Origin of the sequence: Vibrio sp. 11-4(1) (assembly GCF_013048625.1) — a bacterium.
Classification (GTDB): Bacteria; Pseudomonadota; Gammaproteobacteria; order Enterobacterales; family Vibrionaceae; genus Vibrio; species Vibrio diabolicus.
Map to the genome: position 1 here is coordinate 1 of NZ_VHSY01000016.1, position 54452 is coordinate 54452.

Consider the following 54452-nt stretch of genomic DNA (forward strand, 5'->3'; position numbering starts at 1 on the left):
CTCTTCAATTTAAGATTTTGTTCGGCTCAATGAATACTGAACATTACATAAAGTAATGTTTGAATTGACTGTGCTGAATCCGAAGATTCAATGGTCACTTCGTTTCATTGAAACCTAATTTGAAACCGAAGTTTCTAATTGGATTATCATCAACGAGTGCCCACACAGATTGATAGGTTTATATTTTTAAAGAGCTTTTCTAACTTATCCAGCAACTTAGTTGCTCGTCGTTAGGGGTGCGTATCTTACTCCGCACCGTGAGAGAGTCAAGCATTTTTTTTCAAATTTCTTTTTCTCTCACTTCCGACTCGCTGTGTGACTTTCGTCTCACTCCGTGTCGGTGGATGCGCAGTATAGGGAGTTGATAAATTAGTACAAGCGTTTTTTGCAAAAAAACTTTCAACAGGTCATTAGTTAGCCAAAAGCGTGATATTTGCATATTTCTTCGTCACATTTGAGACATATCACAGCAATTGGTTGGAAAAACACCAACCATATACGTAAGATTCATGTGTCTATTCTGTTAATGGACAATCGATCTCTTTATCACTATGTGTAGTAATTAAAATGACGTCTAAAAAAAATCTGATTTTATGTGCTGGGTTGGCCGTTGTTGGGGGAATCGTCTTCTCTCAAGTCACCATCCCACCAGCCTTGAGTTTTCTCATTGGTGTTATCGCTACTGCTTTTTTATTTTCATTTTCTAGCCAGACACCTTCTATTCAATCAACGGACTCGGATCCATCGACTAAAACTCTGTATGTCGGCAACCTTCCTTATAAGGCCAATGAGAGTCACGTTCGCGATTTGTTTGCTGAATATGGACAGGTCTATGCAGTACGCTTAATGAAAGATAAGCGCACTGGAAAAAGAAGAGGGTTTGGTTTTGTCGTGATGGCTGCGGCAGATGCCAAGCCAGCTATCGCTAAACTTAATGAAAAGGAATATATGGAGAGAACGCTAAAAGTGAGAATTGCGAACGATCCTAAACACCCGGATGGTGGTAAACCAGAACAGGATTAAAACCTAGCTTCTTTAAACAAATGTTCAGTGCATCTTCCTGCCAAGGAGTTGCACTGGCATAAATCGACTTACTTCCCTCTTCCGTATCCTCAATTTCATCACTTAATAGTAATGCTTTTACTCGACGTGCAATGGCTGCACCCGAATCAATTAAAGTAACGTCCCCACCCAAAGCTTGATGAATTTCCTCTTTGATTAAAGGGAAGTGAGTACAACCGAGCACCGCAACGTCTACTTTATCGCGAAGCGGAAGCAGGATTTTTGTCAGTTCGTCTAGAGAAACGCTGTTGCCTCGCAACTTCTCTTCGGCCATATCCACCAAGCGAGTTGATCCCAACAGCTCAACTGGTTTGCCTTGCGCAAAGTCTCGTATTAATTCGTGAGTATATTGACGTGTTACTGTCGCCGGAGTGGCGATCAGCCCTACCCCTTTTGATGCCAAAAGCGATGCGGGTTTAATCGCAGGGACAACACCAACAACGGGAATAGATAAATTTTCGCGTAGGGAAGGAAGCACTATGGTGCTTGCCGTATTACAAGCAATGACAACAATGTCGACTTGGTGTTCTTCGACTAATGAAGAGACCAGTTGGTTAACTCGTGAAATGAGTACCGCCTGATCGAGCTCACCATAAGGGTAAGCCTGATTATCGAATAAGTATAAGTAGTCAAGCTGCGGCAATAAGCGATGTATCTCTTGGAATACAGAAAGACCACCAACACCAGAGTCAAAAACTAGGACTTTTTTCTTACTTGCTACTCGCACGAGCCTTACCTAAAGAACAGAAACGTTGCGATCATACTGCTTAGATTTGTTTTGGCAATGCTTTAGCATGGTATCTTTGATGGCTGAATCTATCTCCAGATTCTACATCTCGCTTCGTCAGCTCGATATGCCCTTGAAAAGACGGCGAAGACGTGACCAATGTGTGAAATTCACCATTTTCCCCACAGGGATCAATTTGACTTGGTAATGACTCTATTAGGACTTTGTCATACCAGAGACCACACCATTCTGGAGGGAGAACACTTCCGTCGATAGTGATCAACATCGTTTGAATACCACGCTCTATGATTTCCATCGCTAGTTTGTCGCTGCTCTCCCCTAATAGCGGAAAGACGCACTCCCAGCCAGCAGGTTCAATATAGCTGCGTCGGTACTCGGCAATGCCATTGCAAAACATATCGCCAAATGCGACAGCTTCTATATTCAGACCACTACTTTGTAATGCATTAACGATGGTCGATTGATAAATGTCGTTACTCGGAAAGACTTCAGGTAGCTCGATAGTAATGAGCGGAAGCGCAAGTAAGTCTGCTTGCATTTGTACAACCTCAAGCGGAGTTGCTTGGAAAGGGACTTCTTTCCCTACGTAAGTCGTGTACAAACCGACAACTTGATAATTTGGATTCTCGTTAAGGCGCTCAAGCGTTAATGTCGAATCTTTGCCACTGGACCAACTGATCACCACTCGCTTGGGTTTCTTCATTCGATTTTCCACCACAAAATATTAAAAACCGCCCGAAGACGGTTTGTGTTCATTCACGATTAGAATTCGTAGCCAACGTTGAGATAGTACGCTCGCTCTGCAGCAGGGTAACCTTTTGCCATCTCATACTCTTCATCAAGTAGATTATCGATACGAGCGCTAATAGAGGTTGACTCATTTGGATAATAAGTCACAGCCGTATCAACCAACGAGTAAGAAGAAAGCGTGATATCTTGTGAAGGCCAAGTGCTGTAATCCACATCTGGACGCTTACCGACGTACTGATAGCTAACCGACCAGTCCACTTTATCGAAGCTCACTAAAGCGTTCCACTTATACATTTCTTTAGCGCGGCGCTGCAACTGATGCCCTTTATCGTCTTCAGCATCTTTGTAATCCGCACTCAACTGGTGCTGCACAATTCCTGTATCAAACTCAGCAACAAGCTCCACACCTTGGATATGTGTTTCACCATCGACATTCAAATATTTATATGTGGTTGGATGGTAATCGATAAGATTCGTTATTTTATAGTCATAACCCGTTACGGACCAAAAAACGCCTTGGACATCACCGCTGAATGCTAGCTCCCAAGCATCTGACTCTTCCGGCTTAAGATCTTTCTCACCGTACGTTGGGTCATACTGTTGATATAGGTTTGGAGCCTTAAACGCAGTACCAAAAGAAGCTTTAACCCCAAACTCTGGCACAAATTGGTAACCAGCCGCTAAACTGTAAGTGAACTCACTACCGTATTCTTCGTTATCATCAAGGCGAGCACTGCCCTCAAGCATTGCTTTATCAATACTAGTGGTTGCCATACCAAACAGAGCGCCATTGGTACGATCAAACGTTTTATTCGCACTCTTGTCTTTATAAGACTCATTACGCCAATCAATACCACCAGCCAACGTCGTATTGTTGTTTAGCAAGTAACTGTTGGTCCACTGGACATTCTGCTGCTCAAGTTCATCTTCAGTACCTGAGTGTTTGCCTTTTGCTTGCTCATAGTTCCAAGACTTCTGTTTCTGTGCCGTTACTTGTAGTTCTGACATTACATTATCAGACTGATACTTACCGCCCAGAGTGACAGAAAAATCGTCTTTTTCTGCTTCGTAGTAACCGCGACTGCCGTAGCTGCTGTCATATTGATAAACATTTTCGTAAGCACGTAGGTTACCAAATGCAGACCACTGGTCATTGAAGTTATGCACGTAACCTAGCAGACCATTCTTTGTATCAAAGCCATGGCGATCGCCGTCATTAACTCCCGGTACAGGACGAACGTTATAACCATCATCACTTTCACTACCAAGCGCGATATTTAGCTGGCCGCTATCTGTGACTTTAATGCCAGATGCCACACTCAATTCTTGGTAATCTAAGCTACCTAAACCTGCGCTTAACTTCGTTCCTTCTTCGTCAGCACGCGCAATGGTGATGATATTGATCACGCCACCAATCGCTTCTGAACCATAAAGTGACGCACGCGCACCACGCACGTACTCAATCCGTTGAATGTAAGTAAGTGGGATTTGGTTAAAGTCCACAGCGCCCTTCGCTGCTCGTGCAAAACGTACGCCATCAACCAGTACTAAAACTTGGTCGGAACTGGTTCCACGAACAAATAAAGACGCCAACTGACCACGACCACCATTTTGTGAAACTTGAATCCCCGTAAGACGACGCAATACATCTGGTAGGGTTTTCGCTTGAATGCGATCGATGTCTTGTCGAGTAACCACTTCGACATCTGCCAACGTACGGCTTTCGGCTTGCTCAAAACGGTTTGCAGTCACAACGATGGTTTCGTCAGTGGAGGTTTCTTGGGCCTGTAGATAAGAGACAGGTGAAAGCAGCGATGCCAAAGTGATCGCCAGTGCGGATTTTCTCATTGTATTGTCCTAAATCGCGTAATTCCTTCCGAGCCCTGTCGTCATGACAGTCCAGTGCTGTGGCTCAGTTGCTGGCAGGTATTCGGACTCAAGAGCACGGGTGCACCGCCTACTTGCTCGACTTCCCACATAAACTAATGCAGTGTCTGATGAGCGTTCGTTCTCTTTTACCGCTGCGCGTCAGTTCTGGATTCACACCAGATTCCCATTTCAGCCATCTAGATTGCTAGATAGCACCAGCTTGAGGCAAATATTATTCAGCTATTGATTATTTGTCCAGCCAATATTGCCCTTACAAGTTGTAACGTTTTGATTGATTTTGCTTTCTACTCTGTCTGTACGCACTATCTTTAAATCAATTCCAGTACAAAACTGGACATCCTATTGAGATTGAATAAAATCTGCGCTCTTAAATTGAATGCACCATAAAAGGTAAGATCATGGCTACTCTTGATGTAAACCCACAACGCTACCAAGAACAACTGGCTGAAAAAGTCGAACGTCTCACGGATATGTTCGCGCCATACAACATGCCAGAACTGGAAGTGTTTGAATCACCAGAGCAGCACTACCGCATGCGTGCTGAGTTCCGTGTTTGGCATGAAGGCGAAGATCTTTACTACATCATGTTCAACCAAGAAACTCGTGAGAAATACCGTGTTGACCAATTTCCTGCAGCAAGCCGTCTGATCAACGATCTAATGCCGCTATTGGTTGAAGCGATGAAAGACAACGACTCGCTACGTCGTAAACTGTTCCAGGTGGATTTCCTATCGACGCTAAGCGGTGAGATTCTGGTTTCACTCCTTTACCATCGCCAACTTGATGAAGAGTGGATTGAAAACGCAAAAGCCCTTAAACAGCGCTTAAATGATGAAGGCTTCAATCTAAACATCATTGGTCGTGCTCGTAAGATGAAGATTGTCCTAGACCGCGACTACGTGATCGAGAAACTCGATGTAAATGGTCAGAGCTACATCTACCAACAAGTAGAGAACAGCTTCACTCAGCCGAACGGCAAAGTCGCAGAGAAGATGCTGGAATGGGCGGTCGACTGCACCCAAGAAAGCACTGGCGACCTACTAGAACTTTACTGTGGTAACGGTAACTTCTCGCTGGCCTTGGCACAGAATTTCGACCGCGTCCTGGCAACTGAGCTAGCAAAACCATCGGTTGTATCTGCACAGTACAACATCGCCGCCAATAAGATTGATAACGTACAAATCCTACGTCTATCAGCAGAAGAGTTTACTCAAGCAATCGAAGGTAAACGTGAATTCCGTCGTCTACAAGATGCAGGCGTGGATCTGAAGAGCTACAACTGCAATACGATTTTTGTCGACCCACCACGTGCTGGGATGGATGTCGATACTTGTAAAATGGTGCAAGGTTACGAGCGCATCATGTACATCTCTTGTAACCCAGATACTCTGAAAGAGAACTTGGACATTCTATGCGAAACACACAACGTGACGCGTTTTGCTCTGTTTGACCAATTCCCTTATACCCACCACATGGAAGCGGGCGTGCTATTGGAACGCAAAGCGTAACCCACCGCGTCAAATACAAAAAAAGCGAGCTCAATGGCTCGCTTTTTTTAATTTGATTCGTTTTGCTTATTCCGCAGAAGTCTTCTTGCTGACAAAACCTAACTTCTTACCAATCCATGCGAGTAAGATCATTGAAACCATGATCGCAAAGAAGTTTGAGCCTGCTTCTGGGTATTGCGCTTTAATAAACGCAGAGTGACCAAACGCACCTACGAAGAAACACGCCAAGCCAACTAATGGGATATCTTCTGATACCGGATTATTTAGGTACTCTTGGTAAAGAGCTTGTACAGCCAGTACGAGTGCAATCAATGGGAAGATTGAAAAAGACACTTCACTCATGGTCAACCATGACAACAAAGCATCACCACACATACCTGCAACCAGTGCCAAAATCAGCGTTTTCTTTTCAGATTTATTTCCATTCGACATTATTCTATCCCGCCTTTTAATCGGTTACGTTCACGTTCTTTGCGATACCAATAGGCCCCTTTGGCTATCATTCGCAATTGCATGATCAATCGCTCGGCGAGTTCATCGCGCTCACGTCGATCTAAATCTAAAGCTTCAGCCCCCGAACTGAAAACCAAAGTCACAGACGCTTCTGCTTGAGTATACGCCTCTTCTCTGGTCACGCCGGTGCTCATTAAATACTCGGTTAATTCTGCCGCAAAATGCTGGATTTCTCGAGCAACAGCGGTACGAAATTCAGCAGAAGTGCCGGAGCGCTCACGCAACAACAAACGAAAGACGTTCGGACTACTTTCAATGAATTCCATAAAGGTTTCGACCGAGGTACGAATTACGCTACCTTCTTTCACAATACGTTGACGCGCCTGACGCATCAGTTGACGTAGTAGCAAACCGCCTTCATCGACCATAGTTAAGCCTAGCTCATCCATATCTTTGAAGTGGCGGTAAAAAGAAGTCGGTGCAATCCCTGCCTCTCGGGCGACTTCTCGCAAGCTAAGGCTGGAAAAGCTGCGATCCGCACTTAATTGACTAAATGCCGCATCGATCAATGATCGACGTGTCTTCTCTTTTTGCTGTGCGCGGATTCCCATCGATTTCATTCTTAACTTGCTCTTTTTCTGTAGGGTACAAGAGCCTCAATATAACGCAATTTGCTCCTACGGAGAAAGATATGTTGCTTCGCTCGCTCTGAGCGCGGAGAACGTTACTATTGGCATGCATCTAATTGCAATGTTCTCGATGCAATTTATAGACATACAACATACCAAATCATCCTTTTGTTCGATTCTGCGTGATCACTTCCACTCTCTAACAGGCATTACGTGTACCAATAGAGTAAATGAGTTAAAATCGCGCTAAAGCAATGTTAAGCAAATATAACAAGGAAGGCATCATGGCGCATGTTAATCACTATGACGTGATCGTAATCGGTAGTGGCCCTGGCGGAGAAGGGGCTGCAATGGGATTAACCAAAGCGGGACTGAATGTTGCCATTGTCGAGAAAGAAAGCAGTGTCGGCGGCGGTTGTACTCACTGGGGTACCATTCCATCAAAAGCTCTGCGTCATGCCGTTAGCCGCATCATCGAATTTAATAGCAACCCGCTATTTTGTCGAAACAACACCAGCGTTCATGCAACATTTTCTGACATTTTAGGTCATGCTAAATCGGTCATTGATAAGCAAACTCGACTTCGTCAGGGCTTTTATGACCGTAACTCATGCACACTTTTGTTCGGGACCGCACGATTTATCGATAACTACTCTATTGCAGTGATGCAAAGCGATGGTACAGAAGAAATCTATTCTGCGGATAAGTTTGTCATCGCGACGGGTTCTCGTCCGTATCAGCCTAACGACGTTGATTTCTTGCATGAGCGCATCTACGACAGTGATTCCATTTTGAGCCTGAAACACGACCCTCGCCATATCATCATTTACGGTGCAGGCGTTATCGGTTGTGAATACGCTTCTATCTTCCGCGGCCTTGGAGTGAAAACCGACCTTATCAATACCCGAGACCGCTTGTTGGAGTTTTTGGATAACGAAGTGTCAGATGCGCTGTCTTACCACTTCTGGAACAGCGGTGTGGTAATTCGTAATGATGAGACCTATGAAAAAATCGAAGGCACAGAAGATGGCGTGATTATTCACCTACAATCTGGCAAGAAGATGAAGGCGGACTGTTTGTTGTATGCGAATGGTCGAACAGGTAACACCGATAAGTTGAATTTGGGTGCAGTGGGTCTGGAAGCGGATTCTCGCGGACAACTAAAAGTAAACCGTAACTACCAAACCGATATTGAGCACATTTACGCTGTAGGCGATGTCATCGGTTACCCTAGCCTTGCAAGCGCCGCTTATGACCAAGGGCGATTTGTCGCACAAGCCATTACGAAAGGTCAGGCAGAAAACTATCTGATTGATGATATTCCAACAGGTATCTACACCATCCCAGAGATTAGCTCTGTGGGTAAAACCGAGCAAGAGCTAACAGCTGCGAAAGTACCGTATGAAGTAGGACGCTCTTCCTTCAAGCATCTAGCTCGTGCACAGATCGCAGGGAAAGACATCGGCAGCTTGAAGATATTGTTCCATCGTGAAACCAAAGAAATTTTAGGGATTCACTGCTTTGGCGAACGTGCCGCGGAAATTATCCACATCGGTCAAGCCATTATGGAGCAAAAAGGCTCAGCGAATACCATCGAGTATTTCGTCAATACCACCTTCAACTATCCGACGATGGCCGAAGCGTATCGTGTCGCTGCGTTGAATGGTTTGAACCGCTTGTTCTAATCTATGCTTCTTGATAGCAAACAGAAAAACAGCAGGCTTGGACCTGCTGTTTTTATATCAACATTGTGCGAGGAAAGTATCCTTGCGCCATTGGTAGAGAAAGATAACCCCCAAACCAACACCCCGCATCAACATAAAGCTCGTCATTGCAAACCACAGCGCGTGATTTTCCCACTCGGCGAATAAGTAAAAGACGACGAAGAAACTGCTGGTCGCGACAAACATACTATTGCGCATGTCTTTGCCTTTGGTTGCACCGACAAAAATGCCATCCAATAGAAAGCACCACATCGACGCAAGTGGCATCACCACCAGCCAAGGTAGATACACCGATGCTTGCTGTTGTACCGCCTCAATTGAAGTGATCATGGCGATCAACTGCGATCCCGCCAAACCAAAGAGCGCGGTCAGTCCTAAGCAAATAATCAAACTCCAAAAGAAAGTGCCGACAAGCGATGCACTCAATTGTTGCCTATCTTTGGCGCCAATCGCCTTCCCGACCATGGCCTCCATTGCATAAGCAAAGCCATCCATGCCATACGAGATAATCATCAGGAAGCTCATCAGAACCGCATTTGCAGCGACAACCTCATCACCAAAGCTCGCGCCTTGGAACGTCATAAAGCTAAAAGCCGCTTGCAGACACAAAGAGCGTAAGAAAATATCGCGATTCAATTTCACGAAGCGCCCTAAACCGTGTTGAGTGCTGGCTAGCAACTTTTGAGGTGATGGTAATTGCCTCTCTCGCCAGGTTTTCCAGACACACATGAGACCAAAACCCATACCTGAGTAGTCAGCAATCACCGATGCCAGCGCAGCGCCTTCTACTTTCCACCCCAAACCGATCACAAACAACAAATCGAGGACAATATTAGTCACGTTGGTGATGATCACCATCCACATTGGTGCTTTGGAATTTTGCGTTCCGAGCAACCATCCCAACAACACAAAGTTCATTAGCGCAGCGGGGGCACTCCACACTCGGATAGAGAAATATTGCATGCCGTAGTGCTTCACTTCAGCACTGGCGTCACTCCAACCAAAGATCAAATCAGCAATCGGGTTATGGGCAATAAGGAAGACTAACGCAAACAGCAGTGCCATGAGTGAGCCTTGCATGAACACCAAGGCAAGTTGCTTTCGGTCTTCACCGCCATAGGACTGCGCCGCCAACCCAGTAGTCGACATACGCAAAAAACCAAGCAGCCAAAATGTCACACTGATCATGGTACTGCCCAGCGCAACACCGCCCAAATACCAAGCGTGGTCTAGATGACCAATCACCGCAGCATCGACCAAACCGAGCAATGGAACAGTAATATTCGACAGCACCATAGGTATCGCTAAAGCTAAGACTTGGCGATGAACTTTTGGGTTAGATAAAGGAGAGAAGATTGAATTTGTCACAGGCACCTCATCAGTAAGATCGACGAGTGTACCTGAGCGCTTAACGACTAGCCAATTACCACTTGATGTGAACGAGGACTGGCGTGAGGCGATGCTTCAACATTGGAATCTTATTAAGCCAACGCTGCCAAGCTTTCCAACGAGAACAGAATCGATCGAATGGCGAAAAAGCTTTCACCCACTGTGCCCATGGTAACCATTGCAATATCTGTTCTGCGGGCGCTTCAAAGCCATGTGCATAGCGATCAGAGCCAAGCTTTTGTCCCCACTTGGTTTCCGTTAAATCTCCTGCCAGCACCATACACAGTTCAGCAGAGACAAAATGTCGACCCAAGGTTTGAATAAATTTCGCGACTTGACGCTCTGTGCAATCGAGCAGTGCCATTTCACATAAAATGAGTACCGGTGCTTGCTCTGGAATGGCTAACGTCTCTAGCCACGACATTTCATCCACACTGCCACAGCGATGTTCATAACGTTCATTTTTGTGGAACAAGCGCTGACGCCATACCAAATTTTCCGTCACATCCAGCTCTATCCAATGGCAGCGTCCATTATCCAAACGATAAAAGCGGGTATCCAGCCCAGCTCCGACATTGATAATCCAAGCATCGGGATACTGCTGTAAGAAGTGACTAACCTGCTGGTCACAAAGCTGGGTCAGCGTCACGTGCAGCAATTGCTTCTGCGCAATATCACCACTCAAACAATCCGGCGCCATCTTACAGCTCAAACACGCTTTAGCAGCAATCGGATCGTACACCAAGCCATTGTCGACCATGCTTTCACGGCTACGCAATAACAGTGGCTTTAATAAATGGTTAGGAACTTGATGTTTAGACTGAGACATGGGCATTTCCTGCGCCAGAGAGAAAACATAGACATTGAAATAGATGATAATGAATATCAATTACATTATCAAGCTTATAAACTGCTCAAAACAAACAAGGTCAAGATGATAAGCAAGCTTTTGGAGGAAGTAGAAAAAGAGAAAAGAAGAGAAAAGACAAAACAGCCCAGATGAACTGGGCTGCTTAAACACACTTACATCCAATCGGTATTGCGAATAATACCAACGGCTAAGCCTTCAATCGTAAGGTGCTGAGACGTTAAGTCCACTTGAATTGGGGCAAACTCTTCATTCTCAGCATGCAGTAATATGGTTGAGCCTTTGCGCTCCAAACGCTTCACAGTCACATCATCATCAACACGCGCAACGACAACTTGACCGTCTCTCACGTCTTGGGTTTTATGCACAGCGAGCAAATCGCCATCCATAATCCCGATGTCTTTCATACTTTCGCCATTTACACGAAGTAAGAAATCCGCTTGCGGCTTGAACATCGCAGGGTCGACTTGGTAGTGCGCTTCTACGTGTTCCTGAGCCAGAATCGGCTCACCCGCAGCAACTTGACCAATCAAAGGCAAGCCCTGTTCGTCATTAGCGGCAGAGTCATCAAGTAGGATACGAATCCCACGCGATGCACCTGGGATAATTTCAATTGCTTGCTTACGAGCAAGCGCTTTTAGGTGTTCCTCTGCGGCATTCGCAGAGCGGAAGCCAAGCTCACGCGCAATCTCTGCACGAGTTGGTGGCATTCCGGTGTCATCGATTTTACTTTTGATCAAATCGAAGACTTGTTGTTGGCGTGGCGTTAACGGCTTCATGTCTCACCTGTCTTTTTATACAGTTAACTGTGAGTATATCCAGTAAATGCTCAAATGAAAACCCAATTGGTTGTTTTTTAATTTATTTGTGGAGTGCACTTCGTTTGCTGCCCAAGTTCATTATTCATGCGTTTAAAACACCGCCTTTTCAGTTAATCAAAGTAAAGCAACAACTTAGGAGTTCGACTAATTTACAGCCAATAAAATTAAAAGGTTTGACCAGTTTCTGGTATCCTTGCTGCGCTTAAATTTTATCGCCTAGGCTTATTTCTTTTGCCGTACTCATTTCTTTTTCTATAGAAGACATGCAAAGCGGACACTGAAATAAGGTTAGGCCTGTTTGAATACCTATTGAGGCTGTGAACTTTATGTCTTCTGGACAATCATTTTCACGTTCATTACTAAAACTACCTTTATCGGTACTGGTAAAGGGCACCACAATCCCGTCGAACCCGATTGAAGATCTGAATATCGACCTCGCTAAGCCGATTGTATATGCCCTACCGTTCCGCTCGAACGTGGATTTGCTGACACTGCAAAAACAAGCCATGAGCCTTGGTCTGCCTGACCCGCTCAGTCCGCTGGAAATCAATGGCAAAACGCTGAACCGTTTCGTCTTTATCGCTGCGCGTCCAACTGTGATGAACAACGATAATGATGTCCCAACCGACTCTGTCTCTCTGTTCACAGACTTGCTGGAACTGCATAAACTTGACAGTGAATTAGACGTTCAAATGATCCCTGCAACCGTGCTTTGGGGTCGTAAACCAGGTAAAGAAGAAAACCAAAAGCCTTACCTTCAGCCAATGAATGGCCCGCAAAAGGCGAAAGCGGTAATGGCAGCAGGACGCGACTGCTTGGTTCGCTTTAGTCCCGTGGTATCTCTGCGTTATATGGCAGACTCTCACGGTACCGACAGCGCAATTGCGCACAAATTGGCTCGCGTGGCGCGTATCCACTTCTCTCGCCAAAAACTTGCGGCTTCAGGCCCAAACCTGCCACAACGCCAAGTGTTGTTTGCTCGTTTATTAAAATCTCCAGCTATTGAACTGGCGATCGCTGACGAAGCCAAGAGCAAAAATATCTCGATTGATAAGGCACGTAAAGAAGCCCACGACATCATGGATGAAATCGCCGCCGACTTCTCCTACGGTCTAGTGAAAAACGGCGACCGCATCCTGAGTTGGCTATGGACAAAGCTGTACCAAGGGTTGCACATCAATAACGCCTCGACTGTGCGTCGTTTAGCGCAAGACGGCCACGAAATTGTGTACGTTCCGTGTCACCGTAGTCACATGGACTACCTACTGTTGTCTTACGTTTTATACCATGAAGGCATGGTGCCTCCGCACATTGCGGCAGGCATTAACCTGAACTTCTTCCCGGCCGGTCCTCTTTTCCGTCGCGGTGGGGCGTTCTTTATTCGTCGTAGCTTTAAAGGTAACAAACTGTACTCAACCATTTTCCGCGAGTATCTAGCTGAGCTGTTTGCCAAAGGCTATTCAGTCGAGTACTTCAGTGAGGGTGGTCGTTCACGTACAGGTCGCTTACTGCAAGCGAAAACGGGTATGCTGGCTATGACCATCCAAGCAATGCTACGTGGTCTAAACCGCCCAGTAACACTAGTGCCGGTCTACATCGGTTACGAGCACGTAATGGAAGTAGGCACTTACGCGAAAGAGTTGCGTGGCAAACGCAAAGAGAAAGAAAACGCAGGGCTTGTACTGCGTACTCTGCGTAAACTGCGTAACTTTGGTTTGGGCTATGTGAACTTCGGTGAGCCAATTCAGCTCAACCAATACTTGAACGAGCATGCTCCTGAGTGGACGAAAGACATCGACAGCATGGGTGGTAACAAACCACAGTGGATGAATCCTGTGGTGAACGACCTTGCTAATAAGATGATGACGCACATCAATGATGCGGCGGCGGCAAACGCGTTGACCTTGTGTGCAACCGCACTGCTTGCTTCTCGTCAACGTGCACTTTCTCGTGACTCGCTGATCAATCAGATCGAGTGTTACTTAAAGCTACTCAAAAATAATCCGTACTCAAGCACCTCCACTATCCCTACCGAAAGTGCTGAGGAGTTGGTCGATCATGCGATTTCACTTGATAAGTTCGTGATTGAAACCGATAGCATGGGTGACATCATTTCGCTGGATCGTAGCCAATCGATCCTGATGACCTACTACCGCAACAACATCATCCACTTGTTTGCTCTGCCATCATTAATTGCTCAGATGATCATTCGTCAGCGCAACCTTTCGGTAGAAAAAATTCAAGCGAATGTCGCGCAAATCTACCCATTCTTGAAGAAAGAGTTGTTCTTAAGCTATCAAGAAGACGAGTTGGATGAATTGGTCGTTAAAACACTGCATGAGTTTGCCGAGCAGAAAATGATTAGCCTCGATGGTGATAAGCTGGAGATCAATCAGTCGAACAACCAGCCTTTGGTTCTGCTAGGTCGTACAATCACGGAAACACTGCAGCGCTACTCTATCGCGATGAACTTGCTTGTTGCTTACCCAGAGCTCGGTAAATCGGACCTAGAACAGAAGAGCCAAGATATTGCTCAACGTTTAGGACGCTTACACGGTATTAATGCTCCAGAATTCTTCGATAAAGGTGTGTTTACCGCTATGTTCAATACACTCAAACAGCAAAAATACCTCGATAACGATGGTAACTGTGACACGAAGAAAACGCAGCAATTTGCACGATTACTATTCACTCTGCTTTATCCAGAAGTGAAACTGACGATCGAAGAGAGTATTCATCAACTTCAGTCGTAACCGTTTTACCTTCTTCCAAAATAAGAAAAAAGGCATCCAATCGGATGCCTTTTTTCTTATTTCTTCGCTTACCAAAATGCGACCAATAACCCTATCGCTATCACCATGCCAACATAGTTGTTGTTGAGGAAAGCCTTAAAGCACAACTCCCGCTCACGGTGACGAATTAAGTGCTGCTGATAAACAAACAACGACGCTGCAATCAAAAGGGTCCAGTAGTAACTTTGCCCCAATTGGTAGAACTGCCCTAACCAAACCAACATCGCGAGTGTAATCAGTTGCAATACCCCAATGATGAGTTTGTCATGACGACCAAACAAAATTGCCGTCGATTTAATGCCAATCTTTAAATCATCATCGCGATCGACCATCGCATATTGAGTGTCGTACGCAATGGTCCACAAAGCGTTAATTAAGAACACAAACCAAACTATCAGTGGTAGCTCCCCGGTTTGTGCAGCCCACGCCATTGGAATTGCCCAGCTAAAAGCCAAGCCTAAAAAGAGTTGTGGAATATGAGTGTAACGCTTCATAAATGGATAGATGAACGCCAACACAATGCCAGCGAAGGATAGCTGAATCGTCAACGGGTTCATGGTCAGCACTAACAAGAATGAGCTGATACCCAAAACTAAAAATAATCCAATCGCTTCTTTTGCTGTCACTTTCCCTGATGGTAGTGGGCGTTGTTTGGTACGTTTTACATGGCCGTCGACTTTGCGGTCAGCAAAATCATTAATCACGCACCCCGCGCTACGCATTAGGAATACACCCAATACAAACACGATAAATACATCCCAACTCGGCATCCCTTGGGCTGAGATAATTAGCGCCCAAATCGTTGGCCACATCAGTAACAGTGAACCAATCGGGCGATCCATGCGCATCAGTTGCCAATATGCTTTGGCTTTTTCTGCGGACATTTACACTGTCTCCTTAGCGTAAACTGGTGAATTAGATAAGAATAACTCGGCGACCAGCATCGGTTTGTGATTCATCCACAACCTTGAGCGTCGCGCTAACAAACGTCCTTCTGGTACGGCTACCCATCCCATTTGCAAAGAGTCTCGCTCAACGTTGTCTGCGCTGAACACTGTTAGTCCTAATGGGATATCCCCTTGTTGAGCCAAATCATACTGCTGATCAACTAAGGTTGAGCGAGGAATTAATGTCCGTCCGATAACCCAGTTATCATTGTCACCACACAAAATTACCTCTCGCAGTAAGCAATCTTGTTCGGACAATAACTGGCTTTCGTCCTGTTTTAACGTCGCCGCAGTGACGATCTGATTTTGTAGCAATTCTACCGTTAATGCTTGGCAGTGTTGCTTTAAACGACGTGACAAAGACCCTTGCTCTTCAAGCCAGTGCTTGGCAAATTCATTTGGAAATTCGAATTCTTCGGGGTTTTGCCACTCTACTTCCAATAAAGAAGCAAGATAGAGTGATGTTGGCTGATTCATACTAGTATTCAATTGGAGGCTTTATGCGTACAATAAAGCAACAACTTACCGTCCATAGTAATGTATGTAACCGTAAGTTCCGTTATTTGTTATAGACGGCCCATTGTATCAAGACTGAAGCGATTCGAATATCGCGATCCAGAGAAAGAAAAGTTAGAAATATGTACAAACGTTATATAGCCCAAATTATTTTTGCGTTAACCATACTGTTCGCCGCACCAAGTTGGGCTGAAACGGAAGAAGCTGGACCTAAGTTGGCATACTTTACCCTTGAGCCTGATCTCACTACTAACTTTTACACCAAAGGCAAAAAGTTAGGTTATGTGCAAGTGCGCATCGACATCATGGTAATGAGCCAACAAGATTTATCGATTGTTGAGCATCACCAACCTTTGATTCGCGATGCAGTGATTGAATTACTGGGTAAGCAAACAGAAGATACTATTAAGTCCCTTTCTGGCCGAGAAGATCTGCGCAAAACCTTAGTGACGACCCTCAACGAAACACTTTTGCCCGAAACAGGTAAAACCATCATTGCCGATTTGTTGTTTACAAAATACCTTTACCAATAAACCCAAATCGTTTTGAACATAAAAAAGACCGCTCTTGAGCGGTCTTTTCATTTCAGCTTTAGGCTTGCTGTTGGTATTTCATCTTGCCTGAATCAAACAGCGCAATCGCCATCCCCGACAGTAAACCCACTAAGTGAGCGGTGTTTGCAATCGCCATGAACGGCTGCACAAAACCAAGAACTAACCATACCAACATAAAAACGATGATTGGCTTGGGTAGCGTAAGGCCTAAATGTGGCAAGCGGTAACCCAATATCCACAAATAGCCAAGCAGTGCATAGACCACGCCAGACAAGCCACCGAAGTTTGCCCCTTCAACATAGAATTGGCCAGCCCCAGAAAGCGCTGCTGATACTACAAAGAGTTGCAATAGCTTACCGGAACCGAGACGACGTTCGATGTCGCCCCCCAACTGCCACCACCATAGTAAGTTGAACACGATGTGAGTCACTGAAAAGTGCAGTAACGCATGACTTAGCCATCGCCACACTTGCCATTGTTGCCCCTCAAAGGCCGGGAAGTGCAACAACTTAAACACGCCATTGCCAAAGCCAAACATTTGTAACAAGTAGATGATGGTGCACCCCGTCATGATCAGCAAAGTCATTGGGCCTGCTTTTGCTTTGACCATGCTCATGATACTCGGGCTAGAATAATGAAATGTGCTCTTGCGAGTATCGGCAACGTCCCACGAGGCAGCGCTGTATTTTGAATCAGACGGGTTAGCAAGGAACAGCTTAAGTTCCGCTTCCGCTTCTATTTCATGTTGGCTATCGGTCAGCCACAGCGCAAATTGCCCATCCCCTTCTGGCATCATCTGGATATCAATCTTGCGAGAGGCCATATAATCAATAAAGGCTTGCGCCATACGTGGATTATTTAACGTTACCAATCTCTTCATTAACTTCTCACTATCGGTAGTTCTGCTCGGTGCCAGGCTTCAAAGCCACCATCCACACTGTACACCTGTTCAAAGCCTTGGTTAACTAAATATTGTGCGGCACCTTGGCTACTAATGCCGTGGTAACACATCACCAGAATAGGTTGTTCGAACTCCACTTCATCCATAAACGCAACGATCGTATCGTTAGTTAAATGATACGCGGACTCCGCATGCGCAACGGCAAACGATTGAGGGTCACGGATATCTACAAGCTTTGCATCACCCTGCTCGAGCAGCGCTTGCGCACCTTGTACATCGATATGCTTAAACTGATCCATTTACTTTCTCATTGTCTTATTAATATACCCAAGCAACCTCGAACCTAACGTACTAATCAGCACCCGAGGTACAGCATAAAATCTATATTTGAAGCCGCTTGGGTATACTGCCGCTATTGTAACCTATCCAACGGCAAACTTAGACACATGGATAATCAGGCTTTTAAAAAGTGTACACATTCCAACCATTTGTGGATAAAGCTGTGAATTGCGTTGATAAAGTATATTTGGATCTTTTGATCCACAATATGTAGTGATGATCCTGATCTAACTGTGTGTATATCTATAACTATCCCCAGATGGAAAAGTGCTTGAATCCCTTATTTTGTCCGGGTTTCGAACAGTTGATAAATAATTACTTCACAGAGTTATACACAGGTAGCACATAAAATCCGGATCGCAAACGCTATCGATTTTCGATCGACAATAAAAAAGCCGAGATCACATGATCTCGGCTTTCTATGAAAATCTTACTTTCAATTAGCAGTGGAAATTAAAATTCACCCACGGCCAATTTTAGTTTCTTCATTGCGTTTTTTTCTAGCTGGCGAATACGCTCGGCAGAAACACCGAACTCATCAGCTAAGTCTTGCAATGTTGCTTTCTCATCATCTAACCAACGAGAACGCACGATACGCTGACTACGTTCATCCAAACTCGCTAATGCATGACCCAGACGATTGTTGGTGTGCATTTCCCAGTTTGCAGCTTCAATGTTGTCAGCCACATCAGACGATTTGTCTTCTAGGTACAGCATTGGCACTGTGTAAGCGTTTGAGCTGTCGTCTTCGTCAGTTGGCATATCAAAGGTTGAATCCACCGCCGCTAAGCGTGATTCCATCTCGCGAACTTCAGAAGGTTCAACACCTAACTCACGCGCAACGGTTTCGACTTCACCGTTGTTAAACCAACCCAAGCGCTTTTTCGACTTACGCAAGTTGAAGAACAACTTACGTTGCGCTTTAGTGGTCGCAATTTTCACGATACGCCAGTTACGTAGCACGTATTCGTGGATCTCTGCTTTGATCCAGTGGACAGCAAAAGACACCAAGCGAACCCCTACCTCTGGGTTAAAACGCTTAACGGCTTTCATTAGACCGATGTTACCCTCTTGCACAAGGTCCGCCATTGGCAAACCGTAGCCAGAGTAACCACGAGCAACGTGAACAACGAATCGTAGGTGCGAAAGAATTAGACCTTTTGCAGCCTCAATCTCACCTTTGTAGTGTAATCGTTCTGCCAGCTCACGCTCTTCGTCTGCAGTCAGCATTGGGTAGCTGTTTACTGAGCGAATATAGCTATCAAGGCTATCTTGCGTGACTAGAGCCATCGGATACGCTTCTTTTGTCATTCAATTCCTCATCAATCTCTGATCTGGAGCATTACATTGCAAATTTAGCTTCGATATCTTGAACTCAAAATGAACAAGTTTCAAGAAGGGGAAGCAATTATCCATAAACATTCGGTCTAAACAAGGGATCCAGATTAGCTAGTGCTAATAAAATCCAAGTAGTAAGACCTTCATCACTTAAACTGGTTCAATTTCTTTTAAATGTCGTTGCGCAGAAAAGCGCGCCGCAATGCATCCCAAAAGACTACCAATGATGATTAATAGCAAAGATTCATCCCAGCTTAAACCAATCAGGCGAAACTGGCTGTCGTACAACGCAGCAAGATCTTCCACCGCACTATTCATAACAATGGTCACTAAAGCCGTTACCAACCACGCGATGGTGGCACCTAATACGCCAAACCACATCCCCGTGTACAAATAAGGACGCAGAATAAAACTGTCCGTCGCACCGATCAGTTTCATGGTTTGAATCTCTTCTTTATTCGCCAGCACATTAAATCGCAACGTGTTGCCAACGATTAAAAATACCGCACCGAGCATCAACACTGTCAGAGTAATGACAATAATACTCGCGAGAGTTTTGATCGCATCAAGACGCGCCAGCCAATCTTCATCAAGTCTCACGTCGGTCACATCTTGTTGCTCTCGAACGTCTTTGGCTAATGACTGAATATCACTCTTTAGCTCCGAGGCTGGCGTAATCACCAACACACCGGGTAGCGCATAGCCACTTAAAAGGCTGATAGCCTGATCGAATCCTGCATATTGGCTTAAATCAGATAGACCTTGTTGCGGTGAAATATATTCCACCTCTTTTACCAAAGGCCAAGTTTCAATTTGATCTTTGAGAACCATCACACGTGCATCCGGCATGCCTTCTACTAAGTAAGCACTAACTTGCGAGGGAGATGCCACATCTTCCGCGGCACCCGCGACGTTTTTGCCCAGTAGATACAAACAAGCTGGCATAGCAAGTGCCATTGAAATCACGGCTAGGGTCAGGATATTACCTAAAGGTCGTTGCCATAAGGCGCTAAAAGAGGATTTTGCTTGTTTTGCGTGGACAGAGAAAAAACCATCGGTATTTGCACGCTTGGCACTGCGGCCTTTCCCCTTCTTTTGGGAGTGCTTGTTACCTGCCATAGTCTTCTACCTCACTTAGGAAGCCTTGGTTTAATTCAAAATGACGATACTGTGGGCGAGTGTTTACTAACCCCACATCGTGCGTGGCGAGTAAGATGGTCACTCCCGCACGATTAAATTCTTCGAACAAACGCAATACACGATTGGATAGTTCGGGATCGAGGTTACCTGTCGGCTCATCAGCCACCAGCAACGTTGGTCGATTGACCACTGCACGGGCAATACCGACGCGTTGTTGCTCACCACCAGAGAGTTGGCTCGGCAGGCAACGAGCCTTATCAAGCAAGCCTGTTTTATCTAACGCCGCAGAAACACGGCGTTTGATTTCGTTTTCAGAAATCGATTCGATGCGCATCGGCAGAGCAACATTGTCGTATACGCTGCGATCCATCAGTAGACGATGATCTTGAAAAACAATCCCAATATTGCGGCGCAAAAAAGGGATGTCTTTGCTTGGAATGCGCGTGATATCGTGACCATTAAAATGGATTTTTCCATCGGTCGGGCGCTCTATCGCGCAGATCAATTTCAGCAAGGTACTTTTACCAGCCCCGGAATGCCCGCCTAAAAACGCCATTTCACCGCGCCTCAGGTGAAAATCGACTTTTTGCAGTGCTTGTCGACCACCTCGGTAAGCTTTGCTTACTTGCTGAAATTTGATCACCGTTGATTTCCTCTAACTCTTTTTATTCTTCACGACTAAACAGTGCGTCAATAAACTCTTGAGTTTCAAATGGACGCAAGTCTTCGATACCTTCACCCACACCAATGTAACGAATTGGAATACCGAACTGATCAGCAATAGCGAAAATTACGCCGCCTTTCGCTGTACCATCCAGCTTAGTCAAGGTAATCCCGGTTAGAGGGGCAACATCACTGAAAAGTTTCGCTTGGCTGATGGCATTTTGCCCTGTACCTGCGTCTAGCGTCAGCATGATCTCGTGTGGTGCAGAGTCATCAATTTTCTTCATCACACGTACAATCTTACGCAGCTCTTCCATTAGGTTCGCTTTGTTCTGTAAACGACCCGCGGTATCGGCAATCACAACATCCACACCACGTGCTTTTGCCGCTTCAATCGCATCATAAATAACAGAAGCACTGTCTGCGCCAGTATGCTGGGCAATCACAGGAACGTTGTTACGCTCACCCCATACTTGTAGCTGCTCAACCGCTGCGGCACGGAAAGTATCGCCCGCTGCAAGCATCACTTTTTTGCCTTGAGTTTGGAACTGCTTGGCAAGCTTACCGATGGTCGTGGTTTTACCCACGCCATTTACACCCACCATTAAGATAACATAAGGCGTTTTGTTGCTATCGATTTCTAGTGGCTGCTCGACTTTAGAAAGAATCTCAGCCATTTCTTCTTTCAACAAACCATAAAGGGCTTCGCCGTCTTTCAGGTCGCCACGTGTGGCTTTTTCTGTCAGGTTGTTGATGATTTTTGTTGTGGTATTCATGCCCACATCAGCAATAAGCAGTTGCTCTTCTAGCTCTTCAAATAAGTCTTCATCGATTTTCTTACCGCTGAACAGACCGAAGAAGCCAGCACCAATATTTGCTTTTGTTCGGCTTAGGCTGCGTTTAAGACGAGCAAAAAAGCTCTCTGTTGGCTTTTCTTGCTCTTGAACGCGAGGTGCAGCAGGCACTTGAGGCTCTTCTGCTTCTGCTTCTGCTTCTGCTTCTGCTTCTGCTTCTGCTTCTGCTTCTGCTTCTGCTGGGGCAGCCTCTGATTGTTTCGCTTCTTCTTCAAGTTCTGGCGTTGCTTCCGCTTGCTCAGCAGCCGCGTCGGTTTGCTGCTCTTCAGAAGGCGCTTCCACTGCTTCTTCTTTTACTGTTTCTTCAGTTTTTGGTTTTGGGCTTTGTTCTTCGTCACCAAAACCTAGCCACGAAAGTAATCCGCGCTTCTTTTTTTCCGTCATCTGGGGCTATCCTAGATTGTTCTTTTATCTATTAATGACTCTTTTTTGACAAGATTATTATCTGTCTAAAAAAGGCTAATGACAAAGTTGTGAAAACTTTCCGATTAGGTAATTCTAATCTTATTAGTGTTACACTCTGTCATCTTGAATATTCTGGGCTGTATCCAAGCTCCAAGCTCACGGCTTGGGCGATTAGATATAGTATCACTTTATTAGCGGTCAAAAAATCTATGGTAAGACGTCGCCAGCAAAACTCATCACAAAAAAAGCCAACAACGGGCTTTGTTCGCATTATTAGTGGCTTATGGAGAGGCAGAAAACTTCCTGTACACGATGCTGAAGGCTTACGCCCAACGACCGATCGCGTCAAAGAAACGCTATTTAACTGGCTGGCTCAAGATGTGCCGCAAGCAAAATGTCTCGACTTGTTTGCCGGCTCCGGCGGCTTAGGCTTTGAGTCGGCTTCGCGCCAAGCAGAGCAAGTGACCATGGTCGAGCTGAACCCACAAGCTTTCCAGCAATTACAGAAGAACGTGGCATCTCTTAACGCGAACAACATCCAAGTAGTGAATACCGACGCACTGAGCTTTTTAAAACAGCCGGGTACTGCGCACCATGTGGTGTTTATTGACCCACCGTTTCGTAAGGGACTATTGGATGAAACCGTGGCTCTGCTAGAACAAAATGGCTGGCTCGCGGAAGACGCGATGATTTATATTGAAACAGAAAAAGAACTCAATATTGCCGACTTACCAGAAAACTGGCAGTTACATCGAGAAAAAACAGCAGGCCAAGTGAGTTACCGTCTGTATGAACGTACCTCCGCATAACGCCTCGATTTAAAAGGACACTTAAATGAAAGCATTAATTCTGCTGGCCAAAGCGGCTATCGCCTTTGTTTGGTTAGTATTGATCCTCAATATCTTTATGCCGTTTCCCGGTAATGCCGCGATTGCGCTGTACATCATGACCGCTTTTTTGTTCATCATGCACGGTTTACAAATGGCCATCTTCATTGGCGCATTTGGCGACAAAATTAAAATGAGCAGTTGGGAAAAATATTCCATCCTGATCTTTGGTATTTTTGCCCTGCTTGATATTCGTCGTAAACACATGATGTAATCGCCCAAATACTAAAAAGCCGCTCTCAAGAGCGGCTTTTTTATTGCGTTTATTCCGTCACCCAAGATAACTCTTAACACCATCCAAAAACATTTGAGTGGAGATCATCACCAGCAACAAGCCCATTAAACGCTCTACCGCTTTTAGACCACGCTCGCCCAACAAACGATTAAAGAAGCCATAAAACATTAGAATAAAAAATGTTGCGCCCCAGGCAATCACAACTGATGCGGACATTTCCAACATTTTTTCTGGATGCTGTGAAGATAGCAAAAGCAATGCTGCAATCACTGAAGGGCCCGCGATCATAGGAATGGCCATCGGAACAATAAAGGGCTCCTCGCCTGCCGCCAGTCCAGTGATGCTACCAGCACTCGGAAAGATCATCTTAATCGCGATAATGAAGAGAATAATGCCACCTGAAATGCTGAGCGTTTCTGGCTGGACATGCAAAAAACTTAAGATGCTTTGTCCTGCAAACAGAAACAACATCAAGATTAGTAAGGCAAACAGTAGTTCACGAATCAATACCTTACGGCGACGCTTAGGATCGATGTGCTTGAGAATAGACAACACAATCGGCAAATTACCGAGAGGGTCCATGATTAGAAACAGCATGGTCGCTGCAGAAAGAATGTCCATATTCTGGCCTCACCTAAAAAATGGCGGCCAGTGTATAGCAAACTGACAACGTGAGTACATGGCTGAGGGCGAAAACAGCATATTCACCCTCGCATCATAGCCGCCGCTTAGTGATTGCAGACACGCGCCATATTGACCACAAACTTACCTTCAAGCTCACGGATTTTGTCGCGCTTGAGCAAAAATGCTAGCAATGCATCTAAGTCTAGATCATTCAGTTTACAGGTGTGAAAGCGAACGGTGTTGCCAAAGTGCTGTGCCAGCGCTTCGCGATCCATTGGCGTTTCTCGAAGTAGGTTTAGCAGCTCGTGGGCATGGATTTCACTCATTATTGACTCCAGTCATCAAGAACAATACGTCCAGTTTACTGAAATCTTCGGGAGCTGCTTTGACTTAAATTAGTAAATGATAGAGGCAACAATGAGGGCGTGGGCAAAGAAGTAGCTACCACTTACCCACAAATAGGCGTGTTTCATCGGTTTTCGGTAACCGTGTATCGCATACGCCAACGCCGAATAGATCAAAACTAGGGTTCCGCTGAAACCGATAGCATTGGCATAGCTCGGGGCCTGCAACCAAACTTCACCCGCCGCCCAAGCAAGCTGAACCAACATCATCCCCATGATCACAACAGGAAACACCAGAGAGTCGAGTTGAGGTAGCAACAAAAAGAACGCCACGATACTCGCTGCGAGCAGTAGGGCCAACAGCCACCAGACAATCTCACCATTAAGCTGCACCCAAAATGACTTGCTGTAGCACACCTGAGCAAGCAAATACGCAGCAAAGTAAATTAGCTTGCGAGTTTTAAACGAGTGCAGCGTATCTGCCACCATAGACACAATAAGCCCACCCGCAATCCAGTAGGTATATGTTGCGGATGCGCCTTGAGTTAACACCAACACAAGAAGAAGTAGCAGAGTAAAGATTTTAAACACGAGGGATTGTGTCGGGTTAGCTTGTTTTGCTCCCAACACGGAATACACACCTGATAGCCCTATCGCCAGCCAACTCCACATGCCGTATACACCTTTTACTTAAACTCGCCGCTAGTCTAGGTAGACCAGTTTTGATGTAAAGACACAATCTGCGAAAGTTGGATCTCGCTAGCGATTCGAAACATTTTGTAACCCTCAGTCTGCACAACAATTAAGTCGATGAGCCTTAATGACGGCCATAAATATGGGGCAGAGCCCTATCCCATGAGCCAAGTTCATCAAATCACACGGCACAATAACCCGCGCTTAGTCAGGCCATTTAACTAAAAAGCAGCCCAATGGCCTTGGTAACCCATCACGTCAAAAACTGAGGACTAAACCATCAGACTGTATACATCACAGGCAACAAGAATAAATAACAGACACAAAACAGAAAATCGTCTTGGTAGCGAGCTAAGATAGTAGAAACCACCGATGAACAGATTAGAACAACATTAAAAATCAAACTTAACTCAATAACAAAAACATCAAATAGAGAACGTAAGCTAATGATAAATAAAGCTACATTCTCAATAACCATCGAAAACACCGACTTCATAAACCATCAAATCACTAAACACTTTTTAAGCCCATATTTTCTCATTAGATAAGAAAATTCCCCTTCCACACCTCAACTCAATGATGCACCTCCATAGCACATCTTTTTATTTTCTCAATTTTTGAGAAACACAGACAAAATCGGCAATCAACATACCAACCGAAACAAAAAACAATTTCCAAGCCAACAACAAACCAAGATTGACACTTTAAAATCATATACTTAAATAAAATACGAACAACAATCACACAATACGAGCATTTTAAATACAACACAAAAAACACAGTTTCATTAGTCAAAAACACGTAAAAAAAGACAAGTTAAGTGTATTTTTTGAAAAGATTATCGAGCATATGTTGATCAAACCCCAAAAACAGTGCTATATTAAATTCATCGAGTTCATCAAAGATTAAGGGGTAGTGTTATGATTTCATCTTCTCAAAAACAAGGGCTGGTAATGATTGCAGTGGTTGTGGGTTTAATGACACTGCCAATGATGTACTAACCTACTGATTAAAAATAAAAAAGGACGCAAATGCGTCCTTTTTTATTTATCTGTGTTTTTCTACTGTATGTGTTTGGACAAGATATCCCAATGCATATAGTAGAAACCAAGAGCGGCGAGCGTAATCAACGTCATTAGCAAAATTGCTGCACGCCAAATAAAACGAGAGCTTCTTGGCGTTAGCTCTTTTTCACAAGCGTCACATGCCGCCATAAAGCCTTTCCGATCATCCAGCTTATAATCGTCTTCGTGAACCACTTTATTACGCACAGTAGCGATAAAACGAAGCTTCGCTATCACGTCATGTGGTAAACGTTCTTCACAACTATTAATAAGTTGGTGTAACCCTTTCCCTTCTGCATGGTACTGAGTACGCAAAAGTTTTTCGATCGTTCGGGTACGCATGACTACTTTTTCAATATCTGACATCGTAACCCTCCTTACCAGACCCTTCCCGTGTTCGTTATTTTTATTCTTCTATAAATTTAGAGCTTTTTCGAGCCGTTAAGTGCAATTTTACTTTCAATTTGTGCCCTTGAGCGCATATAGCCAGACAAGTGAAAGCTGCTTAGTTCAGCTTTAGTGACGTAGCTTGCAGATGAAGCAACGATTTCATCGCGTCCCCATTGAGATAAACCGTGAAGTGCGCCGAATAAAATTCATGTCCCTTTCATTAGATTATGAATAAGTTATCTCAACTCATCGTTTCATCAATGAGTTCTGTAGAATAGAGCTCAATGAAACATCGGAGGTTAACATGCCAATCTCACTTATTGTCGCCCTGTTCGCCCTTATTGCTTTGGGCGCATGGGTATTTTTTCGTTTCTATAGCAAGCACTATGTGGGCGAAGACGCTCCAGAACAAAGTGCACAGGTAACTATTTTAGATAAGCAAGCTATCGACATCCCAGATGCACCACCAGGCCAAGACGACCAAGAATATTGGATTTATGTCCAACGCGGTTCTATTGGCCCTAAACGAGAGTTCCAAATTGGAGTGCACTACTACCATGCACTCAACCCTGGAGATAAAGGAACGCTAACCTATCGTGGTAACAAATTCCTTCACTTCGCCATCAAACGTTAAGGCAGTAACCAACGAGTCTTGGCAGAGCGAGAAAATAGATAGCTCATCGCCAAGGCTCCAGCTCCACTGATAATGATCCAGACTGGAATCACCCATGCGGGATGTCCGGTGTACCAACCAAACGCTTTCATCGGCCATAAGAAAATTGGGTGAAGTAAGTAAATCCCCAAGCTGTGCTGACTGATCACACTCACCACTTTTTGTACTTTTGGTGACAAGCCTTCCCCAAAGTAACGACCGATCATGAAAATCATCGAAGCCGCTAGAATGACATTCAGTGTTTTGTAAGACAGCCAGCGTCCAACCGTGTACTTCTCCGCCTCTAAACTGTTCGTCACGACCATAGTAAATGTCACAGCCAACGCGACGAGGCCAAACCCTGTAAATAAGGTCACCATAGAGCGGTTCAAAGGCACTTTTTGAAATAGAACATAACCCAGAGGAAGGTAACCCATGTAGAGCCACATTTGGTTACTCCACGGACCATCAATCTTGAACAAAAACAGCGTGCTGGTGAAAAGCCAAAATGCGAGATAGGTATACAACACATTGTCATCAACGTTGCGTACCATCCATTGGAACAACGGAATCACAAAATACAGAGGTATAAAGTAATAGAAAAAACCGAGGTGGTAATACGTTGCGTGAAATGGGCTATTGCTTAACACCTCTTTTACGGTTTCAAAGTCAAACCCTTGAGCCGTCCAGCCAGAGAGGTATGCATAAAACATCGACCAAATAAGAAATGGGACTAGGACTTTGCCTAAACGCCTTTTGATATAATACTTACCGTCAAATGGTCGAGTGTCACTGAGCATCAGCGCTCCGGTGATCAGAATGAAAACTGGCACCGCCCAGCGGGTAACGCTATTAACGCCTACCGCCGTCAACCATTGGTCAAACGGAATCACTCCTAACTCATTTCGATAAGGGGCCAAGACGTGAATGGCGATCACTGCCACCGCAGCAAAGCAGCGCAATAAATCAAAAAACAGAACCCTTTCTCTCATACCTTTCCCTACTTTGAGTCGCTTATCGTTTATAGCATAGGGTAAATCTCAGCCAGTGAAATGGTTAACAATCTGTTTTTGCTTATTTTTAACGCAACAATGACCTACAACGTGGATTTCATCGCCACTCTAATCCGTTGGCGGGAACAAAAACCAAACATCAGCATGAACTCACGAGACCGAATCCACACCACTTGATTACGACGCGTGATGTACAAGAAACAAAAAATGGCTCCAAGTTGGAGCCATTTTGTACGATCTACAGATAAAAACACCGGGCAAAATTTACGCTGTGGCAACGTTAGCTTTTGGCAACTTAATCGAAATCAGCGTCGTCAGCGCCAAGAAAGCAAAGGAGACCCATAAGCACGCCGCAAGACCAGCCTCTTGGTAGATCCAACCCGATAATACCGTGCCAATCAAACGTCCCATCGCATTGGCCATGTAATAGAAGCCAACATCCAGAGACACACCATCGCCTTTGGCATAGCTCACAATCAGATACGAGTGAAGTGAAGAGTTAATGGCAAACACAGCACCAAAAATCATTAACCCCACAACAATTACCAACTCAGGCTGCCAGCCGATTTGCACACCATAAGCAATACCGCCCGTAATTAACGCAAGAATTCCTGCCCATACTAATGCTGCACTACCATCAGGCACGCGACCTTGCGCTTTGCCAGTAATACGCGGCGCAAAGCCTTGCACAAACCCATAAGCAATGACCCATGCGGCTAAAAAGCCACCGACCCACAAGTGATCCCAGCCAAACACACTGCCAAGATAAATAGGTAGAGCGACCACAAACCACACATCACGCGCCCCAAACAAGAACATACGTGCCGCAGATAAAATATTTATAGATTCGGACTTGGAGAAAATTTGGCGAAACTTAGGTTTGCTCTTTGCTTTACCCATGTCTGCTTCTAGCCAGATCATGCTGCAAACAAACACCAATGCCAGCACACTCGACATAATAAACATCGAGTTTTGGAAGCCCACCCAAGACAACAGCAAGCCACCAACAAAAAAGCCCGCCCCTTTGAGCGCGTTCTTCGAGCCTGTCAAAATGGCCACCCATTTGTAAAGTGCGCCTTGCTGCTCGTCTGGTACTAGCGTTTTAATTGCACTCTTAGCACTCATCTTGTTGAGGTCTTTGGCAATCCCCGACAAAGCTTGTGCCGCCATAACCCAAGGAATCGTCAGCCATACGTTGGGTACTGCCAGCATCAACAACGCAAACACTTGCATCGCTAAACCAATGTTCATGGTTTTATTCAGGCCTAACCTTGCGCCCAACCAACCACCAATCAAATTGGTCACCACACCAAAAAACTCATAGAAAAGGAACAGTGAGGCAATAGCTAACGTGGAATAACCCAAGTCGTGAAAATAGAGCACCACCAGCATACGCAGCGCTCCGTCGGTCACGGTAAAGTTCCAATAGTTAAACGTCACTAACATGTACTGACGAATACTTTTGCTCAATTGAGAAATCATATTGACCTCTTATGTACAGCGATAAAAGCATTTAGATCATCATGTGCCAAATGCTTATTAACCTGTACACCAACCATAAGGCGATACAACCTTAATTCGAATTCACAAACACACCGAAATTTATAAACAGACAAATATAACCAATAAAAACAAAAAGTTATATCGATATCTTTAGTTTTACTGCTGACCTATTTTCCATTATATAAACCGGAACATAGCTTTTGGATCATGATGTCCCAAAAGCTATTTAAGCTGATCAAGCGTCTTGCGCCACGCGTTCGATGTACTCAAGCTGCACCGGTTTTGTAAACGCACCAGGGCGAAGCGCCTGCACTTCTCGCACGATATCTTCTAACTGCCATTTCTTCTCTAGCAACAAGTGAGCCGCAAACAAACCTGTGCGACCCGAGCCGCCCATGCAGTGCATCGCGACTTTGCCACCTTGAGCAAGAATCGCATGCAGTTCCGGACTGGCTTGTTGCCACTTCGCCGCAAATTCTTCACTTGGTGCACAGTCATCTTCAATCTCGATCTGGAACCATTTCATGCCCAGTTGTTGGGTAACTTCACCCAAATCCGCAACGTCTTTCGCTGCTAACTCGCTATCGTCCAATGCAGTAACGACCGCTTGAACCCCCTGCTCCTTCAACTGTTCCAACGATGCTTTCAAATCGACGCCTTTGGTGCCCGGGCACGGTGTTAGGACTAATGCACCAGAGTCCAAATCTAATTGCCATGTAGGATGAGACATTATGAACTCCTGTTATGCCAGACCAACGTTTCGAACCAATTCTGCGGTGCGCGTTGCGTATCCCATTTCATTGTCGTACCAGGCGTAAATCTTCACCATTCGTGAGCCAACCACCATGGTGGATTGTGCATCAACGATGGTTGAGCGTTGGTCGCCTTTGTAATCGATCGACACTAACGGACGTTCCTCAAAGCCAAGAATGCCTTTTAGCTCCCCTTCCGACGCCTCTTTCAGCAAAGCATTCACTTCTTCTGCTGTGGTATCGCGTTTTACATCGAAGATGATGTCGGTCAATGACGCATTCGCCAATGGTACACGTACCGCGTGGCCGTTAATCTTGCCTTTTAAATCTGGGAAAATTTCCACAATTGCTGTCGCACTGCCGGTAGTGGTCGGGATAAGACTCATGCCGCACGCACGAGCACGACGCAGGTCTTTATGTGGCGCATCCAAAATGGTTTGCGTATTGGTCAAATCGTGAATTGTCGTGAAAGAGGATTGCTCAATGCCCAACTTCTCATGAATAACTTTCACCACAGGCGCTATACAGTTTGTTGTGCACGAAGCGGCTGTCACGATACGATGTTTTTCAGGATCGAAGATGTGGTCATTCACACCAACTACAATGTTCGCAATACCTTCTTCTTTCACTGGTGCACTCACCACCACGCGCTTCACACCTTGATCGAGGTATTGGTCTAGGTACGAGGTTTTGCGGTGTACACCTGTCGCTTCAATCACAACATCGCAGCCAGACCAGTTCACAGCGTCGATATCACGTTGCTGAGTCGTGGCGATGCGCTTGCCATTGATGACGATTTCATTGCCCTCAACCTGCACTTCATGGTGCCAACGACCTTGCACTGAATCGAACTCTAATAAGTGGCCAAGCGTCGCTGCATCACCTGCGACATCGTTGATTTGCACAAACTCTAACTCTGGCCAGTCGAATGCCGCTCGCAGTGCTAAACGACCAATTCGGCCAAAGCCATTAATTCCTACTTTAATTGTCATAGTTTTACCCTTTAATCTTCTACCTTGAATCTCTGTTTGCTATTAACAGCAAGCCTCACGACTTTTATCGTGCAAGCGTGTGATGTCGTCTTGGTACTCTTGCTTTAAACAGTTTGATGCCACTAAGTCTTCAATCAGCTTACGCATCCAACCTGGTAATTGCTGCGATAATTCGTAGTACACCCATTGCCCTCGGCGTTTATCCACCAAGATGCCACTAGAGCGTAACTGAGCAAGATGACGAGAAACTTTCGGCTGACTCTCTTGCAACGCAAACGCCAAATCACCCACGCAAGTTTCGCCTTCACGGGCCACCAGCATTAAACAACGTACGCGCGTTTCATCGGATAACAGCTTGAAAAACTGATGTGGAAGCATAATAAATATACCTATATATGGATATGCGTATATATTTATTTAACTCTGAGATGTCGTCAAGAGTGATCCCATCATCGTCATAAAAGTTTCACATCGAAACAGCCAATAAAGATTGAGAGAAGAACGGTTAGAGAGACTAAAGATACGGCAGAAATTTACGCGGTTGCGACGTTTTGACTCCAGCGAACCGCTTCGCCTAACGAGAGCTTAACCTCTTCCAAAGACAATCCCAACTGCGTCGTGATTTTTTCAACGCCTGACCAGTCGGCACGCTCGTAACACTCTTCGAGAGAAATCAGCGCACCATAAACCCCCTTGCGATGTAATAAGGCTTGTTGTACGGATTCGCTAAGTGGCAATTGCTTGACTAAAGATTCCACCGACAAATCAAGCATCGCATCTAAAATCGATAATAAACCGACCATAAACCCTTGTTCGTTGAGGTGGGAAAATGGCTGATAACGCGACATTAATTGGCAGAACTGCGCTCGTTGTAATGAAAGGTGATACAGCTCTCGAGGCTTGTTACTAGAGATATACGACGCCACGACCAAGGAGACAAACTGCTTAAGATTATCCTGACCAAGGTAGATCAAGGCCTGACGAAACGAGCTGATTTCGACAGCGAGGTTTGGCGCTTGCGTATTTACAAAGCGCAATAATTTGTACGACAACGCGACATCTTGCGTAATGATGGTTTCAATACGAGTAAAGTCTGGCTCTGGTGAGCAGACTTCACGAAAAAGCTGTAGCGCTAACACTTGCTCAGGGCTCACGTATTTTGTTTGCGAAACTAATGGCTTACTAAAAAAGTAGCCTTGGAAAAACTTAAAGCCAGCCGCTTTGGCTTGCTCAAACTCTTCTGCGGTTTCAACACGTTCCGCCAAAAAGTGGTATTTGACGCGTTTAGCAAGGTGAGCTTTGACCAACGCACACGCTTTTTCCAGCCCCATTGCCATGATATCGAGTTTAACGATGTGCACGTAAGGTAAGAAGCGACGCCACTCCGGCGTTAAGGTGAAATCATCCAGCGCAATCAAATAACCTTCTCGATACAACTCGCGAATCGCATCGAGAAGATCATCGGTCGGCTGGCAAGTTTCCAGAACTTCGACGACGATTTTGTTTTTTGGCAAGCTGCGCGGTAAGCGGCGCACCAAGCTTTGATGAGGAAAATTGATAAAGCATCGCGAAGAAGCAATCACTGGGTTAGTGCCCAGTGATAGAAAATTCTCGACAATTAATCGGTATGTTGCTCGGTTTGACTCAATATGCGAAGGGTATGCGTTACTCTCCCCATCTCGAAACAACAATTCATAACCCAGCGTCTGTCTTTTGCGGTTAAAGATCGGCTGGCGAGCAACATACGTTGTATTCATGCTAAAGAAGGACCTATAAATGGCTTATGACTTTGCAGCTGCTAATAATGCACCACAACCCATAAACATTGAACCGAAGACTTTGTTTATTTTCCCCATGATTTTATCAGAGCGAATAAAACGTCCCATTTGCGCCGCCAAGGTGGTGTAACCCAACATCACACACGCGTCGATCACAACAGTCGTAACACCAAGCACCAACAGTTGCGTCAGTTGGTCTTGTGCCGGGTCAATAAACTGTGGAAACAACGCCACCAGAAAAACAATCGATTTAGGGTTCGTCAGGTTAATCAAAATAGCTTTGTACAAGAGTGCCATGCCAGACATGTCTTTGTGGCTCTCAGCCGCCACCAAGCTGGAGGTGTCTCGCCATTTCTGGATACCCAACCAAACTAAATAAGCCGCACCAACCCATTTAATGACAGAAAATGCCGTTGCCGACTGTGCGACCAGCGCACCAATTCCCGCCCCAACTAACGCAATGTGAATGGCCAAACCAATTTGGAGACCGATCACAGCCCCCAAAGATTTGCGAGTACCGTAACTCAAACCATTGCTGATTGAGTTCACCGTGCCAGACCCCGGAGCCAAACTAAAAACGATTGCAGTTACTACATAAGCTAACCAGACGTGGGTATCCATTGCATTTCCTCACTAATTCTTCGATGATACATCGCGTAAACAACGTATCTTCAGGTAATCGACTAATGGCTACTAACCATTCACCTTTGACTTATACTCAAGAGTCATTATTTGAGCAAGCAATTGGTGGTCCGATCGCGGCACTTTGGCAAACTCGCCAAGAAGGCTTTGTTAAAGGAACTGAGAAAAAGAACATTTACTGGTGCAAACTGACCAACCCAGAACATAAAAAAGCCGTGCTCATCGTAAATGGGCGCATTGAGTCTTCCTGGAAATACCAAGAACTGTTTTACGATCTCTATCGCCAAGGCTTCGACGTCTATTCCTTTGACCACCGCGGACAAGGTTTATCAGATCGTCTATTGTCTGACTCAGATATGGGTCACGTCTATGACTTTACTGATTATATTGACGATATGGACGTGGTCGTAAACAAACACGACCTTAGCGACTATCAGCAATGTTTCATCATTGCCCACTCCATGGGCGGCGCAATCGCTACACGTTATCTGCAAACTCACCCAGAACATCCTTTTACCGGCTTGATTCTTAGTGCGCCTATGTTTGGTATTAATCTGCCATGGTACTTATCGCCAATAGCGATTCCAGTAACACAAATTATGTCAGCGGTATCCACTTTGCCACGTTATGCGCCAGGACATCAGGCCTACTTTCCTAAACCCTTTGAAGATAACCCGCTCAGCCAAAGCTATGGTCGCTACCAATGGTTCCGAAATCTCTATACGGAAAAACCGGAACTGCAAGTCGGTGGACCGAGCACACGATGGGTATGGCAAGGGCTAATGGCAGCAAAACAATGCTTTTTATTGACTCGCCAAGTCAAAGTACCGGTGCTCCTGATTCAAGCTGGAAACGATCGTATTGTCAGCAATCTGGCACAAAAACGTTTTATCGATAAATTGCGTAAAACCAACCCATATGCGGAGCTACTTTCTATCGAAGGCGCACAGCATGAGATCTTATTCGAGACCGACCAGTATCGTAATCAAGCACTCGATGCGATCTTCCGCTTTATGAATGACCCGAAATCATCGCCAAACGAAAAAACATAATAAGAACTCTAGGCGACCATTTCACGGCCATGATTAAAGAGGAAATGTCTGCACATTGATTTGCCCTCTTTTTCATCCTCATTTTGACGTACACTGCTTGGGTCTGGCTGCGTTGAACCATGCAGATGCAACCGACCAAAGTTCCCCCGCATTCGGAGCAGCATGATCTAGTCAGTCTGCTGTACTCCGTTTGCAATTCACCTGTTCCACACTATCCAAACCGTTTACGAGGACTTCATGAGCACATCGCTACCTTGCAAAGAGATCACTAAAATCGTTGCCTCTGATCTGGATGGCACGTTACTCGCACCAAACCATCAGCTCAGTGCTTACTCAAAAGAGACGCTAAAAGCGCTGCATGAAAAGGGTTACACCTTTGTCTTTGCAACAGGCCGTCACCACGTAGACGTTGCGAGCATCCGTCGTCAGGTCGGTATTCCGGCTTACATGATCACCTCGAACGGTGCCCGTGTGCATGACCAGGAAGATCAGCTGATGTACAGCGAGAATGTCCCTGCAGAACTGGTTCAAGGCGTGATCGACACGATCAAGCACGATCAAGAAATACTTATCCACATGTATCAAAATGACAGTTGGTTGATGAACAAAGACGACGAAACATTGCGTGATTTCCATGACGAATTCACATACGTCTTATTCGATGAAGACCAAGCGCCAACTGACGGTATTGCGAAAATCTTCTTCACCCATCCAGCACAAGACCACGAACGCTTGGTGGTGTTTGAAAACAAACTACGTGAACAATTTGGCGATAAGCTGAATATTGCGTTTTCAACACCATGGTGCTTGGAAGTAATGAGTGCAGGTGTGTCTAAAGGCCATGCTCTTGAAGCGGTAGCGAAAAAACTCGGCCTCACGTTAGAAAATTGCGTGGCATTTGGTGATGGCATGAATGACGTAGAAATGCTGTCGATGGCAGGTAAAGGATTGGTCATGGGTACATCACACGAGAAAGTGATGAAAGCATTGCCAAATAACGAAGTGATTGGCAGCAATGCAGAAGATGCGGTTGCACACTACCTACAAGATCACTTGCTGTAAGCTGCAATACTCCAAACAATAACAAAGGGCTGCACATTCGCAGCCCTTTTCTTTTATCGCTGACTTGGCAACTTCTCTTTGCCAAGGATCGCTTCCCACTCTTCTTCTGTCACTGGCATGATCGACAAGCGATTTCCACGTTTCACCAATGGCATGTTCTCAAGTTCTGGCATCGCTTTCATCACCGATAACGGAATCACTCGCGCCGTTTTACGCACGAATTCGACATCCACCATAATCCAACGCGGGTTGTCTGGGTCTGACTTTGGGTCGAAATAATCACTTTCAGGATCGAACTGGAAATGATCGGGATAGGCTTCTCTCACGACTTTAGCAATACCGGCAACACCAACATTCTTGCAAGAAGAGTGATAAATCAGGACTAAATCGCCCACCTTCACTTGGTCACGCATCATATTGCGCGCCTGATAATTACGAACTCCCTCCCAACATGAAACCTTTTGGGTTCGAAGCGTGTCAATAGAAAAGGTATCTGGTTCAGTTTTAAATAACCAATATGCCATAATGCCATCCGATGCCGATTGAGTAACAATAATGAGGAAGATATAACATGAAGGCTTTGAAAAACCCAGTGGCGCTTGCCACTCTGCTGGTTCTGCAAGCATGTAGTTCGCAGCCGCCACAATCTGGCGCTGCCGACCCAGCTTCTCCACCAGCCACCTTAGATAAGCCAGACACCATTCAACCTCAAACCTTTATGCTACGTGGAAAAGTGATCGTCGGTCACGAGAGCCAATACATCATGCCTTGTGGCAGCGACAAGCAATATTGGTTACAACTGTCACCACAGCAAATGCAACGAGCAATTCAGTTAAATAACGAGCCTTACCAGACCATGTATGGCGAGGTTATCGGCCATCTCAACCCACCGGGCATCGATGGGTTTTCTGCCGATTTCGATGCTAACTTTGTCGTGGAACAAGTGAACTTCCTCACAACGGAAAATCCAAACCGTTGTCAGCAACCAAACAAACCAACTCGCGTGTTTGGTAATGAGCCTTCTTGGTCGGCAAGCTTTGAGGCTAATGGACTGACATTCCAGCCAATCGGAAAACAAACCTCAAAATTAGCGATTAAGAGCAGTCAACTTCAACCTCGCCAGCGCACATATCAACTACAAGATGGTGAACTTCGCCTAACAGAAAACCTCTGCTCAGATACGATGAGTGATTCTTTGTATGGCTGGAAAGCGACGCTAAAACATGATGGCGACACTTATCAAGGTTGTGGTACAGCTGCAAACGTGGACGCTACGCTTAGCTGGGCCAATACCTATGTCGCGACTTCAACCCAATCACAAGGTTTTGAGGTGCAAATGACCTTAAACCCAGACCACAGCGCCACAACAAAATACAGTTACGCTAATGGGCAAGCACCGTTAATCGAGCGTGGGTACTGGCAACAATTAAGTCCGTCTCAGGTTCAAGTCGTCATGACGCATCATCAACAACAAAGACTGATGTCAGAGCGACTGTTTACGCGAGAAGGCAATCAGCTCAAAGCGACCAAAGAAAAAGTCGGCAATTTGGTTTATCCGATTGCCGATGGCGGCTTAGTGCTTTATCCAGCCACCATTCGTGATGAGGGCATGATGCAACCAGCCGAGAAACGCGCCAACAAGCCCATCAGCAGTGCAGACGTGCCTTCTAGTGCGGAGTTTGACTCCAAAGTAGATGCCGCCGTGCGCAACTACTTCTTCATTCACCAAACCAACCCCAACAACAACCAGTACCGTTGGCTAACTTATGACCTCAACGGCGATGGTAACGAAGAGCTATTAGTACAGCTGGATTGGTGTGGTTCCGGTGGCTGTACATTGCTGATATTTGAACATCACGAAAAAGAGTGGCGCTTCAATAGCCGCATCACACTGGTACAAAGCCCGATTATGCTCGGCCAACAAACCTCTCATGGCTGGCGAGATCTAATTTTTAATGTCAGCGGTGGCGGAGCTAAGGCAGCGCAACACGTGATGCAATACAGTGGGGTTAGCTACCCACTCAACCCAAGCATGGCACCAACGGCAACGCCAAACCAAATCAGTGGCGTGCGTCTGTTCTCGGATGGGGTTAGCCCTGTGCGCGAAGGAGTTCGTCTGTAATGTCGCAACCGTGTCCAAATTGTGGTTTTCAATTCAACTGTATGTGCTCATTGGTGCCGAAACTTACCAGCGAGCACAACATCTTGCTGTTGATGCATCCGAATGAACTGACGCGTGATACTAATACCGGCCAGCTACTAGAGCAGTGCCAACTCAATATTGAGCGAGTAATCTGGGACCGAAAACAACCACCAGCAGAATTGCTCGCTAGATTAGCTGATCCGTCGCTGTATCCAGTGCTTCTATTCCCAAGTGAAGAAAGCGTCACACTCGAACATGTGGCGCTCCAAAGCCAACAACAAACCAAAACTCCGCTGTTTATTATTTTGGATGCCACCTGGCAAGAGGCGCGCAAGATGATCAACAAGAGCCGTTGGTTAGAAAGTATCCCTACTATGGCGCTGTCTGCCTCGGCGGACTCGCAATATCAGCTGCGACGCAACCAACAACAAGGTAACTTGTGCACGTTTGAAGTCGCCGCATATTTACTCGGACAACTAGGCGAGCAAAATAACCAGCAAAAAATGCTCACATTCTTTGCTCACTACCTTGCACTATTTCAAGCTGAAAAAAGTGGACACGCCCTCAAGCAATCACCGAGCTAACTCAACTAAAACCGAATGGCTCAAAATAAAAAAACGCAGCCAAGGCTGCGTTTTTTTATTGGAATGGTTTCACGTGAAACACAACTAAAACAAACGCGTAGGTTCACCCAAGTAGTAGCCTTGCAGATAGTCGACGCCCATATCCTGCGCGATTTTACACACCTCTCGATTGTGGACAAACTCCGCCACCGTCTCCGCGTTAAACACCTGACATAAACGCACCAACTGAGAAGCTATTTTGCGCTGCTTTAAGTCTTTATCGATATCACGGATCAAGCTGCCATCGAGCTTTATGACTTCCGGCTCCAGCTTTAGGATTTCATCAATATTGGAATAGCCTGAGCCAAAATCATCAACAATGATACGCGCTCCTAAGCTTCTGAAATGACTGCATACTTCGATCATTCGACCGTAGTCTTTGATTTGCTCAGATTCCAACACTTCCAAACCAATTCGCCTAGGGTCATTGAGCTGACAAATTTCATGCTCTAAAAGCATTAAAGTTTTATCACTAAGCAAATCTTGCGGCGACAAGTTAATAGAAAAGTCACCTTGCTTATCTCGCATGTAATGTAACGTAGAATGGATCATGTGCCGACTCAATCGAGTATAAAGATGCGTATCGGAAATAATAGGCAGGAAGCGCCCTGGCGCAATCACCGTTCCATCCTCCTCTAAAATGCGAACCAAACATTCTTGGCTTGCCAATTTATGGCTATCCGCATGCACTATCGGCTGGCTATAGGTGATGATGTTCTGTTTGAGAATGGCTTTACTGACGCAACTCAACCATCCAAGTTGCTCTTTACGTACATCCTCACTGACTTCGATGTCTTTCGCATTGCAGATATGGGTATTACTGCGCACACCGGAACGCCTCGCTTCAATGCCTTTGAGCAATAGCTCATCCGCAGAAGCTGATGGAAAATCTCGACGACTCACTAAGCCACCGCACAGCGAGATAGAAAGATAATCTATTTCGCGCAGACCAATTGGCTCAAAATTAGTTTGCTCTACCGCGTCGGCAAAACGAGTAAAGTGCTGTTTGATGGTTTCGCTGCTTTGGTCAGCTTTAAATATGAACGCCCACTCACCAACCCCAATACTATAAAGCTGCAAAGCCGTTGGCATGCCAAAACGCTTTCGCAGTCGATTCGTAAAATGCATTGAGAGGTCTTTAAGTAGCTGATCCCCTACTCTATAACCGTATTTTTCATTGATATGGCTGAAGTTAAGTAGCTTTAGAGTCAGCAAGTGCTCATCCAAATCAATGCTACTCAGCCGCTCTTGCAGCGCGACTCGGTTTTGTAATCCAGTGCGACTATCTCGCCGATAGCTTTCTTGTAACTTGCGCGTTTGGCGATCGAGTTGATACCCCATATGCGCGTTCATATGGTTGAGGTCGCCAATCGCATTTCGAATCAAGCTAAACAATGGTGAAATAGAGGAGCTAACGGGCGACTTAGGCAAGTTCAATGCTTGTACTTCATCTCCCTCTCGCATCGCTAAATACGTCAGACTGTGATGAAGAATTTCTGGCTGTCCAATACCGCCATGCAGTTCCCCCATACAATAACTACCAAACGTCGTCGCGATATCTTTGAAGGCTTGGACTTCGTCGCTGCTGTCAATAAAGTCTAACCGTGACGCGCAGTTAAAAATCATCACGACTTCAGGTTGGTGCATGGCTAACTCAACCACACCATGTCGCACCTGTTCGAGCGTTAATGAGGGGTGGTTATAGCAAAATTGTACTTCGTCACCAAGACACCAAGGCCTGTCGAAACTCATACTGCCATCAGCGTGCAGCTCCGTTACCGTACAAACTTCCTTGCGCCCCAAGCTTTCTCGATACAAAGGAAAGCTGAGCAGTTGACTCAGCGTCACATCATGGCCATCCGCCAAATAACGCTTGTATACGTCCAGTGCTTTCTGTTCACCTAAGCAATACAAGCGCGTTCCTTTTGCATGGGTGACTTTATGTGGCATGCCAATCGGGTTCCATTCCGAATACGCATCCGTCCATAGCTTCAAGGTATTGCTGTGCAAAGCTACGGCGACCACGGCATTATCGTAAACTCGGTTTTGATATAGCACCCAACAGCCATCATCAATACTCTGTGCCAACCCTCCAGAGATCACGACTTCTTCACTAGCGAACGTTTGAAACAAGGGATAGTCACGTCGTTCAATTTGCACAGCAAAGCTGAGGATCACTTGCGAATTGTGCTGCAACAGAAGCGAGCGTTTGAGCTCTCCACCATCAATATCGGGGGAGTAAGAGTAGGTTTGGACGGCAGAAGTAAGCGTGGTTTGTTCGAACTCAGTCACACTGATCAGGCAGCCAGAGGTAAATATCTCCCCCTCCAGAATGACATTACGCGTACTATGCCCCATGACATGAGCATTCGGCAGCAACAATAAAACAGCGTCCGCAAGTGTGGTCGTAAAGTCGCGTGATTGAGTCGACAATATTTGCACCAAATATTGTTTACTTGAAGAGAACTGAGAAGTGACTAAAAAGTCATTTAACTGACTGACATCATGAACCAGTTTTGAAAAAGCTCGCATGCACCTACCACTGCCGTAACACTATCTTCACCACGACGTGTGGCGTTACTCTTTTTACTTAATAGTTAATAATTTACGTGGCTTTACGCTGCTTTTCTAGACACAAAATGAGATTAGAATGGATTAATGCGAAAGCAATTAAAAAAGTGTGAGTAACGGCTGCAAACTATTGATTTCAATATCAGGTAAAGTACGTGTTTTTGAATGGCTAATGACATTTTTATTCATATCATTGAACCAACAAGCCGCAAAACCAGCCGACTTGGCACCATGCACATCTGTGGTTAGGTGATCACCGACATGCAGAATATTCTCTGCTGGAATATCCAAGAACCGTTTCGCCTTAGTAAACATATCGGTGGCGGGTTTCGCTAACCCATCAGGCCCCGCTTTGAGCACACATTGAAAATACGGCGTTAAGCCAATTTTATCTAAATCGACGTTGCCGTTTGTGATCGCCACGAGCGGAACTCGCTCTCCCAATTGTGTCAAAACATCTAAGCTTGATTGGGGCACTTCAAACTGACTGCGCCAATCCAAAGCGAGCTGCACACCCTCTTCAGCTGCGGCTTGAGCTTGCGCTTCATCATAGCCAACTGAAAGAAAACCATGCTTTAGCTGCACTAAACGCCAAAGCGTCACATCGCTTCTGAGATCCGGTCTCTGCTGGAGCACATGTTTTTTTACCTGCATCCAATCAGCCTTATCCATGTGCGCCACGGCAGGATGTGTTTGCTGCAACCAAGCTAGCAACTCACGCTCCATACGGATAATCACCGGGTAATTGTCATACAGCGTGTCATCAAGATCGAAGGTCATGGCCTTAATAGGCTCGATACGGCGATAAAATTTCATACTTCGGCTCACTCCCCGTTCTTTTTACGTGCGCGTGGGTGGGCTTGGTCGTAGGCTTGCGCTAAATGTTGGAAATCCAAGTGCGTGTAGATTTGGGTCGTCGAAATGTTCTCGTGTCCTAAAAGCTCTTGCACCGCACGTAAGTTATTGCTGGATTCGAGCATATGTGTCGCAAACGAGTGACGCAATTTATGCGGACTAATATGGCTCGCCACTGACTGTTTCTGTCCCCATTCTGCCATACGTTTTTGCACGCTACGGTGCGAAATACGCGTTCCGAGTTTAGACACAAACAAGGCAGGTTCACCTGGCGCAGCAAGATCGCCCCTGACTTTCAACCACTTGGCAACCCATTCAGTTGCCATTCCAGAGAATGGTACTTTACGTTCTTTGTCGCCTTTACCGATAACACGAAGCTCGCCACTGCGCAGTTGTACATCACGTACATCCACACTCACCAACTCAGCCAAACGCAAGCCAGCACCATACATCAGCTCCATCATGGCGCGATCACGCACAGCCAACGGGTCGTCTTCGTTGACCTCAAGCAGTTGGCTCACTTCATCAACATCGAGGTTTTTCGGCAACGGGCGCTTTTTACGTGGCGCTGAAACCCCTTTGGCAGGGTTAGCTGACATCTCGCCACGCAGAATAAGGAAATCGAAAAAGCTACGCAGCGATGAGAGGCGCGTCGCTAAACTGCTGGCTTTCATGCCTTCCCGCATGCCCTTACCTGCTAATTGGCGCACCCAGCCTGCATCCACTTGAGACCAATCTTTAAGTCCCATTTCAGCCAAGTGCTGCGCCATGGTTTCTAGCTGCTGTTTGTAATTGCGTTGAGTATGTAGGCTGAGCCCCTTTTCGCTTCGTAAGAATTCATAGAAGCGCTCAAGAGGCTTTTGCAGACTATTTGGCAGAGGAGTGTTGGGAGTTGTCGTCATCGTAACTTTGCCATACCAATGTTTGAGCGAGATGTGCCACTACTAATGATAGGTGACGCAAAAACAAGGTATCCATATCTGGCTGAAAATGGCCGCCATCTTCACTAGAAAAAGCAAGCACGCCCAGTGTTTGCTGTTTCACGAGCGGCAGTACCACATAGGACCCCATTTCCGGCACATCCATATTGCCAAACAAAGCTTCACGATCCACTTTGCGAAGACGTCCTAAGTACGCGTCTTTGCCATTTAAGTGAGTGGTCGCAAAACGTTGATAACTTTCTTTACTCAATTGAATAGATGCGTCGCATTGACTAAACAGTCGAACAAACGCGCGTAAGCCAAGTGCTTTAGCTTTCTCTTCAATAGAATGAATGACTTGTTTAAAGTCACCACACTTTAGAATCTGCCCCTGCAAATCCATAAATTCATAAAAGGTGCGATCGTTGTTCGCCGCAAGCGACATCAGTGTGGTGATCTCTTCCTCTAACTCTTCAATGCGCTGACGTTGGCGATTCATTTGTATGTGCACCAAAGACACCGCACCCAAGTCTGAGTGTGGGAAAGATAGACGATCCACAAGCTCCGGACGCTGCACAAAAAAATCGGGATGATCTTTGAGGTACTCGGCCACCACTTCAGCCGTTAAGGCATCTGCTTCTACTTGAGACAAACCGTTTCCTTTTTCTTCTACTAGCAAGACAATTGACCATCAAATACATGCGTTGTAGGTCCGGTCATAAACAACGGCTTACCCGGACCTTGCCACGCAATTCGCAGTTCACCACCTGGTAGAGAAACCTTAACGTTTTCGTCCAGCAGACCCTGAAGAATCCCTACCGCTACCGCCGCGCATGCGCCACTACCACAAGCTTGTGTTTCACCTGCGCCTCGCTCGTAAACTCGAAGACGAATATGGTCACGACTCACCACCTGCATGAAGCCAGCGTTGACGCGCTCTGGGAAACGCTCGTGCGACTCAAGCAGCGGACCTAATGTATCGACATCAGCAGTATCCACGTCATCGACCACCGTCACCACATGCGGGTTACCCATGCTTACCGCGCCACAGAACAACGTTTTTTCACCAGCGCGCATGATGTAGGTTTTCTCTTTTTGCTTGGCTTTGAAAGGAATTTTGTTCGGCTCAAACTCTGGCACACCCATGTTGACCGTCACTTCTCCATCATCTTCGATGTTGAGAATCATCTTTCCTTTTTTGGTGCTTACGCTGATGCTGTATTTATTGGTCAACCCTTTTAAGCGAACAAAGCGCGCGAAGCAGCGCGCGCCATTCCCGCACTGCTCGACTTCACTACCATCGGCATTGAAAATCCGATAATGGAAATCAGTTTCAGGGTCGTAAGGGGCTTCTACCACGAGCAATTGGTCAAAACCAACGCCGGTATGACGATCCGCCAAACGGCGGATCAGGTCTTGCGAGAAAAACACGTTCTGGGTAATACAGTCGACGACCATGAAGTCGTTGCCCAAACCGTGCATTTTGGAAAAGTGGAAATGCATTTGTTGTGTGTTACTCCGGTAGAATCTGTTCCAGCTGCCACAAACTGGTCAGCTCCTCACGCTGGCGAACTAAGTGGCTTTGTTTACCATCCACCATTACTTCTGCCGCTCGGGTACGAGTATTGTAGTTCGAAGACATCACAAAACCATAGGCACCTGCTGAACGAACCGCGAGTAGATCACCTTCTTGCAAAACGAGTGCGCGATCTTTACCCAAGAAGTCGCCGGTTTCACAAATAGGGCCAACCAAATCGTAAGTCTGTGCTTCACCCGTGCGCGGCGAAACTGGCACGATATCTTGCCATGCTTGGTATAGTGCAGGACGCATCAAGTCGTTCATTGCCGCATCGATGATGGCAAAGTTCTTGTGCTCAGTATGTTTTAAAAACTCAACACGCGTTAGCAAGATACCTGCATTCGCAGCAATTGCTCGGCCCGGCTCAAAAATCAGCTCCAAGTCTTGGTGATTTTCAAGACGACCAAGTAACGCTTTGGCGTAATCTGAAGGCTGAGGTGGTAATTCATCACGATAGACCACACCTAAACCGCCGCCGACATCAAGGTGACGAATGTTAATGCCTTGCGCTTTTAAATCATCAATCAAGGCTAATAAACGGTCTGTCGCGTCGATAAATGGGTCGATATTGGTCAGCTGAGAACCAATGTGGCAGTCGATACCTTGCACATTCAAGTTCGGCAGGCTTTGCGCGAATTTATAAACATCTGGCGCACGATCAAATGCAATGCCGAATTTATTGTCGCGAAGACCAGTCGAAATGTAAGGGTGTGTTTTCGCGTCGACATCTGGATTGATACGCAGAGAAATGGGCACAATCACACCAAGCTCACCCGCAACCTTATTCAAACGTTCTAGCTCGGGCTCAGATTCAACGTTGAAACATTTGATACCCAGCTCAAGAGCACGCTTCATTTCTGCAGGTGTTTTCCCAACACCAGAAAAAACGACTTTCTTCGGATCACCGCCTGCGGCAATCACACGCTCAAGTTCACCACCTGATACGATATCAAAGCCCGAACCCAAACGCGCCAGTGCGTTCAATACGCCTAGGTTTGAGTTCGCTTTCACCGCGTAGCAAACTAGATGAGGATGTTGACCCACAGCACTATCAAACGCCTTCCAGTGGCGCTCTAGCGTGGCTCGAGAATATACGTAAAGAGGAGTGCCATATTGCTCTGCAAGAGCTTGAAGTGGGACGTCTTCGGCCCAAAGCTGGCCATCATCCTGATAGTTGAAGTAATCCAAAATTCGCTTCCCTTATTTTATTCGACTGCTGAACCCTAATTTCACCCTAAGGCGCGGTTATTTATTGTGATTGCTCATTCTGTTGAGTGTCATCTGGAATGTATAGTGAGCCAGACTGGCCACATCCCGCTAACGTCGCGGCAACCATCACAAACAACACAGTAACTAATTTTTTCATTTCGCATATCGTGATTATTGAATCAATGCCCCCTATAATCGCACCACACTCAGGAAAAGCAATAGGATAGACGGATGAACGATACTGAATTTCATCAACTGGTGGATGCACAGATGCAAATCATCGAAGAATCCATCGATGATTCAGGCGCAGACATTGATTACGAAGTCACTGGCAACGTAATGACATTGGAATTTGAAGACCGCAGCCAAATCATCATTAACCGCCAAGAGCCGATGCATGAGATCTGGCTAGCGTCCAAATCTGGTGGTTTCCACTTCAAGCTTATTGAAGATAAATGGACCTGCTCAAAAACGGGCATGGAGCTATTTGAAATGGTGAAGCAAGAGTGTGAAAAGCACGCGGGCGAAGCCATTGATTGGGCATAATGTCCGTCAATCGTCACCCAAAAAAAAGAGCACCGAAGTGCTCTTTTTGTTTATTGATACGGGTTTAATTACGCGTTCACCGCTTTCGTCGGACGATGCGGCGAGCAACCATCATTACGATAAGGGATGATATAAGCATTGCCCTCTTCAGGATGGATAATCTGGTAGTACTGCGGCAGGTTAAAGTTGATAAATTTCGACGCAACACGACTGTCATCTTTTACGGATGTGTAAAAGCTGTTCACAGACGAAATCATCTCGTCTTTAGAGCCACTGAATTGGTGATACACTTCAACTTGGTTTGACTCATCCAACACATAAATATTGAAGCCATCTTCATTATCTTCAAAGAAGAATTGCACCAGACCTTCACTGGCAAAACCATCCACCGCTTCTGGCATTTGATACTCTTGCTCACGATCGAGCATTAATAGCGGCGAGCCTTTAAGTTTGTTAGTAGAAATGCTGCGATAGAAATCAATGGAGTTTTCTAACTTCTGCACCGACACACCACGACGTTCAAAGAACAGCCCGTAAGTTTGGTTACCAAGGCGCATCGCTTTAAAGCGGCGACGTTTTTCTTGCTCTACTGGCTTCAAGCGTAAGTCGATACATTCCGCTAAAAGCTGGTAGACCATATTACGCATAACACCACGCATGTTCTTCGCATAACAGAACACATCCACCGACTCTGGTGGCAACGCGTCTTGGTGCATTTTGCCCAGAATAGTTTTCAGTGCGTCCAGCATCGCCGTTTCCCCTTTGAAATGCAGCGTACGCACTTCATGCCAGGAGTTACGGTAAACCAAGTCGACACTGCCGACTAAGTTTTTATGTTCCGGACCAAAACTGAAGATATCGGTATTTTTCACATCCACTTTCAGTGAACGGCCCGAAAGCTCTGACGTAGGATCATTTTCAAAGTTGATGAACATCGCTAGCTGGCTGATCTCACATGGGCTCGCTAATGCCTGCATCGTCGGACGGCGCTTACGCAGCGCAAAGGTATTTCGTAAGTCGCTCACCATTTGGTAGAACTTATCGATATCCAGTTGCGCTTCACGCACCACCGCGTGCAAACGAGTCGACTCGGTGATTAAACCATTAAAGAATGCCCAAGAGACTAACTTGCTCAAGTATTCATGATGTTCTAAGTATGGCTGCCCCAAAATGCGGTGCGCGATCAGAGGTTGTTTATAGAGATACCAACCAGACTTGTTCACACCACCATCTTTCACTTCGATGAAGCTTAAATCCGGTTCATGCAAATCAGGGGAAATCTGTGGGTTGAGCAACGTCACTTTGCCCGGCAATACTTCAAAAGCGGCGTAAAGCTTACGAGCCAAAATACTGATGTCTTGCGGGCTGATAGCGGAGGTAATGTCGTTGCGACGCGCAAATTGAATCAAATTACGGTAGCTCTGCATCAACGCATCCAGCAACGCATGATGCACCACTTTTACCTGTTCGACTTTCCAGTTGCGGCGATCATCGAGCTCAGCAACAACGCTGGCATCCCAATCCCATTTTGCAATCATGTCGCTCAGCGCTTCACGGCGCCAAGCCACTGAACCAACATCCGGTTCACGCGACAACTTTTCATGGGTTTTGAGATAGAAGCAACGGCGCACCAAATCCAAACGAGTGTCGTCTTGGATTCGCTCTAAATAGCGAGTCACTTTTTCCAGCATTAAGTAGTACGCATCCATACCGTAGAGATCTGGCTCATGGGCAAAGAAACGACGTTTGGTGTCGATGCTTAGCAGTTGCGTATGCGGGTATTCCCACGAATAAGCTTCAAGCAGAATGGCTTTTAATACCGATTTGTAGGGAGAATCGATACTTTTGTATAGCTGCCACAAGTTCGAGCCGAAGTACTCTTCAGCAGGAATGCGGTTCAATTTGCCAAAGTCGATCCATTCACTACAGTCAATGTAACCTTCACTGCACAATTGAGAAACGTACTCGTCGTAACACTCTTCCATTTCTGGCGGCACTATTTGCCATAATAAACGCTGTCCAGCAATACGCACCGCGCTGCGATAGAATTCATCAAGCAAAAGTAAATGCTGAGATGAGCCACAGTTATCACCTGTCATCTCTTCAGAATGGTTGCTTCTAAAGCGTTCTTCATCCATTAAGAAGAAGTTCGCCTCCACCCCTTGGCTTTGTGCCCAGTCGGTGATCAGCAAGCATTTATTGGTCAGTAATTCTCGCTCGTCACAATCCATATCTGGCGAAATACACACCCAAATATCTAAATCACTAGAAGTACTTTGACCAATCGATGAGGTACTGCCCATGGTGTATAAGCCCAAGATAGCCGGTTTCTCTGCCGTCTTAAGTGGCTGACCAATCGCAAGTTGAATGTCATCAATGAATTGCTGCTGAATGCTATTTAGCGCCAGCCCATGTACACCAAACGGGACATCTGCATCGTAATAGCCAGGAATCACAGGGTGGTTGTAGTTCAACAAGGCAGGAATCAAGTTGAAGACTTGCTGGCTTTGCGAATCCATAAGCGCCAGAGCGCGATCAACTCGCTGCTGATTCAAATTATCTAGTCGCTGAATGATTTTTTGGGTGTAAGCCTGCAAGGGGAATTCCTTGGTTGAACAATCACGAAAATCTGCTGACGTTTTAAACCAAAACGGCCTAAAAACGTGATCAATTTAACACTTTTATTGGTGCGGGTAAAGTTTCACGCCCACGCACCACTCAGGATGCAAAACCATACTTTAGTCACAAAATTAATCGCGCGGTAGTGTCGCTCTTATTACCTATTACTAATAATAGTCCTTAGTCTAATTGAGAATCCAGTCACACTATTTTCATAACGTCATGTAATTCCATTCATAGCCCTCAGAGATAACGAACTAACAGTAAGCATTTCTTGATGAGAATGGTAGGATAAACCCAAATCCAAACAGCATTGAGAAGATCATGACACAATCCACACCTATTCGCATTGCAACTCGAAAAAGCCCTCTTGCTTTATGGCAAGCTTACTTTGTCAAAGACGCCCTTCAAGCCGCTCACCCTGGTTTGGAAGTCGAGTTAGTAACCATGGTGACCAAAGGTGACGTGATTTTAGATACACCGCTAGCAAAAGTTGGCGGCAAAGGCTTATTCGTAAAAGAGCTTGAAGTCGCAATGCTAGAAGGCCGTGCAGACCTTGCCGTTCACTCAATGAAGGACGTGCCCGTCGATTTCCCGGAAGGTCTTGGCCTCGTGACCATTTGTGAACGTGAAGACCCTCGTGATGCTTTCGCCTCCAATACCTATAGCAACATTGATGAACTCCCTCAAGGTGCCGTGGTTGGTACTTGCAGTTTGCGCCGTCAATGCCAACTGAAAGAATATCGTCCAGACATCATCATTAAAGAGCTTCGCGGTAATGTGGGCACTCGCCTTGGTAAACTAGATGCGGGTGAATACGATGCGATAATTCTTGCTGCGGCTGGCCTTAAACGATTGAAGCTTGAAGAACGCATTCGTAGCTTTATCGAGCCAGAGCAATCATTACCTGCGGTAGGCCAAGGTGCTGTCGGTATTGAGTGCCGCCTTGACGATGAAAGGCTGCTTAAGCTACTTGAGCCACTTAACCACCAAGACACCGTAGACCGCGTTTTGTGTGAGCGCGCAATGAACCTGACGCTAGAAGGCGGCTGTCAGGTACCTATCGGCAGCTATGCCCTGCTAGATGGCGATAACATTTGGCTACGCGCATTAGTTGGCGAACCAGATGGCAGCGAAATTGTTCGTGGTGAAATCCGTGGCCATCGTAAAGACGGCGAAACGTTAGGAGTGCAGTTAGCCAATGAACTACTGGATAACGGCGCTCGTGAAATCCTAACTAAGCTGTACGCAGATCACGAATAATCATGGCAGTGTTGGTCACTCGGCCGGGAGAGCAAGGCAGCGCGCTTTGCTCTCTGCTCGAAAGGCACGGCATTTCTGCACATCACCATCCTCTGATCGACATTGTCGCCGATCTCACGGACACGCACCTCTCTAAACACCTGCATCAAGCTCAAATTGTTATCGCTGTTAGTCGACATGCCGTGCAATGTGCACAGCAAATCTTAGCCAGCAACGAGACATCATGGCCGAAACAAGCCATTTACCTTGCCGTTGGTCAAAAAACAGCACACTATTTAAGCAAATGTACCCAACAGAAAGTACACTATCCCCAAGTCAGTGATAGTGAACATTTATTGCGACTGCCAGAGCTCAATAATGTTGCCCAACAACAGGTTCTTATCCTTCGTGGGAACGGTGGAAGAGAGCTGATCAAAGATGCATTGGTGAGACGTGGCGCAAAAGTTCACTATAGTGAGACTTACAAGAGAGAATTCATCCCATTCGATCCAGTAAGCTGTGTCTCACTATGGAAAACCCTACAAATTGACCAGATCATCGTCACCAGTGGTGAGCAACTGGATTATTTGTGCAGCCAATTGACGTCAGAGCAATTGACTTGGCTTAATCAACAAGAGTTGTATATCCCCAGTCAGCGTATCGCTGACATCGCACTTCAAAGGGGGTTCTCTCGGGTGAGATGCACGGGAAGCGCATCCAACCAAGAATTACTGGCGGCTCTCCAGCCCTAGCTACACAGGATATAGGCATGACAAGTAAAAATAACGACCAAAAAAATAACGATAAAAACCTTTCCGAAGAAACCTCATCGGCACCGCTAGCCGAAAAAAGCACATCACAGCAGGATGCGGCCCCTAAAAAAGAACAGCCAAAAGTGGCCGAGCCCCCAAAAACAGCCGAGCCAGCCAAAGTCGAATTTGAAGAAAAACAAGGCAAGCGCGGAGTAAAACTAGGCACAGTCGCTATCATCTTATCGATTATTTTTGGCGGTGGCCTCGCGTACAAGCTGCATCAGCAGCAAGCCGATTACCAAGCGCAGATCGCCCAACTAAAAAGTCAGCTAGAAAGCACTCAAGCTTCCATGAAGCAAGAGCTCAGCCGGGTACAAGAAGAAACCATCGAGAAAGCAACGACCGTGACACACAAAGCGGAAGTGGTACTGGGACAGCAACAAAAGAGCATTGAAAGCTTACAGCTTGCCGTTGCCGATGTGAAAGGTCGCCGACCAAACGACTGGCTACTTGCTGAAGCCGATTACCTCGTCAAATTAGCAGGTCGTAAACTGTTCTTAGAGCATGACGTAGAAAGCGCAACTCAACTAATGGAAAGTGCTGATCAACGCATTGCCGCACTGAATGACCCTAGCCTCGTCAAACTACGTAAAGCAATGGCGAACGATATCACCAAACTTCGTACTATCCCGCTGATTGACCGTGATGGATTGGTACTACGCTTAACTGCTCTGCAACAGCAAGTAGACAAGCTACCACTCGCCAATGCACTACTCCCAGAAGCAGAAGTCGTAGAGAACACTGAAGTGTCTGAAGATATTGCAAACTGGCAAGATAACTTAATGACCTCTCTGAAGGACTTTTCAGAAAACTTCATTACGTTCCGCACGCGCGATGGTAACGTCATTCCACTGCTTTCTCCTGAGCAACACTTTTACCTAAAAGAAAACATCAAAGCCAAATTGGAGACCGCAATAAAAGCGGTGTACCAAGAGCAAGGTGAAATTTACACCACGTCTCTAAAAACGGCCGATAAATGGGCATTAGCTTTCTTCAACCAAGACGATAATTCCGTTAAAGAGTTCAACAAAACTGTTAACCAGTTAAGCCAGCAAAACATTCAAGTGGAATACCCAACGAAACTGCAAAGTCAGTCTCAACTATCAGATGTCATCCGTGAGCGCCTACGTCGCGAAGTCACAACGATGACAGGTATGGAGGATAAGTAATGTTTCGTCTTATTTTCCTATTTGTTGTACTAGGTGCAGGACTATTTGTTGGCACTCAATTTTCTGGTCAGCAAGGCTATGTACTCATCTCCATCGCTGAGAAAACGATCGAGATGAGCGTAACGACATTGGTCGTATTCGTTATCGCAGCACTCGCAGGCCTTTTTCTACTTGAGTACCTAATTAAAAAGCTAGTTTACGCAAGTTCTACAACATGGAACTACTTCAGCGTGCGCAAAATGCGCCATTCCCGTCGATACACCAATGAAGGCATTATTAAACTCCTTGAAGGAGACTGGAAAGGTGCCGAGAAAAAAGTGACTCGCTGGGCGAATCATCACGATATGCCGCTACTTTGTTACTTAGTCGCGTCTGAAGCTGCACAAGGTCAAGGTGATAAAGCAAAACGTGATCACTACCTGGAGCTAGCAAGCCAGCAAGAGAATGCTCATCTTGCAGTAGAGCTAACTCGTGCTAAACAGTTTATTCGCGATAACGAGTTCGAGGCTGCTTTCGATACTTTGCAATCGTTAAAAGGTCAGTATGCGAGTAATTCGATTGTATTGAACTTGCTGAAAACAACGTACATGCAGCTAAAATTGTGGCAACCTCTTATTGACCTCTTGCCACAACTCACCAAAGCAAAACTCATCACGGAAGAAGAACACGCAGAGCTGATTCAAAAGGCGCAATGCGGCTTACTCCATGAAGTAGCGCAACAACAGGGTAGCGAAGGGCTTATTTCTCATTGGAATAGCCTTGCACGCAAAGTAAAACAAGACACACACCTAGTCTCCTGTTTTGCTCGTGAGTTGATAGCCCGGAAAGCAGATGCTGAAGCCTTTACTGTGCTAAAAGAAGCATTGAAAAAACAACCGGCTCCTGAGCTTTATCAACTACTGCCAGATCTAAACCTGCCAGATATCCACCCTGTCGTGGTTTTCTTAGAGGGGGTAGTGAAGAAAGAGCCAGATAACGCCGCTGCGCATAGCGCATTAGCGCACTTCTATTTCCGTCAAGAGAAGTGGCAAGAAGCCCAAGACCACTTTGAGATCGCCTTAAAGCTTCGCTCTGACGTCTCTGATTATGCATTCCTAGCAGATACACTAGAGAAGCAGAATCTAACTAAAGCCGCTCACGAAGTCTCTCGTAAAGCTCTCACGCTCGTCCAGAACGACTAAGTAGCAGTCATCTAACCAAGCCGGCAGTTTACTGTCGGCTTTTTTATTGCCTGTCACTCATCAACACTCCACAAACCTGCAATATCCACTAGAGCTAATGCCCTGCAATCGCCTGAGCTTCATTGGGAAGCCCTAGCAAAGCTTCCTTAATTCGTTCCAAGCAGCACTCCATTAAGCCCAATAAAATCCTCTAAAAAATAGCTTGCACACTTTCTTCAAGGCGAACAACCAAATATAAGTTTCTAGGAAGGAGCTCTACTAACAAAATACAGGTAACTTGAAATAGTGCAGGAAGCAAAAATAGGTACATAAGCTCCGATACTCTCCATTCTCTTCAATGAAGGACTGTCTCCTATACAATACTTAGACCGTGTTTATTGTACCAACTAGAGCAAGATAGCGAATAGCTATTAGGTAACACGAAGAGCGCTAACACACGTAATATAGAGTAAAGGCAAGTCTCTTGTTAACAGAAACACTTCACCCTTAGAGGTAGGAATGCCAATACTCAGACTTGATGGCTCTCGTTAGAAGATAAAGTTATGAACTTCTGTCGCTGCACAACCTGTGGATAGCGAGAACGCGCTTAAAGCAAGGCTTCTCAAGTGACATAGTGCAGGGATACCTAGTCCGGGGATACGATCAGCTAAGGGATTGATTCCAGTCCCTAACGAATTTCCAAGCGTCAGAAACGAAGAAAGCCTCGCTATTTCTAGCGAGGCTTCTGAATAGTGGCGGAGAGATAGGGATTTGAACCCTAGATACGCTATTAACGTATGCCGGTTTTCAAGACCGGTGCTTTCAACCACTCAGCCATCTCTCCACAAATTGTCATCAACAGATTAGTACACTGATGATGTTGTTACTTGTCTATGCAAATAACGATATTTAAAGCCTGGCGATGTCCTACTCTCACATGGGGAAGCCCCACACTACCATCGGCGCTATTTCGTTTCACTTCTGAGTTCGGCATGGAAATCAGGTGGGTCCAAAACGCTATGGTCGCCAA

At 45.8% G+C, this 54452-nt stretch carries 52 protein-coding genes, 1 tRNA gene, 1 rRNA gene, 1 pseudogene and 1 riboswitch; of the genes and pseudogenes, 17 read left to right on the top strand and 38 right to left on the bottom strand.

Features of this window, described 5'->3' with window-relative positions; genetic code table 11:
- The first annotated feature begins 567 nt into the window (after positions 1–567).
- Positions 568–1023, top strand: coding sequence for an RNA-binding protein (locus tag FKN16_RS21835; protein WP_031780357.1), 456 nt, complete (start codon positions 568–570; stop codon positions 1021–1023).
- On the opposite strand, the gene murI is transcribed toward FKN16_RS21835, so the two are convergent.
- Genes murI through btuB form a run of 3 tightly spaced genes read right to left on the bottom strand, consistent with a single transcriptional unit; the run spans position 986 to position 4408 of the window.
- Entirely contained in the window at positions 986–1789 is an 804-nt protein-coding gene (gene murI / locus FKN16_RS21840) for a glutamate racemase (RefSeq protein WP_109170351.1), read from the bottom strand. The genes FKN16_RS21835 and murI overlap by 38 nt on opposite strands.
- Positions 1790–1829: 40 nt before the next feature.
- Positions 1830–2513 carry an adenine nucleotide alpha hydrolase gene (locus tag FKN16_RS21845; protein WP_170903526.1) on the bottom strand — a complete coding sequence of 228 codons (684 nt, stop codon included), beginning with the start codon at positions 2511–2513 and terminating at the stop codon, positions 1830–1832.
- A 59-nt stretch (positions 2514–2572) separates the two neighbouring features.
- Positions 2573–4408 carry a TonB-dependent vitamin B12 receptor gene (gene btuB / locus FKN16_RS21850; RefSeq protein ID WP_170903527.1) on the bottom strand — a complete coding sequence of 612 codons (1836 nt, stop codon included), beginning with the start codon at positions 4406–4408 and terminating at the stop codon, positions 2573–2575.
- A gap of 55 nt (positions 4409–4463) precedes the next feature.
- Positions 4464–4664: riboswitch (cobalamin riboswitch) on the bottom strand.
- Between the two features lie 184 nt (positions 4665–4848).
- Between btuB and trmA the strand changes: the two genes are divergently transcribed.
- Positions 4849–5958 carry a tRNA (uridine(54)-C5)-methyltransferase TrmA gene (gene trmA, locus FKN16_RS21855; RefSeq protein ID WP_170903528.1) on the top strand — a complete coding sequence of 370 codons (1110 nt, stop codon included), beginning with the start codon at positions 4849–4851 and terminating at the stop codon, positions 5956–5958.
- 66 nt (positions 5959–6024) lie between these two features.
- On the opposite strand, the gene FKN16_RS21860 is transcribed toward trmA, so the two are convergent.
- Entirely contained in the window at positions 6025–6390 is a 366-nt protein-coding gene (locus FKN16_RS21860) for a YijD family membrane protein (RefSeq protein WP_005378634.1), read from the bottom strand.
- A complete protein-coding gene (gene fabR, locus FKN16_RS21865) occupies positions 6390–7031 on the bottom strand; it encodes an HTH-type transcriptional repressor FabR (RefSeq protein WP_005378632.1) in 642 nt (213 codons plus the stop codon). The genes FKN16_RS21860 and fabR overlap by 1 nt, the downstream gene beginning before the upstream one ends.
- A gap of 263 nt (positions 7032–7294) precedes the next feature.
- Between fabR and sthA the strand changes: the two genes are divergently transcribed.
- Positions 7295–8725 carry a Si-specific NAD(P)(+) transhydrogenase gene (gene sthA / locus FKN16_RS21870; RefSeq protein WP_005389689.1) on the top strand — a complete coding sequence of 477 codons (1431 nt, stop codon included), beginning with the start codon at positions 7295–7297 and terminating at the stop codon, positions 8723–8725.
- Positions 8726–8782: 57 nt separating this feature from the next.
- Here the strand turns inward: sthA and dinF are convergent, their stop codons facing one another.
- From dinF to lexA, 3 genes are all read right to left on the bottom strand, one after another.
- Positions 8783–10132 (bottom strand): MATE family efflux transporter DinF, encoded by a 1350-nt coding sequence (gene dinF, locus FKN16_RS21875; RefSeq protein WP_170903529.1) that lies wholly within the window; start codon positions 10130–10132, stop codon positions 8783–8785.
- A 55-nt stretch (positions 10133–10187) separates the two neighbouring features.
- Positions 10188–10982 (bottom strand): class I SAM-dependent methyltransferase, encoded by a 795-nt coding sequence (locus FKN16_RS21880; protein WP_005393777.1) that lies wholly within the window; start codon positions 10980–10982, stop codon positions 10188–10190.
- Between the two features lie 194 nt (positions 10983–11176).
- A complete protein-coding gene (lexA, locus tag FKN16_RS21885; protein ID WP_005393778.1) occupies positions 11177–11800 on the bottom strand; it encodes a transcriptional repressor LexA in 624 nt (207 codons plus the stop codon).
- Between the two features lie 368 nt (positions 11801–12168).
- On the opposite strand from lexA, the gene plsB reads away from it, so the two are divergent.
- Positions 12169–14595: a glycerol-3-phosphate 1-O-acyltransferase PlsB gene (gene plsB, locus FKN16_RS21890; protein ID WP_046874380.1), complete on the top strand. Its 2427-nt coding sequence runs from the start codon at positions 12169–12171 to the stop codon at positions 14593–14595.
- 68 nt (positions 14596–14663) lie between these two features.
- Here the strand turns inward: plsB and ubiA are convergent, their stop codons facing one another.
- Positions 14664–15518 (bottom strand): 4-hydroxybenzoate octaprenyltransferase, encoded by an 855-nt coding sequence (ubiA, locus tag FKN16_RS21895; protein ID WP_005393780.1) that lies wholly within the window; start codon positions 15516–15518, stop codon positions 14664–14666.
- Positions 15519–16058, bottom strand: a complete 540-nt coding sequence (locus tag FKN16_RS21900) for a chorismate lyase (RefSeq protein ID WP_005393781.1) — start codon at positions 16056–16058, stop codon at positions 15519–15521.
- A 161-nt stretch (positions 16059–16219) separates the two neighbouring features.
- On the opposite strand from FKN16_RS21900, the gene FKN16_RS21905 reads away from it, so the two are divergent.
- Positions 16220–16630, top strand: a complete 411-nt coding sequence (locus tag FKN16_RS21905) for a flagellar basal body-associated protein FliL (RefSeq protein WP_046874381.1) — start codon at positions 16220–16222, stop codon at positions 16628–16630.
- A gap of 58 nt (positions 16631–16688) precedes the next feature.
- Here the strand turns inward: FKN16_RS21905 and glpG are convergent, their stop codons facing one another.
- The 6 genes from glpG to ftsY all read right to left on the bottom strand — a co-directional run bounded on the left by glpG (position 16689) and on the right by ftsY (position 22270).
- On the bottom strand, positions 16689–17531 hold the full coding sequence (glpG, locus tag FKN16_RS21910) for a rhomboid family intramembrane serine protease GlpG (protein WP_170903530.1): 843 nt from the start codon (positions 17529–17531) through the stop codon (positions 16689–16691).
- The gene (gene glpE / locus FKN16_RS21915; RefSeq protein WP_005378691.1) at positions 17531–17851 is read right to left on the bottom strand and encodes a thiosulfate sulfurtransferase GlpE; all 321 of its coding nucleotides are present in this window, start codon (positions 17849–17851) and stop codon (positions 17531–17533) included. The genes glpG and glpE overlap by 1 nt, the downstream gene beginning before the upstream one ends.
- Before the next feature lie 493 nt (positions 17852–18344).
- On the bottom strand, positions 18345–19202 hold the full coding sequence (gene rpoH, locus FKN16_RS21920; protein ID WP_170903531.1) for an RNA polymerase sigma factor RpoH: 858 nt from the start codon (positions 19200–19202) through the stop codon (positions 18345–18347).
- 177 nt (positions 19203–19379) lie between these two features.
- Complete coding sequence (ftsX, locus tag FKN16_RS21925) at positions 19380–20348, bottom strand: permease-like cell division protein FtsX (protein WP_005393793.1); 969 nt, start codon at positions 20346–20348, stop codon at positions 19380–19382.
- Positions 20338–21012: a cell division ATP-binding protein FtsE gene (gene ftsE, locus FKN16_RS21930; protein ID WP_005393800.1), complete on the bottom strand. Its 675-nt coding sequence runs from the start codon at positions 21010–21012 to the stop codon at positions 20338–20340. Before ftsE ends, ftsX begins: the two co-directional genes overlap by 11 nt.
- A gap of 22 nt (positions 21013–21034) precedes the next feature.
- Positions 21035–22270: a signal recognition particle-docking protein FtsY gene (gene ftsY, locus FKN16_RS21935; protein ID WP_170903532.1), complete on the bottom strand. Its 1236-nt coding sequence runs from the start codon at positions 22268–22270 to the stop codon at positions 21035–21037.
- Positions 22271–22500: 230 nt separating this feature from the next.
- On the opposite strand from ftsY, the gene rsmD reads away from it, so the two are divergent.
- The gene (gene rsmD, locus FKN16_RS21940; protein WP_012841297.1) at positions 22501–23100 is read left to right on the top strand and encodes a 16S rRNA (guanine(966)-N(2))-methyltransferase RsmD; all 600 of its coding nucleotides are present in this window, start codon (positions 22501–22503) and stop codon (positions 23098–23100) included.
- 25 nt (positions 23101–23125) lie between these two features.
- Positions 23126–23392: a DUF1145 domain-containing protein gene (locus FKN16_RS21945; RefSeq protein WP_005393805.1), complete on the top strand. Its 267-nt coding sequence runs from the start codon at positions 23126–23128 to the stop codon at positions 23390–23392.
- Positions 23393–23449: 57 nt separating this feature from the next.
- Here FKN16_RS21945 and FKN16_RS21950 read toward each other — a convergent pair whose 3' ends face one another.
- From FKN16_RS21950 to FKN16_RS21965, 4 genes are all read right to left on the bottom strand, one after another.
- Positions 23450–24034, bottom strand: coding sequence for a YhgN family NAAT transporter (locus tag FKN16_RS21950; protein ID WP_005393807.1), 585 nt, complete (start codon positions 24032–24034; stop codon positions 23450–23452).
- A 107-nt stretch (positions 24035–24141) separates the two neighbouring features.
- Positions 24142–24363 (bottom strand): YecH family metal-binding protein, encoded by a 222-nt coding sequence (locus FKN16_RS21955; RefSeq protein ID WP_005393809.1) that lies wholly within the window; start codon positions 24361–24363, stop codon positions 24142–24144.
- Between the two features lie 69 nt (positions 24364–24432).
- Positions 24433–25053 (bottom strand): lysoplasmalogenase, encoded by a 621-nt coding sequence (locus FKN16_RS21960; RefSeq protein WP_005393811.1) that lies wholly within the window; start codon positions 25051–25053, stop codon positions 24433–24435.
- A 1082-nt stretch (positions 25054–26135) separates the two neighbouring features.
- Complete coding sequence (locus FKN16_RS21965) at positions 26136–26504, bottom strand: hypothetical protein (protein ID WP_005393815.1); 369 nt, start codon at positions 26502–26504, stop codon at positions 26136–26138.
- 328 nt (positions 26505–26832) lie between these two features.
- On the opposite strand from FKN16_RS21965, the gene FKN16_RS21970 reads away from it, so the two are divergent.
- Positions 26833–27162, top strand: a complete 330-nt coding sequence (locus FKN16_RS21970) for a DUF2500 domain-containing protein (RefSeq protein WP_005393817.1) — start codon at positions 26833–26835, stop codon at positions 27160–27162.
- Here the strand turns inward: FKN16_RS21970 and FKN16_RS21975 are convergent.
- The 7 genes from FKN16_RS21975 to rhtB all read right to left on the bottom strand — a co-directional run bounded on the left by FKN16_RS21975 (position 27159) and on the right by rhtB (position 33839).
- Positions 27159–28172 (bottom strand): acyltransferase family protein, encoded by a 1014-nt coding sequence (locus FKN16_RS21975; protein WP_005393819.1) that lies wholly within the window; start codon positions 28170–28172, stop codon positions 27159–27161. The genes FKN16_RS21970 and FKN16_RS21975 overlap by 4 nt on opposite strands.
- A 285-nt stretch (positions 28173–28457) precedes the next feature.
- Positions 28458–29675 (bottom strand): organoarsenical effux MFS transporter ArsJ, encoded by a 1218-nt coding sequence (arsJ, locus tag FKN16_RS21980; RefSeq protein WP_170903533.1) that lies wholly within the window; start codon positions 29673–29675, stop codon positions 28458–28460.
- 256 nt (positions 29676–29931) lie between these two features.
- Positions 29932–30426 carry a cyclin-dependent kinase inhibitor 3 family protein gene (locus tag FKN16_RS21985; protein ID WP_170903534.1) on the bottom strand — a complete coding sequence of 165 codons (495 nt, stop codon included), beginning with the start codon at positions 30424–30426 and terminating at the stop codon, positions 29932–29934.
- 12 nt (positions 30427–30438) lie between these two features.
- Positions 30439–31440, bottom strand: coding sequence for an ArsJ-associated glyceraldehyde-3-phosphate dehydrogenase (locus FKN16_RS21990; RefSeq protein ID WP_109170344.1), 1002 nt, complete (start codon positions 31438–31440; stop codon positions 30439–30441).
- Positions 31441–31482: 42 nt separating this feature from the next.
- Positions 31483–31818, bottom strand: a complete 336-nt coding sequence (locus FKN16_RS21995; RefSeq protein WP_005393826.1) for a metalloregulator ArsR/SmtB family transcription factor — start codon at positions 31816–31818, stop codon at positions 31483–31485.
- A gap of 155 nt (positions 31819–31973) precedes the next feature.
- A complete protein-coding gene (locus FKN16_RS22000; RefSeq protein WP_005393827.1) occupies positions 31974–33197 on the bottom strand; it encodes an EAL and HDOD domain-containing protein in 1224 nt (407 codons plus the stop codon).
- Positions 33198–33221: 24 nt separating this feature from the next.
- Positions 33222–33839 (bottom strand): homoserine/homoserine lactone efflux protein, encoded by a 618-nt coding sequence (gene rhtB, locus FKN16_RS22005; protein ID WP_005393828.1) that lies wholly within the window; start codon positions 33837–33839, stop codon positions 33222–33224.
- Positions 33840–33904: 65 nt separating this feature from the next.
- Here rhtB and FKN16_RS22010 point away from each other — a divergent pair, with 65 nt between their 5' ends.
- Positions 33905–34912, top strand: coding sequence for an alpha/beta fold hydrolase (locus FKN16_RS22010; protein WP_139059602.1), 1008 nt, complete (start codon positions 33905–33907; stop codon positions 34910–34912).
- Between the two features lie 237 nt (positions 34913–35149).
- On the top strand, positions 35150–35974 hold the full coding sequence (locus tag FKN16_RS22015; protein WP_005393831.1) for a Cof-type HAD-IIB family hydrolase: 825 nt from the start codon (positions 35150–35152) through the stop codon (positions 35972–35974).
- 53 nt (positions 35975–36027) lie between these two features.
- Here the strand turns inward: FKN16_RS22015 and FKN16_RS22020 are convergent, their stop codons facing one another.
- A complete protein-coding gene (locus tag FKN16_RS22020) occupies positions 36028–36498 on the bottom strand; it encodes an EVE domain-containing protein (protein ID WP_109170341.1) in 471 nt (156 codons plus the stop codon).
- Between the two features lie 47 nt (positions 36499–36545).
- Between FKN16_RS22020 and FKN16_RS22025 the strand changes: the two genes are divergently transcribed.
- Together FKN16_RS22025 and FKN16_RS22030 are read left to right on the top strand one after the other, a co-directional pair.
- Entirely contained in the window at positions 36546–38096 is a 1551-nt protein-coding gene (locus FKN16_RS22025; RefSeq protein ID WP_170903535.1) for a hypothetical protein, read from the top strand.
- Positions 38096–38701, top strand: coding sequence for a tRNA-uridine aminocarboxypropyltransferase (locus FKN16_RS22030; protein WP_170903536.1), 606 nt, complete (start codon positions 38096–38098; stop codon positions 38699–38701). Before FKN16_RS22025 ends, FKN16_RS22030 begins: the two co-directional genes overlap by 1 nt.
- 84 nt (positions 38702–38785) lie before the next feature.
- Here the strand turns inward: FKN16_RS22030 and FKN16_RS22035 are convergent, their stop codons facing one another.
- The 7 genes and pseudogenes from FKN16_RS22035 to FKN16_RS22065 form a co-directional block, all read right to left on the bottom strand.
- Complete coding sequence (locus tag FKN16_RS22035) at positions 38786–41272, bottom strand: EAL domain-containing protein (RefSeq protein ID WP_170903537.1); 2487 nt, start codon at positions 41270–41272, stop codon at positions 38786–38788.
- 138 nt (positions 41273–41410) lie between these two features.
- Positions 41411–42127 (bottom strand): 5-amino-6-(5-phospho-D-ribitylamino)uracil phosphatase YigB, encoded by a 717-nt coding sequence (yigB, locus tag FKN16_RS22040; protein WP_170903538.1) that lies wholly within the window; start codon positions 42125–42127, stop codon positions 41411–41413.
- Between the two features lie 8 nt (positions 42128–42135).
- On the bottom strand, positions 42136–43068 hold the full coding sequence (gene xerC / locus FKN16_RS22045) for a tyrosine recombinase XerC (RefSeq protein ID WP_012841287.1): 933 nt from the start codon (positions 43066–43068) through the stop codon (positions 42136–42138).
- Positions 43034–43765 (bottom strand): DUF484 family protein, encoded by a 732-nt coding sequence (locus FKN16_RS22050; protein ID WP_006743009.1) that lies wholly within the window; start codon positions 43763–43765, stop codon positions 43034–43036. Before FKN16_RS22050 ends, xerC begins: the two co-directional genes overlap by 35 nt.
- Complete coding sequence (dapF, locus tag FKN16_RS22055; protein ID WP_006743008.1) at positions 43759–44589, bottom strand: diaminopimelate epimerase; 831 nt, start codon at positions 44587–44589, stop codon at positions 43759–43761. The genes FKN16_RS22050 and dapF overlap by 7 nt, the downstream gene beginning before the upstream one ends.
- Positions 44590–44599: 10 nt before the next feature.
- Complete coding sequence (gene lysA / locus FKN16_RS22060) at positions 44600–45853, bottom strand: diaminopimelate decarboxylase (protein ID WP_170903539.1); 1254 nt, start codon at positions 45851–45853, stop codon at positions 44600–44602.
- A 61-nt stretch (positions 45854–45914) separates the two neighbouring features.
- Positions 45915–46126, bottom strand: a pseudogene (locus tag FKN16_RS22065) (lipoprotein).
- Between FKN16_RS22065 and cyaY the strand changes: the two are divergent.
- On the top strand, positions 46106–46420 hold the full coding sequence (cyaY, locus tag FKN16_RS22070; protein WP_012841286.1) for an iron donor protein CyaY: 315 nt from the start codon (positions 46106–46108) through the stop codon (positions 46418–46420). The pseudogene FKN16_RS22065 and the gene cyaY overlap by 21 nt on opposite strands.
- Before the next feature lie 68 nt (positions 46421–46488).
- Here cyaY and FKN16_RS22075 read toward each other — a convergent pair whose 3' ends face one another.
- Positions 46489–49017 (bottom strand): class I adenylate cyclase, encoded by a 2529-nt coding sequence (locus FKN16_RS22075; RefSeq protein ID WP_170903540.1) that lies wholly within the window; start codon positions 49015–49017, stop codon positions 46489–46491.
- A 346-nt stretch (positions 49018–49363) separates the two neighbouring features.
- Here FKN16_RS22075 and hemC point away from each other — a divergent pair, with 346 nt between their 5' ends.
- From hemC to FKN16_RS22095, 4 genes are read left to right on the top strand one after another with little or no spacing between them, the layout of a single operon-like run.
- Positions 49364–50302: a hydroxymethylbilane synthase gene (gene hemC / locus FKN16_RS22080; protein WP_170903541.1), complete on the top strand. Its 939-nt coding sequence runs from the start codon at positions 49364–49366 to the stop codon at positions 50300–50302.
- A gap of 2 nt (positions 50303–50304) precedes the next feature.
- A complete protein-coding gene (locus FKN16_RS22085) occupies positions 50305–51033 on the top strand; it encodes a uroporphyrinogen-III synthase (protein ID WP_005393849.1) in 729 nt (242 codons plus the stop codon).
- A 17-nt stretch (positions 51034–51050) separates the two neighbouring features.
- Positions 51051–52262, top strand: coding sequence for a uroporphyrinogen-III C-methyltransferase (locus FKN16_RS22090; RefSeq protein ID WP_005393850.1), 1212 nt, complete (start codon positions 51051–51053; stop codon positions 52260–52262).
- Positions 52262–53443: a heme biosynthesis HemY N-terminal domain-containing protein gene (locus FKN16_RS22095; RefSeq protein WP_170903542.1), complete on the top strand. Its 1182-nt coding sequence runs from the start codon at positions 52262–52264 to the stop codon at positions 53441–53443. The genes FKN16_RS22090 and FKN16_RS22095 overlap by 1 nt, the downstream gene beginning before the upstream one ends.
- A 732-nt stretch (positions 53444–54175) precedes the next feature.
- Here FKN16_RS22095 and FKN16_RS22100 read toward each other — a convergent pair.
- Together FKN16_RS22100 and rrf are read right to left on the bottom strand one after the other, a co-directional pair.
- A tRNA-Ser gene (locus FKN16_RS22100) sits at positions 54176–54266 on the bottom strand.
- 70 nt (positions 54267–54336) lie between these two features.
- A 5S ribosomal RNA gene (gene rrf / locus FKN16_RS22105) occupies positions 54337–54452 on the bottom strand.

Excerpts from the sequence above, each read along its gene's own strand:
- FKN16_RS22015 (WP_005393831.1), top strand. The coding sequence starts at position 35,150 with ATGAGCACATCGCTACCTTGCAAAGAGATCACTAAAATCGTTGCCTCT.
- glpG (WP_170903530.1), bottom strand. The coding sequence starts at position 17,531 with ATGAAGAGATTGGTAACGTTAAATAATCCACGTATGGCGCAAGCCTTT.
- FKN16_RS21975 (WP_005393819.1), bottom strand. The coding sequence starts at position 28,172 with ATGAGAGAAAGGGTTCTGTTTTTTGATTTATTGCGCTGCTTTGCTGCG.
- dapF (WP_006743008.1), bottom strand. The coding sequence starts at position 44,589 with ATGCATTTCCACTTTTCCAAAATGCACGGTTTGGGCAACGACTTCATG.
- FKN16_RS22090 (WP_005393850.1), top strand. The coding sequence starts at position 51,051 with ATGACAAGTAAAAATAACGACCAAAAAAATAACGATAAAAACCTTTCC.
- cyaY (WP_012841286.1), top strand. The coding sequence starts at position 46,106 with ATGAACGATACTGAATTTCATCAACTGGTGGATGCACAGATGCAAATC.
- plsB (WP_046874380.1), top strand. The coding sequence starts at position 12,169 with ATGTCTTCTGGACAATCATTTTCACGTTCATTACTAAAACTACCTTTA.
- FKN16_RS22030 (WP_170903536.1), top strand. The coding sequence starts at position 38,096 with ATGTCGCAACCGTGTCCAAATTGTGGTTTTCAATTCAACTGTATGTGC.
- FKN16_RS21905 (WP_046874381.1), top strand. The coding sequence starts at position 16,220 with ATGTACAAACGTTATATAGCCCAAATTATTTTTGCGTTAACCATACTG.
- lexA (WP_005393778.1), bottom strand. The coding sequence starts at position 11,800 with ATGAAGCCGTTAACGCCACGCCAACAACAAGTCTTCGATTTGATCAAA.
- FKN16_RS21835 (WP_031780357.1), top strand. The coding sequence starts at position 568 with ATGACGTCTAAAAAAAATCTGATTTTATGTGCTGGGTTGGCCGTTGTT.
- sthA (WP_005389689.1), top strand. The coding sequence starts at position 7,295 with ATGTTAAGCAAATATAACAAGGAAGGCATCATGGCGCATGTTAATCAC.
- fabR (WP_005378632.1), bottom strand. The coding sequence starts at position 7,031 with ATGAAATCGATGGGAATCCGCGCACAGCAAAAAGAGAAGACACGTCGA.
- FKN16_RS21860 (WP_005378634.1), bottom strand. The coding sequence starts at position 6,390 with ATGTCGAATGGAAATAAATCTGAAAAGAAAACGCTGATTTTGGCACTG.
- FKN16_RS22035 (WP_170903537.1), bottom strand. The coding sequence starts at position 41,272 with ATGCGAGCTTTTTCAAAACTGGTTCATGATGTCAGTCAGTTAAATGAC.
- FKN16_RS21990 (WP_109170344.1), bottom strand. The coding sequence starts at position 31,440 with ATGACAATTAAAGTAGGAATTAATGGCTTTGGCCGAATTGGTCGTTTA.
- ftsX (WP_005393793.1), bottom strand. The coding sequence starts at position 20,348 with ATGGCAGGTAACAAGCACTCCCAAAAGAAGGGGAAAGGCCGCAGTGCC.
- FKN16_RS22025 (WP_170903535.1), top strand. The coding sequence starts at position 36,546 with ATGAAGGCTTTGAAAAACCCAGTGGCGCTTGCCACTCTGCTGGTTCTG.
- FKN16_RS22020 (WP_109170341.1), bottom strand. The coding sequence starts at position 36,498 with ATGGCATATTGGTTATTTAAAACTGAACCAGATACCTTTTCTATTGAC.
- FKN16_RS21955 (WP_005393809.1), bottom strand. The coding sequence starts at position 24,363 with ATGAGTGAAATCCATGCCCACGAGCTGCTAAACCTACTTCGAGAAACG.
- yigB (WP_170903538.1), bottom strand. The coding sequence starts at position 42,127 with ATGAAATTTTATCGCCGTATCGAGCCTATTAAGGCCATGACCTTCGAT.
- ubiA (WP_005393780.1), bottom strand. The coding sequence starts at position 15,518 with ATGTCCGCAGAAAAAGCCAAAGCATATTGGCAACTGATGCGCATGGAT.
- FKN16_RS21965 (WP_005393815.1), bottom strand. The coding sequence starts at position 26,504 with ATGTCAGATATTGAAAAAGTAGTCATGCGTACCCGAACGATCGAAAAA.
- FKN16_RS21985 (WP_170903534.1), bottom strand. The coding sequence starts at position 30,426 with ATGTCTCATCCTACATGGCAATTAGATTTGGACTCTGGTGCATTAGTC.
- FKN16_RS21950 (WP_005393807.1), bottom strand. The coding sequence starts at position 24,034 with ATGGACATTCTTTCTGCAGCGACCATGCTGTTTCTAATCATGGACCCT.
- FKN16_RS22085 (WP_005393849.1), top strand. The coding sequence starts at position 50,305 with ATGGCAGTGTTGGTCACTCGGCCGGGAGAGCAAGGCAGCGCGCTTTGC.
- hemC (WP_170903541.1), top strand. The coding sequence starts at position 49,364 with ATGACACAATCCACACCTATTCGCATTGCAACTCGAAAAAGCCCTCTT.
- xerC (WP_012841287.1), bottom strand. The coding sequence starts at position 43,068 with ATGACGACAACTCCCAACACTCCTCTGCCAAATAGTCTGCAAAAGCCT.
- FKN16_RS22010 (WP_139059602.1), top strand. The coding sequence starts at position 33,905 with ATGGCTACTAACCATTCACCTTTGACTTATACTCAAGAGTCATTATTT.
- FKN16_RS21945 (WP_005393805.1), top strand. The coding sequence starts at position 23,126 with ATGAAAGCATTAATTCTGCTGGCCAAAGCGGCTATCGCCTTTGTTTGG.
- rsmD (WP_012841297.1), top strand. The coding sequence starts at position 22,501 with ATGGTAAGACGTCGCCAGCAAAACTCATCACAAAAAAAGCCAACAACG.
- rhtB (WP_005393828.1), bottom strand. The coding sequence starts at position 33,839 with ATGGATACCCACGTCTGGTTAGCTTATGTAGTAACTGCAATCGTTTTT.
- FKN16_RS21970 (WP_005393817.1), top strand. The coding sequence starts at position 26,833 with ATGCCAATCTCACTTATTGTCGCCCTGTTCGCCCTTATTGCTTTGGGC.
- arsJ (WP_170903533.1), bottom strand. The coding sequence starts at position 29,675 with ATGATTTCTCAATTGAGCAAAAGTATTCGTCAGTACATGTTAGTGACG.
- ftsY (WP_170903532.1), bottom strand. The coding sequence starts at position 22,270 with ATGACGGAAAAAAAGAAGCGCGGATTACTTTCGTGGCTAGGTTTTGGT.
- FKN16_RS22095 (WP_170903542.1), top strand. The coding sequence starts at position 52,262 with ATGTTTCGTCTTATTTTCCTATTTGTTGTACTAGGTGCAGGACTATTT.
- glpE (WP_005378691.1), bottom strand. The coding sequence starts at position 17,851 with ATGGATCAGTTTAAGCATATCGATGTACAAGGTGCGCAAGCGCTGCTC.
- FKN16_RS22000 (WP_005393827.1), bottom strand. The coding sequence starts at position 33,197 with ATGAATACAACGTATGTTGCTCGCCAGCCGATCTTTAACCGCAAAAGA.
- rpoH (WP_170903531.1), bottom strand. The coding sequence starts at position 19,202 with ATGACAAAAGAAGCGTATCCGATGGCTCTAGTCACGCAAGATAGCCTT.
- FKN16_RS21900 (WP_005393781.1), bottom strand. The coding sequence starts at position 16,058 with ATGAATCAGCCAACATCACTCTATCTTGCTTCTTTATTGGAAGTAGAG.
- FKN16_RS21880 (WP_005393777.1), bottom strand. The coding sequence starts at position 10,982 with ATGTCTCAGTCTAAACATCAAGTTCCTAACCATTTATTAAAGCCACTG.
- trmA (WP_170903528.1), top strand. The coding sequence starts at position 4,849 with ATGGCTACTCTTGATGTAAACCCACAACGCTACCAAGAACAACTGGCT.
- FKN16_RS21995 (WP_005393826.1), bottom strand. The coding sequence starts at position 31,818 with ATGCTTCCACATCAGTTTTTCAAGCTGTTATCCGATGAAACGCGCGTA.
- btuB (WP_170903527.1), bottom strand. The coding sequence starts at position 4,408 with ATGAGAAAATCCGCACTGGCGATCACTTTGGCATCGCTGCTTTCACCT.
- FKN16_RS21960 (WP_005393811.1), bottom strand. The coding sequence starts at position 25,053 with ATGTGGAGTTGGCTGGCGATAGGGCTATCAGGTGTGTATTCCGTGTTG.
- FKN16_RS21845 (WP_170903526.1), bottom strand. The coding sequence starts at position 2,513 with ATGAAGAAACCCAAGCGAGTGGTGATCAGTTGGTCCAGTGGCAAAGAT.